Source organism: Sphingobium sp. B11D3B (assembly GCF_025961735.1).
In the GTDB taxonomy this organism is placed as follows: Bacteria; Pseudomonadota; Alphaproteobacteria; order Sphingomonadales; family Sphingomonadaceae; genus Sphingobium.
Genome location: NZ_JAOQOF010000001.1, coordinates 3,469,947 through 3,526,611, shown reverse-complemented (window position 1 = coordinate 3,526,611; position 56,665 = coordinate 3,469,947). Strand labels below are relative to the sequence as shown.

The following is a 56,665-nucleotide window of genomic DNA, read 5'->3' as shown; positions in this document are numbered from 1 at the left end:
GGTGGCCGGCGCGCTGGGAGACAGCAGCGGCGCCTCACTCGGCACCGAAGGCGCGGACGCGGCGGGAGGCGGGGCCGGATTCGTGGACGCGGGCTGCGATGTGGTGCGTGCAGGCGCGGATCTGGCCGGCGGCGGTGAAGCCTGCCGCTCGCTCCGCGCTGCGGGCGCAGGTGCGGCTGTCGCGGCGCGTGGCTGCGCCTGTGTTTGGCTTGGGACCGGGCGCGTAGCAGGACTGGACGCCGGAGCAACCGCCGACGCCGGCGGCGCGGCGGCTTCAGGCAGAGGACTGGCAGGCGCAGTGCTGTTCGACGCGGCCTCGGGCACCACGCTCTCCACCGCAGCGGCGGGCTCGCTGGCGGGACCGAAGGCGCCCAGCCGCTCGCCGAGCATGAGCGCCCCCGCCGCAAACAACGCCAGCGCGATCAGCCCGACCAGGCCCATTGCGGCGATCCACACCGTCCCCATCCGGCGGACGTGGCGGGCGGAGGTCGTCGCCGCGTCGCTCAGCTCGCCGGACAGCGAAACCTCGGTCCAATCCGTCATTGCACGCCGCATCGCTCCGGCCAGCGGGACCGTGAGCGCGAGACCGACGAGCGCCGCCAGCAGCGCCATCATCATGCCGCCAAAGAAGGTCAGCGCCACCTGCGACAAGGCATCCGGCCCGAGACTGTCCCGTGCGAGCAGACTGAGGCAAAGGCCGCCGGCATTCAACAGAACCAGCATCGTCAGCGCCCAGCGATAGAGCGCGGAGGTCTCCTCCACCAAGCGCGTCATGCCGGTGCCCAGCCGCTCCACGCCACGGCGCCCGACGTCCCGGCCCAGCGCCCGCATCTCCTCCGCTTCGCTCACGCCTGTCTGCCCGATCGGCTCCATGGCTGCTTCCCCGTTTCGTTAACCGCCCGATAATCCAGCGCCTGAAGACCATGCGGCGGCCCGATCCGCAAGAGCCAAGAGGCTGGCGCGGGGGACAAGCGACACCTAAATGGCAGGCATGTACGATTTTTCTCCCGCGACGGGCAGCGACAAGCCCGCTCTTTATGCCGATCTCCTCGCTGCGGCGCGCGCGCTGACCGAGGGCGAGCCGGACGCCATCGCCAATATGGCGAATGTCGCGGCGCTGATCTGGCAATATGTCCCGGACCTCAACTGGGCTGGCTTCTACCGGCTGGTGGATGATGTGCTGGTGCTCGGCCCGTTTCAGGGCAAGCCTGCCTGCATCCGCATCGCGCCGGGCAGCGGCGTGTGCGGTACGGCTGCGGCGACCCGGCAGGTCCAGCGCGTCGAGGATGTCCACGCCTTCCCTGGCCACATCGCCTGCGATGCCGCCTCCGCATCGGAACTGGTCGTGCCGGTGATCCACGAAGGCGCGCTGATCGGCGTGCTCGATCTCGACAGTCCCCGCCCCGCCCGCTTCGACGAGGCCGACGCCGCCGGGCTGGACGCGCTCTGCGCAGCAATCGCCCCCGCTCTGGCAGGCTGACGCAGGGGCCTTTCGGCTGATCCACTTTGGGACGCGCGACGGGGCGAGCGGACTCGCCAAGCCGGTAAGGCATTGATAGCCTCCCCTTATCGCTCGCACCAAGGCGCATGGCCGCAAGGCGCAACATCGCGGCCACACGCCCCGAGCGAACTGGAACCGGGGGGCTTTCCAGCAGGGGTCCGGCAGCTTTCGAGCGGCCGGACCCTTAGCGTTTCGGGGTGGGGGGTGTGCACGAGGCGCTCTTGCACAAAGAGCGGCTTTTCGAGTTTTTAGCTCGAAAGCGGACGTTCCGGGCGCGACGACATTGCGGATCTCCCGTCCGTTCGTCCTGAGGAGCTGCTGAGCTTGTCGAAAGCGGCGTATCGAAGGACCAGCCTATGCGCTGCGATGCTTCGATACGGCTCTTCGATACGCGCCTGCGGCGCCACTCAGACCCTACTCAGCACGAACGGGGATGTTTGGCAAAGACCACTCCCCACGACTTTCCAGCCGCAGGCTCAGCCTTACCTGCTCTCAAGTGCGGAACTCATAGCGCACGACCGCCCGCGCGCACGACACCCCCCGTTCAGACCGACGCAGGCCGATTATTTGAGAACCCGCCCCTCATGGTCGCGAGTCAGGCTCTGTTCCGGGCGGGCGGCATTCGGGGTGTCGGACTGGCCTGCCGGCAGCACCAGCCGCTCCCAGCCGGCGCGACCGAGCTTTTCCATTGGCTGATAGCGGACCTTGTAATTCATCCGGTCCGAGCCTTCGACCCAGTAGCCGAGGTACACATAAGGCAGGCCGGCGCGTTGGGCGCGCAGGATGTGATCGACGATGATGTAGCTGCCGAGGCCATTGCGGCCTTCCAGCTCCGGCTCGAAGAAGCTGTAGATCATCGACAGCCCATCGCCCTGCTTGTCCGTCAGGCAGGCGCCGATCAGCCGACCGGGGCGGCCGTCTTCGCCCGGCTCGCGATATTCGATGAGATAGGTCTCGACCGGCGTCTGCTCGACCATGTCGGCGAAGTCGATCTCGTCCATCTCGGTCATGCCGCCAGTCGGGTGGCGGGCGGCGAGATAGCGCTGGAGCAGCGAGAACTGCTCGTCGGTGGACCAAGGCTTGCACGCCCGCACCACCAGATCGCTATTGCGGCGCACGAGGCGGCGTTGCGTGGCGTTGGGCTTGAATTCGTTCGCCACGATCCGCACCGAGACGCAGGCCGTGCAATCCGCGCAGCTCGGGCGATAGGCGACGTTCTGGCTGCGGCGGAAGCCGATGCGGCCCAGCGCGTCGTTGAGCTCGGACGCGTGCTCGCCGGTCAGTTCGGTAAACACCTTCCGCTCCGTGCGCCCAGGCAGATAGGGGCACGGTCCGGCATTGGTCATGAAGAACCGCGGAAAGCGGAAAGCAGCGCTCACATCAACTCCCAGCGGCCCGGCAAAGGCCCGTGATTCAATGGCTCAGGAGACTATGCCTCTATCCCCCCAGTGTGAAAAGAGCATTTACCACGGATTTTTCTGTGCCCGATGGGGCAGACTTCGCGCTGCGCGACAATCACGAGCCTTGCTTCTCGCGCCATCCTGATCGATAGTAAGGTAACGAATAATGGAGAGCCCGCCATGGTGATGCTGACCGATGCCGAACAAGCCATGCTGGACGGAGAGTCCGGCGCCGCGACGCAAAAGGCCATGGAACTGCTGATCCGCTATGCCGATGCGCTCGGCGCGGAGCGCTTCGTTGAGACCAACAACGTTGCCGGCGTGCCTGGCTCCGCCCCGCAATGGGTGAAGGATTATTATGCGGCAGACGGCGGCGATTACCGCGCCGTCTTCTCCCGCTTCGATCTCGACAGCGACGAAGTGGTGGACGTGCCGCGCATGAACGCCTTTTCGTGCCATCTGCAGGGCGGCATGGACCCCACCCTCTGGCAGGAACAGGGCATGACGACGGAGGCGCACGATAATTTCGTCTCTGACGAGGCGGAAGTCGCCGCCCACGGCATCCAGATCCTCAAGACCTGCACGCCCTATCTCGCCGGGAATGTGCCGGTGATGGGCGAGCATTGCGCGTGGATGGAATCGAGCGCGGTAGTGTTCGCCAACTCCGTCATTGGCGCGCGGACCAATTGCGAGGGACGCGAATCCACCAGCGCCGCGATGCTGGCCAAGCGCATTCCCGACTGGGGCTTCCATCGCGACGACTTCCGCAAGGGCCAGCACAGCGTGGACGTGCAAGTGCCGGTCGACAGCATCTTCGAATGGGGGATGCTCGGTTATTTCGTCGGCGATGCGGTGCAGGACACGATCCCCGTCATCACCGGGGACATCAGCGAGGCGAGCCTCATCCGCCACAAGCATTTCGGCGCGGCGGCGGCCTCGTCCGGCGGCGTCGAGATGTATCACATGGTCGGCATCACCCCCGAGGCGCCGAGCGTGGAGACGGCCTTCGGCGGAGCAGCCAAGGGCGAGCGCTTCGTCTATGACGCGGCGGCGCGGCGGCGCATCTATGAGACGCTGAACAGCGTCGGCTCCAGCGAGGATGTCGATTATGTCATGCTCGGCTGCCCGCATTATTCCATCGAGCAGATCGCCCAGGTCTGCGCGCTGATCGAAGGGCGCAAGGTGAGCGCCAACAGCGCCTTGTGGGTGTTCACCAGCCGCGCGGTGAAGGCGACGGCGGACGCCAACGGCTATACCAAGATCCTGCGCGATGCCGGCGCCTACCTCATGACCGACACCTGCTCGGCGATCAGCCAGGCGGTGCCCAAGGGCACGAAGGTCGCGGCGCTCGATAGCGCCAAGCAGGTACATTATCTGCCGGCAATGATGGGCATTGAGGGCTGGTATGGCACCACCGCCGACTGCGTGGACGCGGCCTGTACCGGCAAGTGGAAAGGAGCCCTGGCATGAGCGACGTTCTGGACAAGCCCCGCCTCATCATCCGCGGTCGCTCTGTCGTGCCCGGCGTCGCCGAGGGCGAGGCGCTGGTGACGCGCGAGACGATCTCCGGCTGGGGCGGCGTCAACCCGATGAGCGGCACGGTGATCGAGAGCCGCCATGAGCTGAAGGGCCAGAGCTTTGCAGGCAAGGTGCTGGTCTTCCCCGGCGCCAAGGGCTCCTCGGGCTGGTCGAGCATCTTCCACATGTCCAAGCTGCGCGGCGCCTCGCCGGTGGCGATGGTCTTCAACATCATGACCACCAAGGCCGCGCTCGGCGCCGTGGTGATGCGCACGCCGACGGTCACCGAGTGCGACCAGGACCCGCTCGACGCCATCCGCACCGGCGACTGGGTGCGGGTGGATGGCGATGCCGGGACGATTATGGTTTGGGATCGCAAGCCGGGGTAAACGGCGTGTGCGGATCGGCCTTCCCTTGATCCTCATCCTTCGTCATTCCCGCGAACGCGGGAATCCAGCTTCGACACTGCCTCATAGCGCAAGCGCTGACCTGGATTCCCGCGTTCGCGGGAATGACGAAGAGGAACCGGGCGTGAAGTTATCCGCGCAGGCTTCGGCTCGCTACCTCACCGCCGCGCCATGATGCTCTGCGCCACGGCCTCGGCGACCTTGATGCCGTCCATCGCCGCCGAGAGGATGCCGCCGGCATAGCCCGCCCCCTCGCCGGCGGGGAACAGGCGGGCGACGTTGAGGCTCTGATAATCCTTGCCGCGGGTGATGCGGATTGGCGAGGAGGTGCGCGTTTCCACGCCAGTCATCACCACATCGGGATGATCGTAGCGCGCGATCTGGCGGCCGAAGGCGGGGATCGCCTCATGGAAGGATTCCAGCACGAAATCCGGCAAACACGATGATAGGTCCGTCATCGTCACGCCCGGCTTGTAGGAGGGGGTGATGCTGCCCAGCTCTGTGGAGGCGCGTCCGGCCAGGAAATCCCCCACCGTCTGCCCCGGCGCGCAATAATTGGAGCCGCCCGCGACGAAGGCCAGCGACTCCCAGTGGCGCTGGAGCGCGATGCCCGCCAGCGGGCCATCGGGATAATCGCGCGCGGGATCGATGCCGACCACAAGGCCCGAATTGGCATTGAACTCGGCGCGGGAATATTGGCTCATGCCATTGGTGACGACGCGCCCTTCTTCGGAGGTCGCCGCGACCACTCGGCCGCCGGGGCACATGCAGAAGCTGTAGACAGTGCGCCCGTTGGCGCAGTGATGGCTGAGGCTATAGGCCGCCGCGCCGAGCACCGGATGCTTGGCGTAACGCCCGTAGCGCGCCTCATCCACCCAGGCCTGCGGATGCTCGATGCGCACGCCGATGGAGAAGGGCTTGGGCTCGATGAACACGCCGCGCTCGTGCAGCATCTCGAAGGTCGGCCGGGCGCTGTGGCCGACAGCGAGGACGACATGATCGGTCTCCAGAAAGCTGCCATCGTGCAGATGCAACCCGCGCAGGGCCATGTTGCCGTCCGGGCTGCGATCCAGCTCCAGCCCGTCCACCCGCGTCTGCCAGCGATATTCGCCGCCAAGCCCCTCGATGGTGCGGCGCATGCTCTCCACCATGGTGACGAGGCGGAAGGTGCCGATGTGCGGATGCGCCTCGGTGAGAATATCCTCCGGCGCGCCGGCGCGGACGAACTCCTCCAGCACCTTGCGGCCGAGGAAGCGCGGGTCTTTCACGCGGCAATAGAGCTTGCCATCCGAGAAGGTGCCCGCCCCGCCCTCGCCGAACTGGACATTGCTATCCGGGTTCAATTGCGAGCGGCGCCACAGGCCCCAGGTATCCTTGGTCCGCTCCCGCACCACCTTGCCGCGATCCACGATGATCGGGCGGAAGCCCATCTGCGCGAGGATCAGCCCCGCGAACAGACCGCACGGCCCGGCGCCGATGACGACCGGGCGCAGGCCGGACCAGCCCTCCGGCGCGCGGGCGACGAAGCGATAGTCCGTATCCGGCCGCGGGCGCACATCCTTGTCGCCCGCGAACCGCGCCAGGACGGCGGCTTCGTCGCGCAGGGCGACATCCACGGAATAGACGAGCAGGATCGCACTCTTGCGCCGCGCATCATTGCCGCGCCGCACGACCTCATGGCTGAGCAGATCGGTCTGCGGAATGCCCAGGCGCGCGGCAATGGCGGGCGCGAGCGCATCGTCCGGGTGATCGAGAGGCAGGGTGAGACCGGTCAGGCGGATCATCGCGCCGCCCTAGCGCGTGTGAGGCGGAAGGGGAATGGGGGTGATGGGTGCGAACCTGCTTGTTCCAAGCGCCGGAATTTTATTGAAAACAAGTTAGCTAGGCCGCCTAGGCAGGCCCCAAGGCTGACCGACCAGCTGCTTTCAGGCAACGTCTAAAGGATTCAATTGGCGAGTTTTGGGTGCTCAGCGAACCGGCGACGTTTAAGTTGTATCTGCACGCATCGGCAATTCACGCACGAACTATAATACAGCAGCGCAAGCCGCCACGACCGTTAAAACCACATAAAAGCACACAATAATTGTCCAATAGATGAGCGGCTGATCTCGCCGCGTTATAAACAAGACTGGTCCGTCTTCGTCAAAGGTTTTGATCGTGCCTGTCCGAAACATCTGAAATGCGCGCAAGCCAGCGAATAGCAACAATAGGAAAATGCCAGCTTGAAGGATCGAAATCACTCTACCAATCTTTCTAGAGGAATGCCGGTTATCAGCGATTTTATGGCCGCTACAAGAAGGACCACGGTCACGTCCAGGCAGGCAGCTACCGCGATGGCTTAAAGTGTTACGATATTCAAAATTTTTCTATCCCGTCTAGAACGGAATAGCACTATCCCTCGCTTCGTTTAGACGCTCCGTTGTCCTCGGATCGATCTCCAAAAGCTTGTCGATCTCCTCTGCGATCTGCTCTGCCGTCCGATTCTTACGCGGAAGCGCTTGATGCTTTCCGATAAAGCCGGTCGGGTCCTCGTCCATCTTGAATGAGATCACCTTGGTGCCGCGGCCGAGCGCAAAACCCACCTCCTGCTGGCACCACGTTGAGTCTTTAAATCCGCGAGTGTGAACTGCAATCAGCGCATCCATGGTTTGCAATCCGCGTTCGATTTCATCTTGCCATGCCAAGGTGGGATGAATGTCTTCGTGCGCAACGAAGCCGGCGATTTCATACGAAGCCAAGGCCTTTTTCAGCCGGGTCGCAATCAACTTGTCTTTTGAGATATGCGAAATGAACAGGCGAAATGCTTTTGTTCCCTGCCAGTTCATCGGCGGCTTGACCGCCTCAAACTTCCCCGCTGGAACAAGATCAAGCTCCTGCGCCACACGCAGCAAATCGTTCTCGGGAACATGCGATAAAACGGCCTTCGCATAGACGCGTTTGCTATTAACGCCGCCCCAAGTTTCCACACTTGCAGTCGAAATATTCAACGCTGCAAAAAAGGCGTCGATATCAGTGAAGGTATACCGGCGCTGCAGTTCAGTACCGACCTTCTCTAACAACTCCATCCGCTCAGCTGCCCGCATGGCTTGCTCTTATTCGACATTGAGACCAGCGAAAACACCAATAATGCACTAGACCGCATAGACAGAGCGGGCGTACAGCCGAGCGGCCCCTCACTCCCCCTTCAACACCCCCGCAACGATCGGCCCAACCCGTCCCACAATCCTCTCCACGCCTTGCGGGTTGGGGTGGATGCCGTCGGGAAGCATGAGGGTGCGGTTGCCGACCACGCCATCGAGGAAGAAGGGGTAGAGCGGGGCGTCGTATTTCTTCGCGAGATCGGTGAAGATCGGATCGAAGGCCTTGGCGTAGTCGGCGCCCATATTGGGGGCGGAGACCATGCCGGTGAGCATGATGGGGATGCCGCGCTTTTGCAGCTCGGCGAGGATCGCATCGAGATTGGCGCGGGTTTCCTTGGGCTCCAGGCCGCGCAGCATATCGTTGCCGCCGAGGCCGACGATCACGAGATCCGGCTTGCGCTCCAGCCCATCCAGCGTGAAGGCGAGGCGCTGGCGGCCGGCTGCGGTGGTATCGCCCGAGACGCCGGCATTGACCACCTGCGCGGGCACGCCCTGCCCCTCCAGCGCGCGCTCCAGCACCGGGGCAAAGCCCTCGCGTGGCCCAAGATTGTAACCAGCGTAGAGACTATCCCCGAAGACCACGACCAGCTTGCGGTCCGCGGCCGGGGCGCTGCTGGCGTTAGTGGCATTTGCCGTATTGGAGAGGGCTGCGGCGGCGTTATTGCCGGCACTGGCATCCCCCTGAGTGTCAGGAGTTTGTGGAGAACAGGCGAGCAGTGCTTGGACAAGCAGCAGTGAGACACCATAACGAGTAAACGTCTTTGCCACGCGAGGCCCTTTCCGCATGCATGCACCCATCGATGCCTCCCATATCGCGATCCGCGCCCGCAATGTCACCCTCTCGCTCGGCACGGGCGAGGCGAAGGTGGACATCCTCAAGGGCGTGGACCTGGACATAATGCGCGGGGAGAGCATTGCGATCCTCGGCGCATCGGGATCGGGCAAGTCCTCGCTGATGGCGGTGCTCTCTGGTCTGGAGCAGGCGAGCAGCGGCAGCGTGAGCGTGGCGGGCACGGATTTCAACACGCTGGATGAGGACGGGCTGGCGCGGGCGCGGCGCGGCCAGATCGGCATCGTGTTGCAGGCCTTCCACCTGCTGCCGACGATGACGGCAGTAGAGAATGTCGCGGTGCCGCTGGAGCTGGCGGGGCTTGAGGACGCCTTTGCGCGCGCGCGTGCGGAGCTGACGGCGGTGGGTCTCGGGCATCGCATCGACCATTATCCCGCGCAGCTTTCCGGCGGGGAGCAGCAGCGCGTGGCGATTGCACGCGCGGTGGCGCCGGGACCGCAGATCATTTTTGCCGATGAGCCGACGGGCAATCTGGACGGGCACACGGGCGCGGCGATTATCGACCTGCTCTTCACCCGCCAGCAGGCGAGCGGCGCGACGCTGATCATCATCACCCACGACCCCGATCTGGCCCAGCGCTGCGACCGCATCGTCGAGATGCGCGACGGGCTGATCGTGGAGGGCGCGCCCGCATGACGACGCGCATGAGGGCTTTGGGCCTGCGGGCAAGCTGGTCCATTGCCCGGCGCGACCTGAATGCGGGCCTGCGGGGGCTGCGGTTGCTGTTCGTCTGCCTGTTCCTGGGCGTGGCGACGCTGGCGGCAATCGGCAGCCTGACGACATCCATCACCAGCGAGATTTCCGCGCGGGGGCAGACGATCCTGGGCGGCGATATCGAGGCGCGGATGAGCCAGCGCGAGGCAAGCGAGGCTGAGAAGCAGACGCTGCGCGCGCTGGGGACGATGAGCGAGACAATCCGGTTGCGGGCCATGGCGAATGCTGTGGGGGCCGACGATACGGATGGCCCGGCGGCGGTGCTGACCGAACTCAAGGGCGTCGATGGCGCCTATCCGCTCTATGGCAAGCTGCTGCTGCGCGAAGGGACTTATGCCCCGCTTGCCGCCGACCGCATCATGATCGGCGAGGCGCTGGCGGAGCGCTTGCAGGTGCGGCCCGGCGGCGCGCTGCGCTATGGTACCGCGACCTTCACCATCGCCGGCATCATCGCCGACGAGCCGGACCGGGTGGGCGAAGGCTTTACGCTCGGGCCGGTCGCCATCGTCTCGTTAGAAGGTCTGCGGCGCACCGGGCTGATCCAGCCGGGCAGCCTCTATGAGAGCAAATATCGCGTGCGCGTGGCGCCGGGCACCGATGTCGAGGCGCTGCGCAAGCGGCTGGAGGACGAGCAGGCCGAGGCGGGCTGGTCGTTCCGCGACCGGGAGAATGCGGCGCCGGGCACCAGTCGCTTCATTGAGCGCATGGGGCAGTTCCTCTCGCTCATCGGCCTCACGGCGCTGGTGATCGCGGGCATCGGGGTGAGCAATGGCGTCTCCTCCTATCTCGCGATCAAGCGCGGGGGCATCGCGACCTTCAAGGTGCTGGGGGCAACCTCGGCGGATATCGAGCGCATCTACCTCATGCAGATCGGCACCGTGGCGGCGATTGCCATTGCCTGCGGGCTGATCGTGGGCGCGCTGCTGCCGCCGGCGCTGATTGCCGTGCTGGGCGATGTGCTGCCGGTGCAGCCGGGCTTCCGCATCCATCCGCTGCCGCTCATCACCAGCGCGGCTTATGGCCTGCTGATCGCCTATATCTTCACCCTCCCGCCGCTGGACCGCGCGCGGACGCTGCCGGTCGCCGCGATCCTGCGCGCGCATGTCGAGCCGCGCAGCCGGCTGGACCGGCGCAGCGTCGCGGGCGTGGTGCTGGGCGTGCTGGCGGTACTGGCGATTGCGCTCGGCACGGCGCGCGAGCCCTTGTTCTCGGCTGCAGTGCTGGGGGCGACGGCGGCGGTGCTCGGCCTGCTGCTGCTGCTTGGCTGGGGGATCAGCGCGATCGCCCGGCGGGTGCCTCGCCCGCGTCGGCCGCTCTGGCGCCTCGCCATCGCCAATCTCTATCGCCCCGGCGCGCAGACGTCCGCGCTGGTGATCGCGCTCGGCCTTGCCCTCACGCTGTTCGTCACGCTGGCCGGCGTGCAGACCAGCCTCACTGCCGAGATCGACCGGACGGTGCCCAAGAAGGCGCCCAACCAGTTCGTGCTCGATATCCCGTCCGATCAGGAAGCGCGCTTCCGGCAGATCGTAGCGAAAGAGGCGCCGGCGGCGGAGCTGAACGTCGTGCCGGCGCTGCGCGGGCGCATCGTGGCTTATGCCGGGCAGCGCGTCGCCGACATGGAGGAACTGCCCGAGGGCGCCTGGTTCCTGCGCGGCGAGCGCGGCGTGACCTATAGCGCGACCCTGCCGGAAGGGAGCGATCTGGTCGCAGGGCAATGGTGGGCGCCCGATTATGCCGGGGCGCCGCTCATCTCGCTGGACGAGGAAGCCGCGAAGACGCTCAACCTCAAGATCGGCGACAGCATGACGGTGAGCGTGCTCGGCCGCGAGATCGAGGCCAAAATCGCCTCGCTGCGCAAGGTGAACTGGGACAGCATGGGGTTCAACTACGTCATGGTCTTCTCGCCCAGCGCCTTGGCGAGTGCACCGCACAGCCTCACCGCCACCATTACCATGGACGAGGCGCAAGGCGCGGGCGTGACGCGCGCGCTGCTCGCTGCTTTCCCCGGCGTCTCGGTCATCGCGGTGGCCGAAGTGGTCGAGCAGATCAGCGGGCTGCTCGAGCAGATGTCCGGCGCCATCGTGGCGGCGGCCTCCATCGCTATCTTCGCGGGCGTCGCCGTGCTGATCGGCGCCATCGCTGCCTCGCGGCAAGCGCGCAGCTATGACAGCGTGATCCTCAAGACGCTGGGCGCGACGCGATGGCAGATCCTCGGCACGCAGGCGATGGAATATGCGCTGCTCGCTGCCACGCTGGCGCTGGTCTCGCTGGCGCTGGGCATGGGCGCGGCCTGGTACGTGATCGTGCAGGTCTTCGAGTTCGGCTGGGCGCCGGACTGGGGCGTGGTGCTGGCGACACTGGCGGGCGGCGCGATCATCACGCTAGGCATCGGGCTGGCGGGATCGATCCCACTGATGTCGCTGCGGCCCTCGCGGGCCCTGCGGGAATTGTAAGGGTAGAAATTTGTCCACAGCTTATGTGCACTTGTAGACATAAGTCCGCTTTACAGGCGCCTAGGGTCCCTCTTATGGTTAATGCATCTCAGAAGCATGACCATTTAACGGATCATCAAACGGCCGATGAAGCATTCCTTGAGCCATTTGACAGGTCTTTTTGCGCTCTACGGCCTGCCGCGGCCATGGGCGATAGCAAAGCAGCTTTCGAGGCAATTCGCCTCGCTGGCTGAGCTGGTCCACGCTCCACCGGACGTCCTCAAATTGCGGGGCGCTTCGGAGGCGCAGATACGCGCGATCAAGGACTTTCGGAGCCTTCATCTCAGCGTGCTGGCATCCGAAGCGTTGAAGACCACGCAGCCCCTCGATGTCGAAAAGTTGAAGCGTCACCTTGCTGCGGAAATCGGGCATTGCCGGATCGAGCACTTCCATGTGGTCTATCTGAGCCAGCTCAAACACGTCATCGAGAGCCGTACTCATTGGTCCGGGGGATATGACAGCACCCCGGTCTATGTCCGCGAAATCGTCATGACCGCGATCATCCTCGGGGCGGCGCACATCATTCTTGCCCACAACCACCCCTCCGGCATCGCCGAACCCAGCAAGGCCGACCGGATCATGACGGACCAAATCTGCAAAGCGGCGCGCCCCTTGGACATTCAAGTCGCAGACCACTGGGTTTTTGCCGGTCAGGCCGTCTTCAGCTTCGCCGAACACGGCCTGTTGTAGCGGGCGGGGTTGCGGCAATGGCTCGCAGGCCTGGCACGGCTGAAGGAAGCGACTTCAGGCCATGTCGGCTGGCAGAACCTGCTGGGGATGCAGTCAGTCCACTTTGATGCTCTGTGGCCCACAGCAATATCTCAGAAAAGGCATGGGCAGTGAACAAAGTGATCGCTATGATCGGCTTATGGAAAGCCCAGAAGACCGTGTGGACTATGACCGCCAGCCTCCAGAGGAGGGCATTCCGAAAGATCGAAGTCGTTGGCTGCTGTTAATCAAAGAAATGCGGGCCGCCCATAGTTGCGGCATTTATGAAGCCGAGTGCCGGGCTTTGCAGCAGCCTGCCTGGAAACGATGGGTCGCGCGCCAAATCAATCATGACGCCGAATGTGCAAAAATGGCGCGCAGCCATATTCGCTATAACGGCGACAAAGCTCTGATCGCGGAAGACAATGGAAAGCTGATCGTCCGCAATGGCGTGGGTTCCAAATAGGCCCCCTTTTGCTCTCACTCCGTTGAAGAGCAGCATTGATTTCCAGCCCAGTCCAACCCTCTCCTGTTCCAGGAGAGGGCTGACGGACCAGCTCAGAACAGCTGATCGAACGCCGTTTCCAGCCGCTTGAGGCTGGCGGGCACGTCCTTGAGCTTGTCGAGGCCGAAGAGGCCGATGCGGAAGCTGCGATAATCCGGGCCTTCATCCACCATCAGTGGCACGCCGCCGGCGACCTGCAGGCCGAGCGCGGCGAAGGGCTTGCCGGTCTGCATCGCGGCATCCTCCGTGAACACCACGACCACGCCCGGCGCGGCAAAGCCATCGGCGGCGACCGACCGCACGCCGCGCTCCGCCAGCATCGCCCGCACGGCATTGCCCTGCTCCCATTGCGCGGCGCGCAGCGTCTCGAAGCCGATTTGCTTGGTTTCCATCATCGCCTTGTGGAAGGTGCGCAGGGCATCGGTGGGCATGGTGGCATGATAGGCATGGCCGCCGTTCAGATAGGCTTCCATGATGCTGTTCCACTTGGCGAGATCGATCGCGAAGCTGGTCGACTGGCGGGCGCGGCAGCGCTCCAGCGCGGCGGCGTTCATCATCACCAGCCCGGCCGACGGCGGCGCGGACCAGCCCTTTTGCGGGGCGGAAATGAGGATGTCGACGCCGGTCGCGACCATGTCCACCCAGATGCAGCCCGATGCGATGCAATCGAGCACGAAGAGGCCGCCGACCTCATGCACCGCGTCCGCGACGGCGCGAATATAATCGTCCGGCAGGATCATGCCCGACGCGGTCTCGACATGCGGGGCGAAGACGACGGCGGGCCGCTCGGCACGGATGGTGGCGACGACCTCGTCGGCAGGCGCGGGCGCGAAAGGCTGGTCCGCGCCGCCATTGCCGATGCGGCGGGCCTTCATGACCGTTTCCGACGCGGGGATCGATCCCGCCTCGAAAATCTGCGTCCAGCGATAGGAGAAGAAGCCGTTACGGATGACCATCACCTTTTCGCCGGTGGCGAATTGGCGGGCGACCGCCTCCATCGCATAGGTGCCGCCGCCGGGGACGACCACCGCGCGCTCGGCGTTGTAGACTTCGCACAAGGTGGCGTGGATATCGCGCATCACGCCCTGGAAAGCCTGGCTCATATGATTGAGCGAGCGATCCGTGAAGACCACCGAATATTCGAGCAGGCCATCGGGATCGATATCGGGGCGCAGGGCGGGCATAGATGGTTCTCCTTGCTTCAGGCAGCGCATCCTGATGCTGCCCGTTCGTGCGACGGCGCTGACTCGATGCCGTGCAATCGCCGCTGGCCGCGCATAGCGGGGCATGGTGCGGGATGCCAGTTGATCCTTCGCATCACCGCTCGGTGCTTGGATGAAGCGAAAGATGCAGATCGCGCTTGACGACGTCCACAGGGATCGGCATGACGCTGTTAATGCGATTCATTGTCATTAGCAGATGATGCAACCGCAACGCCTTCACCCGCGCGAACCCCTCTTCGCGCGGCGCGGACGTTCCCGGCCTGCAGGTGCAGCGGGCCGGGAACGTCCTTCCACCGGCGATATGCGCGCTTGCCTTGCCGGCGCCAGCGCCGCCTGCCATCGCCCCTGACTGCCACGGGAGAGATTGCCTATGTATGCGTTTCTGGATTGCCCGCTTTCCTTGCTCGATCGTGGCGGCCGTCTGCTCGTCTGGGCCATGCGGCATTGGGCAAAGGCGGTCTCTTGCGGGCGCTGCCCGTGCGGCGATGTCGGCCCCGCCTTTCACAAGGCGGATCTCATGGCCGGCTTCCCGCATTTCCACATGATGATGGCGGTGCTGAACCGTCACGCGCGCGAGAAGCTGTCCTTTGCGGACGTCGATTGCCCCCGGCTCAGCGATGGCGAGGCGCTTCTGCTCAGCCTGATCCGCCTGGCGGGCGGGGCGCACGCAGATCGAACGCCCGCGACGGTCGCGCTTGTCGTGCAGCCCGAGGGCGCCCCGGCGCTACGTATGGCGCTGGATTCGCTCGGCGCGGCGCTACGGACGGTTGAACTCTGGCCCGCGCTGCCCATGTTCGATCCCGCCATTGTAAGGTTCCCCAATGAATGACATGACCCATCACGGCTTCGAGCTCGAGCCGACCGGCGCACTCAGCGTGGAATCCGTTCGCTGGGTGAAGCACTGGAACGACCATCTCTTCAGCTTCGCGATCACGCGGCCGGCGAGCTTCCGCTTCCGCTCCGGCGAGTTCGTGATGCTCGGCCTGCCGGGTGAGAATGGGCGGCCGCTGCTGCGCGCCTATTCCATCGCCAGCCCCGCTTATGCCGAGGAACTGGAATTTCTCTCGATCCGCGTCGAGGATGGCCCGCTCACCTCGCGCCTGTGCAAGATTCAGCCCGGCGACCGTCTCTATCTTGGCCGCAAGCCCACCGGCACGCTGGTGATGGACGCCCTGCGGCCCGGCAGCCGCCTGTTCCTGCTCTCCACCGGCACGGGCCTCGCGCCCTTCCTCAGCCTCGTGCGCGATCCGGATGTCTATGAGTATTTCGGCCAGGTCATGCTCGCGCACAGCGTGCGCACGGTCGCCGATCTGGCATGCCGCACCGATCTGGAAAGCCAGCTCGCCGGCGATCCGCTGGTGCAAGATCAGGCCCTGCTGCAATTCCATTATTGCCCCACGGTGACGCGCGAGCCTTTCCGCACCACGGGGCGGCTCGATGCCCTGATCGACGACGGCACGCTATTCCGCGGCCTGAGCGGCCCCGCGCGCCTGGACCCCGAAACCGACCGGGTGATGATGTGCGGATCGATGGCGATGATCCGCGACTTTTCCGCCCGCCTCGACGCGCTCGGCTTTGAGGAGGGCTCGAATGCCAAGCCGGGGGATTATGTGATCGAGCGGGCGTTCGTGGATTAGGTTTTAGGTGCAGAGGGTTAATCGCGAAGGCGCTTCACCTTCGTCATTCCCGCGAACGCGGGAATCCAGCTCGGACGTTACTTCCCGGCGCAGGCGTGGAACTGGATTTCCGCGAGCGCGGGAATAACGAAATCCTGGTCGCCCACGGCGATCAGGCGCTCCAACTGACTGCAAGCGCGCCCAGCGCCTTGAGCGCGGCTTCGTCTTGCGGCCGGACGTCTTCGGCGAAGGTCGGCGTCTCGACATAACCGATCACGATCAGCGGACTGCGTCCACCCGGCGGGACCAACACCGCCAGATCGTTTGTCTTGTTGCCAACGCCCTGGCGCATCCCGGTGCCCGTCTTGTCCATGCCCTGCCAATCGGTGGGAATGCCGGCCCTGATGCGATTGCGCCCGCTCTGGGTCTGCACCATCCACTCCCTCAGCCGGTCGCGACTGGCCGCGCTGAGCACATCGCCAAGCACGATCTTGCGCACGGTTTGCGCCATCGCCGCTGGCGTTGTGCTGTTCTGCTCGGTGCCGGGCGGGATCACATTGATCTCCGGCTCATAGCCATCCAGCCGGCTCGTGCTGTCGCCAATCTCCCGCCAGAAGCGGGTCAACGCTTCCGGGCCGCCGAGCCGGCGCATGAGGATGTTGGCGGCGGCATTGTCGCTGGTGATCTGAATCGCCTGGGCCAAGCTGAAGATCGGCAAGCGCCCTCTGGCGAGATTTTCCTCCACCACCGGCGCGTAGGCGACGAGGTCCGCCTGGCTGAAGCTCAGCTCTTCCGCCAGATCGAGGCGCCCGGCGTCGCTTTCGCGCAGGGCCATTGCCGCCAAGGACAATTTGAAGGTCGAGCAGTGACAGAAGCGCTCGTCGGTCCGCCAGCCGAAGCTGCGTCCGCTGCCGGTATCGAGCACGAGCGCGCCCAGCCTGCCGCCGATCGCGCGCTCCATCGCCTGCAGGCGGGCCACCGGGTCATTCATCCCCTCCCGCTTGTCGGCACAGCCGGCCAGCAGAACACTCGCACCCATAGCCAGGGCAAAATCGCGACGATCGATCATCCCACTTTGATAAGCGGGACGAACCGGTTTCGCCAACCCTTCCTGACTGCGCCGCGCGTTGCCTCTGCATTCTGAGCGAGAAAACGCCCCCGCGCGGCCATTGGGTGCTGCATCATCAGGCAAAACTGTGCATTAGGTTTGTCAGATGCTGACGATATTGCTGATTTCCTTCCTCGGCGCCTGCCTGATGCCGCTGCTGGCCTACGTCATTGGGCGTGGTGCGGGCATGGTGATCGCCCTCTTCCCCTTCGGCCTGCTCGCGGCGTTCGTAAACATGGCGCAGTTCGTGGAACGGGGCTGGGTCAAGGGGGAAGCGGCGGAATGGGCACCCTGGCTCGGCCTTGATTTCACGCTGCGGCTCGATGGCTTTTCCTTCCTGCTCTGCCTACTCATCACCGGGCTGGGCGGCTTGGTGACGATTTATGCCGGCGGCTATCTCACCAACAAGTCGCCGGCCGAACGCGCCCGTTTCTTCTGCTACATCCTGCTCTTCCTCAGCGCCATGCTGGGGGCGGTATTGGCGGAGAACCTGCTTGTCTTCCTCGTCTTCTGGGAAGCGACCAGCATTCTCTCCTTCCTCCTCATTGGCTTTGAGGGACGCAGTGCCCGCGCCCGCCGGGCGGCGCTGATGTCGCTGCAGGTGACGGCGTTCGGCGGCCTCGCCTTGCTGATGGCGGTCGCGATGATCGGCCATGTGCTCGGCACCTATTCCATGGCGCAGGCGGTGGCGCGGGCCGGCGAACTGCATGACAGCCCATGGGGCACGGCCATCGTCATTTGCATTCTGATTGCGGGCTTCACCAAGTCCGCGCAATTCCCATTCCACTTCTGGCTGCCCAACGCGATGCAGGCGCCGACGCCCGCCTCGGCTTATCTGCACTCGGCGACGATGGTGAAGCTCGGCATCTATCTGCTTGCACGGTTCGAGCCGGTGATCGGGGCGGAAAGCTGGGGCCGGGGCGTGCTGATCACCGTGGCCTGCGTCACCATGCTCGTCGCCGCGCTGCAGGCCCTGCGCGCGGAGAATTTCAAGTCCGCGCTGGCTTATTCCACCATCGCCTCGCTCGGCATTCTCGTGCTGCTCGTCGGGCTGGACGGGCCGGCGGCGTCGGTGGCGATGATCGGCTTCCTGTTCGCCCACGCGCTCTACAAGGCGGCGTTGTTTTTCTGCGCGGGATCGGTGCTGCACGCGACGGGCCTCTACAGCTTGCGCGCCATGGGCGGGCTTGCCCGGCATCTGCCGCTGACGGCGCTGGCCTGCCTTGGCGCCAGTCTCTCCATGGCCGGCATCCCGCCGTTCATCGGCTTCATCTCCAAGGAATTCCTGTTCCAGGCGCAGTTGGAGAGCAGTTGGGAAGTCATCCCGCTGGCCATCGCCGTGATGGTCAACGCCGTCATGGTCGGCGTGGCCGGGGTGGTGACGCTGCGTCCGTTCTTCATGGGCCGCGGCAAGGTGAACAAGGTGCAGCATGGCGAGACCTTCTCGCTCGTGATGCCCCCGCTGCTTCTCTCTGCCGCCGGCCTGTTCATGAGCCTCGCGCCGGACTGGATCACGCGCGTCGCCATCCGCCCGGCGGTCGCCTCGGTCTACGGCCGCGCCGTGGAGGTGGACCTGACCGTGTGGCACGGCCTCACGCCGATGCTGCTGCTGAGCTTTGTCGTGGTCTCCATCGGCGCGCTGATCGTGGCCTTCTGGCGCAAGATCCACATCTGGCTGCGGCAGACCAAGCAGTTCAACACCTATGAGATCGAGCCGCTGTGGGAAATCAGCCTGCGCAATCTGATCCTCTCCTCCCGCAAGCTGACGGACGCGCTCCAGCATGGCGACCTGCGCCGCTATCTGCTGGCGGTGGTCGGCGGCGCCGGCTTGCTGATCGCGTGGTCGGTGGCGAAGGCCGGTGTCGCGCCTGACATTCCGTTCCCCGGCGATATTCGTCCCGGCGAGGCGCTGGTCGCGCTCATCGGGCTCGGCGGGGCCATCGCCGCCGCCCGCGCCAATACACTGCTGAGCGGCATGATCGCCACCGGCCTTGCCGGCTTTGCCGCCGCGATCACCTTCCTGATGAACGGCGCGCCCGATCTGGCGCTCACCCAGTTCACCGTGGAAGCGCTGCTCGTCGTGCTGCTCTCCGCGCTCCTGCTGGCGGTACCGCTCGCCAGCCCGGCGACGCGCACCCGCGCGATGCGCAAGCGCGACGCCCTGCTTGCGATCAGCATCAGCGCGCTGCTGTTCCTGGCAGTGATGGACATGGCCGCGCGCGAGCATGTGTCCGCCGCCAGCCGCTTCTTCGGCCAGATGAGCCTCGTGGCGGCGCATGGCCATAATGTGGTCAACGTCATCCTGGTGGATTTCCGCGCCATCGATACGCTGGGTGAAACCATCGTGATTGCCATTGCCGCCGTCATGGCACGCTCGCTGCTGCGCAGCCGGGGCAGCGAAGGGCCGGTGCCCGGTCCCGAGCCGGTCCACTTCTCCCTGCAGGTCGCCGGGCGCTGGATCAGCCTGCTGCTGCTGCTCGCCTCGCTGGTCATTCTGTTCCGCGGTCACAACCAGCCGGGCGGCGGGTTCGTCGGCGGGCTGGTCGCAGCTCTCAGCTTTGCGCTGCTGGCACTGGCTTATGGCGTCAATCACGCCCAGCGCGTGCTGCGCCTGCGCACCCTGACGCTGGTGGGCCTTGGCATGCTATGCGTGCTGCTCGCTGGCCTGCCCGGCCTGATAACCGGCGAGCCGTTCCTCACCCATCTCTGGTGGGAGCCGGGTGGCCTCATTCCGGCCCTCTCGACCACGTTGATCTTCGATCTGGGCGTGTACCTGGTAGTGCTCGGCGCCGTGCTGGCCTTCCACTTCGGCCTCCAGCGGGAGGCGACGCGATGACCCTGCTCTATGGCGCCGTCGGCGCGGGCATCATCGCCTGCGCGCTCTACATGATCCTCTCGCGCAATCTGGTGAAGATGCTGCTCGGCTTTTCGATGCTGGCGACGGGGGTCAACATCCTGATCTTCCTGGCCGGGCGCATCCAGAGTCGGCAGCCGCCGATTGTGGGCGAAGGCCAGCGCGCGCTGGGCGAGTCTGCCGATCCGATCACGCAGGCGTTGATCCTCACCGCGATCGTCATCGGCTTCGCGCTCACGGTGATGCTCGCCGTGCTGGTGCTGCGCGCCTGGCGTCACAGCCACAGCATCGATGCGCGCAACGTCGATTCCGCCGAAGCGCTGGGCACGCCGCAGGAGCGGGAGCTGACCGATGACTGATGCGCTGCTGCTGCCCGCGCCCGTCATCCTGCCCTTCATCGGCGCGGCACTGGTGCTCATCCTGCGCGCGCGCATCGCGCTCACCCGCGCCATCGGCCTGATCACGAACGGCCTTCTGCTGGTCGTCTCGCTGCTGCTCTTCGTGCAGGCCAATGGCGGCAATCTCGTGCCGCTCACCGTGTTCGGCGGCTGGCCGCACGGCATCTCGATCAGTTTCTCGGCGACGATGCCGGGGCTGGTGCTGGTGGTCGTCACGGCACTCATCGCCTTTGCCGCAGCGATCTACGCGCTGGTCGACGTCGGCCCGCGCCGCCGCCGCGCCGGCTATGATGCGCTGATGCTGGCGATGACCGGCGCGGTGAACGGCGCGTTCCTGACCCGCGATCTGTTCAACCTCTACGTCTGGTTCGAACTGGCGCTGATCGCCGCGCTGGGCCTGCTGACGCTGGATCGCCGCCCGGCGCAGATCGATGGCGCCATCCGTTATGCCAGCTTCTCCATGCTGGCGGCGACCTTCATCCTGCTCGGCGTCGGCATGATCTACGGGATCACCGGCACGCTGGATGTTGGCGCAGCAGCCACTGCGCTCGCCAGCCGCCCGCCCAGCTTCGCCTCCGCGACCGCGACCGCGCTGTTGATGGCCGGTTTCGCGCTCAAGGCCGGGTTGTTTCCCTTCCACCTCTGGCTGCCGGCCTCCTATCATACCGGGCCGATCACCGCCGTCGCCGTGTTCGCCGGCCTGCTGACCAAGATGGGCTTCTATGCGCTGCTGCTGGTGTTCGCGGGTGTGTTTGGCGTGGGCGCGGGCGGCATCGGCGCCGCGCAGATGGTGCCGGTGTTCGGCTGGATCGCGGCTGCGACCATCCTCATCTGCTGCGCGGGCGCGCTGGCACACACAGACATGCGCCGCATCCTCGCCTACCATATCGTCGCGCAGGTGGGCTACATGACCATCGGATTGGCGATCGCCACGCGCGAGGGGATTGCCGGCGCGGTGTTCTACATGGTCCACTCGATCATCGTGCAGGCCAATCTGTTCCTTGGTGCCGGCCTGATCCGCCGGGCCAGCGGAAGCTGGGATCTCACGCGGGCAGGCGGCATGGCGCGGACGAACCCGCTCTTTTCGCTGGTGCTCGCCGTGCCGGTGCTGTCGCTGGCGGGCATCCCGCCCCTCTCCGGCTTCTGGGCCAAGTTCATCGTCATTCGCGAAAGCTTTGATGCAGGCATGGCCTGGCTGGGCATTATCGCGCTGATCGGCGGGCTGATGACCATCGTCTCCATGTCCATCTTCTGGTCCGATGCCTGCTGGAAGGAACCGCGCGGCAAGCCGGTGCGCAAGGTGCCGCTGGCGGGGTTGATCGCCATGGCGATCCTCTCCGGCGCGACCATCGCCATCGGCCTACTGCCACAAAGCCTGTGGACGCTCTCACTCCTCTCCAGCCGCGCGCTGGCCGCTGTCAGCGGAGGCGGCTTATGAGGCCCGCCCGCCGCCTGCGCGCCGGTCTGACGCTGGTCGCGATGTTCCTGTGGGATCTCCTCGTCGCCTCGCTCGCGGTCGCGAGGATTGTCCTGTCCCCGCGCATCCGCACCGCCCCAGCGATCATCCGTGTGGAGACGGACTTGCAGCGGCCTTGGGCCGTTGCCCTCTTCGCCTATTTCATGTCGCTCACGCCCGGATCGACCTGCCTGCATGTCTCCGAGGACCAGCACAGCCTCTACGTCCATGTGCTCAACACCGCCGATGCCGCGACGACCATCGCGCGATTCAAGCGGATCTACGAGCGCTGGATCATGGAGTTGGAGCGATGATCGATATGGCGACGCTCACCACTGTTCTCGCCGTGCCGCTGGCGCTGGCCTTCCTGCTCGCCGGCTGGCGCATGGTATCCGGACCGAGCTTTGCCGACCGGTTCGTCGCGCTCGACATGCTGACCGCCATCGCCGTCGGGTTCGCGGCACTGACCACGCTGGCGACCGGGCGCGGCGCCTTTCTGGACATTGCGCTCGGCATCTCCCTGATCAACTTCGTCGCCACGGCAGCCTTCGCCGTGTTCCTGGAACGCAAGCGGAGGCGGCAATGATGATCCTCGCCATGGCCCTGCTGATTGCAGGTACCGCCTTTCTGCTCATCGCCGCCATTGGCATCGTGCGACTGCGCGATCCCCTGCAGAGGATGCACAGCGCCACCAAGGCTGGCACACTGGGGGCAACGCTGATGCTGCTCGGCGTCGTGCTGGCGGCCGACATCGCGGAGCTGAACTGGACCAGCGGGCTGACGATCCTGTTCCTGCTCATTACCCTCCCGATCGGCGCGCAGTTGCTCGGCCGCGCTGCCTATGTTTCCGGTACGCGGCTGGAAGGGCTGGCGCATGATCCGCTCAGCGACGAGCTGAAGCGCCATCCCGGCAAGCGTGATGAGCTGACGCGGGACAGCTAGGCCTCAGCGTCCCCGAGGACGGACGAAAACCCCAAGTTCGCTCGTCCGGATATGTTGCCTATTTGCAACAATCCGGCCTCACTAGTGATGCATTGCAACCACGAGATGGTTGACCCCGTTAACCGGGCTCCATAAGCGGCCCGTCCGCCTCGTGCAGAAGGCGAGATTAAAACAAGGAAAATACAATGAAACTTGCTGTTCTGGCTTCCGCAGCCGCCGTGATCGTTGCCACCCCTGCCGCTGCGCAGGAAGGCCCCACCTTCTCCGGCCTGAGCCTCGCGGTCCTCGGCGGCTATGACTCGGTGCGGCTGAGCGACGGCGTCGACAATGGAAGCAGCGATGATTTCGCTTATGGCGTGAGCCTCAGCTACAATGCCGATCTCGGTTCCGCCGTGGTTGGCGTCGAAGCGGAAGTCGCTGACTCCGAGGTCAAGGAATCGGTCACGGACCAGTTCGTGACGGGCGATGAGCTGTCGCTGTCGGCCGCGCGCGATCTGTACGTCGGCGTCCGCGCTGGCGCCAAGCTCGCCCCCAACGCGCTGATCTACGCGAAGGCCGGCTACACCAACGCCCGCCTCAAGGTGAGCTACACCGACGGCGTCGACTCCATCAGCGACGGCGACAACCTCGACGGCTATCGTCTCGGTGCCGGCGTTGAGTACAGCTTCGGCCGCTTCGGCATCCGTGGCGAGTACCGCTTCTCCGACTATGGCAAGCTGAAGTTCGACGATGTCGACACCGGCATCAGCATGCAGCGTCATCAGGTCATGGTCGGCCTCGTCGGCAAGTTCTGATCCAGCGTTTTCGCTAAACGGGAAGGGCTGGCCTTGCGCCGGCCCTTCTTTTCTGTGCGCGACATAGCCAAGCCAGGCGCGCCGGTTCCGAACTAGGCGGCGACGGCGCTCACCAATAAAGCCTTGCCGGCGAGCATGACGCCCTGTCCGGGCACATGATGCGGCACAAAGGCGGCCGCAAGGCGGGCCTGCGCCTCCGGCATCCGGTCAGGCGCGACCTGATTGCCGATGTGCATGGCCGACAGCACGAAGGTCGCGGCATCCTGCGCGCTCGCGCCGGGTCCGCCGACCGGCAGATCGCGCAGGCACGGCGCCACGTCCATGTTTGCGAACCCTGCGTGCGCCAGCACCTCTTCCAGCCATGCCGTATCGGCAAAGGCGAACGGGCCGGGCGCTCTGGGGTCCGGCCGTCCATCCGGCGCCGGCAGCAGATCCTTCAGCGCCTGCTGCATCAGCTGCATCCAGGGATTTTCCGGTGGCGCCGCCCAGACCGCGAGATCGATACGGCTGCCGTCGCGGACCTGCCTGCGCAGATTGCGAAACGCCGCCTTGGGCTCGGCAAAGAACATCGACCCGAAGCGCGAAAACAGCCGGTCGAATGGCGCGCCGTTGATCGGCGCGGCACCGGCGTCGGCACAGACGAAGCTGACATTCTGCAGGCCACTGAGCGTTGCACGCGCGCCGCAGGACAGGATGAGGTCGGACGAGATGTCGACGCCGGTGACATGCCCCTCCGGCGCCACTGCCCGGGCAATCGCAAGGCTGGTGCCACCACCGCCGCAGCCGACATCGATCACGCGCTCGCCCGGCTGGAAGTCCGCCCGAGCCAGCGCCACCACGCCGATCGGGTCAATCATCCCCTCGAGCCGATCCAGATTGGCGAGCCAGTTGCGCCCCATGTCGCCTGCCCAGCCTTCAGCAGTTTTGCTGATCCCCACCCCGCTGTTATCGGCACCCATGCCTTTGTCTCCCGACCCATGATGCGGCCCCTGCCGTCATGACTGTCCGGCAGGCCGCTTGCTCAATAGATGACAATGTCCCGTCCCTCTGTCGAGCGGTGATGCGCGCGACATCAAATGCTTTGCGCTTGCATGTTTCCACGCAGCGCAAGCTCCAGCATCCGCGCCGCCAGTTCGCGCTCGCCCATCACGACGTCACCGATCCCCAGCTTGATCAGATGATCCACCTCGCCGTCCGAATGGGCCCGCGCGACAATGCCGATCCCGGGGCGCAGCGCGCGCGCCTTCTGGGCGATGGCCCCGGCGTCGAACCCCTCGGGAATCGCAATGAGCAGGCTGGTCGCGCGGTCGATGCCGGCCGCCTCCAGCACCCGCCGGTCCAGCGCGTTGCCGGTCACGGCCTCATGACCGTCGCGCCGCGCGGCATCGGTCAGTTCGGCATTGCTCTCAATGACCACCAGCGGCTTGTTCCGCTCGCGCAGGGCCTTGGCGATCAGCCGGCCGACGCGGCCATAACCGACCAGCACGACATGCACGAGCGTGGCGGACGGAGCTGCCACCGGCGGCGCATCGACCTTGGCCGCCTCTCTCGCGCGATGGGCGATGTAGGAAAACAGGAAGGGGTGCAGGAAGATCGAGATGATCGCGCCAGCGAGGATCAGGTCGCGCGCTTCGGACGGAAGGACGCCGAGACCAAAGCCCAGCGTGACGAGAATGAACGAGAATTCGCCGATCTGCGCGAGGCTGGCTGCAACCGTCATCGCCGTCTCGCGCGGATAGCCGGATACCCGGACGATGGCATAGGCAGCGAGCGATTTTCCGACCGTGATGATCGTCACTGTCGCGAGCAGCGGCAAGGGCTGGCGAAGGATCACCATCGGATCGAACAGCATGCCGACCGAGACGAAGAACAGCACCGCGAATGCATCGCGCAACGGCAGCGTCTCCTCCGCCGCGCGCCGGCTGAGCGGGGTTTCGCCCAGGATCATGCCCGCAAAGAAGGCGCCGAGCGCGAACGACACATCGAAGATGAAGGCCGATCCAGCGGCCACGCCCAGCGCAATGGCCAGCACCGCAAGGCGGAACAGCTCGCGCGAGCCGGTGTGCACCACCCAGTGCAGCGCCCATGGAATGATCCGCCGCCCGACCAGCAGCATCAGCGCGACAAAGCCGCTCACCTTGAGGATCGTGACGAGAACTGGCCAACCGATCGCCGAGAGACCCTCGCTCTGCGGATCGAGCGCGATGCCGGCCAGCACCGGCAGCAGCACCAGCGCCAGGACCATAACCAGATCCTCAACGATCAGCCAGCCCACGGCGATGCGTCCGCGCTCCGTCTCCACCAGATCGCGCACCTGCAAGGCCCGCAGCAGCACAACGGTACTGGCGACCGACAGAGCAAGGCCGAAGATGAAGCCGGAGAGCAGGCCCCAACCCATCAGCCAGGCCAGCGCCATGCCGAGCACGGTGGCCGTGGCGATCTGCACCACCGCCCCTGGCACGGCGATGCGCCGCACCGCCATCAGATCCTTCACCGAAAAATGAAGCCCGACGCCGAACATCAGGAGGATGACGCCGATTTCCGCAAGTTCATTGGCGAGGTTGGGATCGGCGACGAAGCCCGGCGTGAACGGTCCCACCATCACACCGGCGACGAGATAGCCGGCAATGGGCGAGACCCGCAGCCGCATCGCCAGCGCGCCCATGAAAAAGGCAGCGACGAGGCCGGCGACGACCGTGGCGATGAGCGGCGTGTAATGCGGCATCCTGTATGGCAGCTCCTGTTGATGCGAGATCGTATCGCGCGGGCTGCGAGACCTGCGGCCGCCCCCGACCGGGGGTTTTGCGCGGCACCGCAACCATCGCTTTGTCGCGTGGAGTGTAATGGCTTGACGACCATGCGCAACGATGGTCATTGCCTTCAAGTACTTAGGCTGGCCGTCCTGGCTGTAACGAGACCGCGGACCATCCGCGTTGCTGGCCGTTGCGCCGAGCGCCGCTTTCCGCTAAGGGCCGCGAGAAATTCCGGCCGGATGACCCGTGTCGGCCGTCCACAAGCCCAGAGAGATTATCATGAGCCCCCGTCCCAACGCTCTGCGGAACGTTGCCATCATCGCGCACGTCGATCATGGCAAGACCACCCTCGTCGACCAGCTTTTCCGCCAGTCCGGCACTTTTCGAGACAATCAGCGCGTCGATGAGCGGGCGATGGACTCCAACGATCTGGAGAAGGAGCGCGGGATCACGATTCTCGCCAAGCCCACCTCCATCGAGTGGGAAGGCACGCGCATCAACATCGTCGACACGCCCGGCCACGCCGACTTCGGCGGCGAGGTGGAGCGCATCCTCTCGATGGTCGATGGCGTGGTGCTGCTGGTGGACAGCTCCGAAGGCGCGATGCCGCAGACCAAGTTCGTGACCGGCAAGGCGCTGGCCCTCGGCCTGCGTCCGATCGTCGTCGTCAACAAGGTCGACCGGCCCGATCAGCGCATCCAGGAAGTGCTGGACGAGGTGTTCGACCTGTTCGTGAGCCTCGACGCGACCGACGAGCAGCTCGACTTCCCCGTGCTCTATGCCTCCGGCCGCAACGGCTATGCCAGCACCGACCCGACCAAGCGCGAAGGCACGCTGACGCCGCTGTTCGAGACGATCGTGAACCATGTGCCGCCGCCGGCGCTGGACATCGACGCGCCGTTCACCTTCCTGGTAACGCTGCTGGACCGCGACAACTTCCTCGGCCGTATCCTCACGGGCCGCGTGACCTCCGGCACCGTGAAGATCAATCAGCCCATCCATGCGCTGGACATGGACGGCAAGGTCATCGAGACCGGCCGCGCCTCCAAGATCATGACGTTCCAGGGCCTCGACCGCGTGCCGGTCGATGAAGCGCGCGCCGGCGACATCATCAGCCTTGCCGGCCTGACCGTCGCCACCGTGGCCAACACCATTGCCGACACCTCGGTCTCCGAGCCGATCAAGGCACAGCCCATCGATCCGCCGACGCTTTCCATGCGCTTTGCGGTGAACGATTCGCCGATGGCGGGCCGTGAAGGCGACAAGGTGACCAGCCGCATGATCCGCGACCGCCTGTTCCGCGAAGCCGAGAGCAATGTCGCGATCAAGGTCACCGAGAGCGCGGACAAGGACAGCTTCGAGGTCGCCGGTCGCGGCGAGCTTCAGCTCGGCGTGCTCATCGAGACGATGCGCCGTGAAGGCTTCGAGCTCGGCATTTCGCGCCCGCGCGTGCTGTTCGGCGAGGATGAAAACGGCAACCGCACCGAACCTTATGAGACGGTCGTCATCGACGTGGACGATGAATTCTCGGGCACGGTGGTCGACAAGATGAACCAGCGCAAGGCTGAGATGACCGACATGCGGCCTTCGGGTGGCGGCAAGACCCGCATCACCTTCTCGGCACCCTCGCGCGGCCTCATCGGCTATCATGGCGAGTTCCTCTCCGATACGCGCGGAACCGGCATCATGAACCGGCTGTTCGAGAAATACGGTCCCCACAAGGGCAAGATCGAAGGGCGCAAGAACGGCGTGCTGATCTCCAACGGCGCCGGCGAGGCCAATGCCTATGCGCTCGGGCCCCTTGAGGAGCGCGGTGTGTTGATGGTCGGCGTGGGCGAAGCGCTCTACGAAGGCATGATCATCGGCGAGAACGCCAAGCCGGAAGACCTTGAGGTCAACCCGATGAAGTCTAAGGCGCTCACCAACTTCCGCGCCAGCGGCAAGGACGACGCCGTCCGCCTGACGCCGCCGTGGAAGCTGACGCTGGAGCAGGCCATCGCCTATATCGACGATGACGAACTGGTCGAGGTGACGCCCAAGACCATCCGCCTGCGCAAGCGCTACCTCGACCCCAACGAGCGCAAACGCGCCTCGCGGTCCAAGGCAGCTTGAGCCAAGGGGCGCTTGTCCAACCGGACGAGCGCCCTTTTTTTTGGGGGAAGAGGCGGCGTGCGCCGAACGACCTCATTCCAGTCACGCTCAAAGGCGTTGTGCGCGCGAGGGACAAGCTCCAAACCCTCTCCCCTTGAGGGAGAGGGATGCGCAGACTTGGCAGCCTGCTGCCTTAGTCGAAGCTGGGAGAGAGGTAAGCGACCCAAAGGATCGCGCCGATCAGAGATCCGCCACCCCTCATCCAACTCCGCCTAACCGCCAGATGGCGACAAGGCTCCTTATCCTTCTTCCTCAAGGGGAGAAGGTTGAATTTGACCCCCGCCACTTCGTCCCCGCAACCTAGCGCGCAGGCGTGGGCGTTGCTGTCCCAGCCGTCCGCATCGCGGCGACCACCCGGTCCGCCCCGGCATGGGCCTCCGCCTCGACACCCTGATATTCCCGCGTGTAGCGCTGGGCGAAACCTTGGACGCCCCATTGGCGATACTGGTGCACATGGTGCAGCTCGTGCGCCCACAGGCCGACATCCGAGGCGGCATCCTCGGCGGAGCGGAACAGCACCACATCGTCCAGCGTGATCGCCGCGGCATTGCTGCGGTTGAAGGTATTGGTCTGCAGGCTGAACTCGTGACCCTGGCCGACGCGATAGCGCACGCGGTCGAGCAGGGCGTCCGGCATATGGCCGCGCAGCCGCGCGCGAATGGCGGGCGGGATCGGCTCGACGCCGGCGGCCACCGCATCGTTGCGCGAGGCGGTGATCCAGCTCGCCAGCGCCTGCGCCGCGAACAATTGCCCCGCGCCCTGCAGATCGGTCAGCAAGCGCCGGCCGGCCTCGTCAAATGCCGGGACGACCTGGCGGGCGGCGTCCTGAGCCCGCGCGGGAACGGTGAAACCGGAAGCGGGAATCAGAAGCCCCACCGCAGCAAGCGGCACGACCAGCAAGGAGGGAAAGGAGAAACGGGGCATAGAGCAGACCTCTAGGTCGTCGCGGCTGAACCCGCTTTTAACGCCTTACGCGTCCCACGCCCTTCGCGACCATCCTTCCACATATCACCGCATCCAGGGCACGCCCCATGGGCAGATGAACGGCCTGTTTCGCGAGCGTTCAGGCCGGTGTGACACAAGGGAGGCATCGGACGAGCGAAGGCCGCGCGCAACGCCGAAATTGGACATAGGAGAATGACATGCCTCTTACCCCCCGCCTCGCTTCGGTAGCCTTCGCCGTTGCGGCCACATTTGGCCTCATGCCGCTCGCTGCGGCACCGGCTCAGGCCCAGAGCAGCCTGTCGATCAGCTATCGGGATTATGATCGTGGCGCCTATCGTGATGGCTACCGCGACGTCCGCCGCGACCGCCATTATCGCGAACGGTCTTATCACAGCGACCGCCGGGACTGGCGCCGTCACGACCGTGGCTATCGCTATAACGACCGTCGCCGCTGCTGGACCGAAACCCGCTGGGACCGCTGGCGCGGCGAGCGGTATCGCGTGCGCATCTGCCGCTGATCATGCCACCCGCACGACCGGGCCGGACAATCTCCGGCCCGGCCGCTCTCGCGGACTGCCCCATGCGCGCTCCTGAGAAGCGTTGACTGGCCGAAAGCTCTTCGGCAAGGACGAGCCATGGTTGATACTCCCGCATCCGACACGCCCGCCGCACCGCAGAGCGAGACGCCGCCCGACCGCCTTTCCACCAATCCGCGCAGCCCGCATTTCGACGTGGATACGCTGCAGCGGGGCATCGGCATCCGCTTCAAGGACCGGGTACGCACCGATGTGGAAGAATATTGCATCTCCGAAGGCTGGATCCGCGTCGCCGCCGGCAAGACCCGCGACCGCCATGGCCAGCCGCTGACCATCAAGCTCTCCGGCCCGGTCGAGGCCTGGTTCGAAGACGCCAAGCAGGACTGAGCCCTGATGGCCCGCGACAGGCGCGCGGGCCAAACCATCTGCGTTGATGGCCTCGCCGATAGTGGCGGATGATCGCCATCCGATCGAAAGAATTGCCTTCCCGCCCGCCTCGTTTATGGTAGCGTTATCAAAACGCGAAGTTGAACGCGACTGGGGAGGATTAGATGGCGGCTATGTCCTGTCATATGCATGCAAGGGGCGTGTCGGCGTCTCGCCGTGAGTTGTTGGCTTCGGTCGCCTCGGCCACTCTGGTGACGCTGGGGAGCGGAGTTACCGCGCGTGCGACCTTGCCGTCAGCTCAGCCCAGGGGCGCGCTCAGCGTGGCGCCGCGTCTCCAGCCCTTCGACATGGCAGATGTGACGCTGCTGGAAAGTCCGTTTCTCGCCGCGCAACGGGGCACGGAAGCCTATCTGCTTTCGCTCGAGCCGGACCGGATGCTGGCCAATTTCCGCACAAATGCCGGGCTCGCTCCCAAGGCACCGGTCTATGGCGGTTGGGAATTCGAGGCGACCTGGGCTGACATCCACTGCCACGGCCACACGCTCGGCCATTATCTCTCCGCCTGCGCACTGATGTTCCGGTCCACCGGCGATGGGCGATTCAAGCAGCGCATCGATTATATCGCCGACGAGTTGGATGCCTGCCAGCGCGCATCCGGCGTGGGGCTGGTCTGCGCCTTTCCTGAAGGCGCCGCGCTCGTCGCCGCGCATATCCGGGGCGAGCCGATCACCGGCGTCCCCTGGTACACGCTGCACAAGATTTTCGCCGGACTGCGCGATGCCTGGCAGCTTGCCGGCAGTGTCACCGCCCGCCTTGTGCTGCTGCGCATGGCTGATTGGGCGGTGGTTGCCACCCGGCCGCTCGACACCGCCGCCTTCGAGGCGATGCTTGCCACCGAGCATGGTGGCATGAACGAAGTGCTCGCCGATCTCTATGTGCTGACTGGCAAGGCCGATTATCGCACGCTCGCCGAGCGCTTCTCCCAGAAGGCGGTGATGGAGCCGGCCGCCAAGGGGCGGGACCTGCTGAATGGCATGCACGCCAACTCACAGGTGCCCAAGTTCGTCGGCTTCCAGCGCGTCTATGAGGTGAATGGCGAGAAGGCCTATGGCGATGCCGCGGCCTTCTTCTGGCGCACGGTCGCCCGCACCCGCTCCTATGCGACGGGCGGCCATGGCGATGCCGAGTTCTTCTATCCGCCCGCAGACTTCGCCGCGCATGTCTTCTCGGCCAAGGGCTCTGAAACCTGCGGCCAACATAATATGCTCAAGCTCACCCGCGCGCTGTTCCTGCACGATCCGCAGGTGGAGCTGGCCGACTTTTACGAGCGCGCGCTCTATAATGGCATTCTGGCGTCGCAGGACCCGGAGACCGGCCTCGTCACCTATTTTCAGGGCGCGCGGCCGGGCTACATGAAGCTCTATTGCACCCAGATCGATTCCTTCTGGTGCTGCACCGGATCCGGCATGGAGAACCATGCGAAGTATCGGGATTCGATCTATTTTCATGATGCCGAGGCGCTGGTCGTCAACCTGTTCATCCCCTCATCGGTGCGCTGGCGGGAGAAGGGCGCGGTACTGACCCAGACCACGCGCTTCCCCGAGGAGCCCTCCACCACCCTGCGCTGGTCGCTGGCCCGCCCCACCGGCGCGATCCTGCGCCTGCGCCACCCGCGCTGGAGCCGGACAGCGCGCGTCAGCCTGAATGGCGCGCCGCTGGCGCAATCGACGAAGCCGGGCAGCTATCTGGAGCTGGACCGCAACTGGCGGGATGGCGACATACTGACGCTCCAACTGGACATGCAGGTCCGCGCCGAGGAATCGCTCGCGGCGCCGGGGATCGTCGCGTTCACTTATGGACCGGTGGTGCTCGCTGGCGCACTCGGGACGGAGGGGCTGGCACCGGGATCGGATGTGGTCGTCAACGAGCGCCTTTATGGCCAGTATAACGATACGCCCTTCTCCCCGCCGCAACTGGTGGGCGATGCCGAGACGATTGCGGGGCAGCTCCGCCCCGGTACCGCCCCGCTGGAATTCAGCATCGCCGACCGGGAGGGCCGCCCCGTGCGGCTGATCCCTTATTATCAGATCCGCCACGAGCGCTACGCAACCTATTGGCCGCTGCAGCCTGCCAGCGGTTGAGGGTTAGGCCCCTCACTGGTCCGCCCGCTCTTTCGATACGGCTTAGCGGTCCCATACCGCCATCTCGTCTTGCGAATGCTTCTCAATATATGCAATGGAGGCGCTCGAACATGATTCGCGCAGGCTGATCGCTGCGCGTCGCCAATCATCGTCGGGGGGCATGTGGACGGACAGCGGGTGGACAGGCAGCGGGCGGATGAGCCGGTAGCGTCGGCAGGCGGCGCGGCAGCCATCGCGCGCGGGGCGTCCGTGTCGGCATCTCCCTCCAGCGCCGCTCGGCCCACGCAAAAGGCCCCGGGCAAGCGCAAGGCGCGCGCCTTCTGGCTCAAGCAATTGCACAGCTGGCACTGGATCAGCGCGGCGATCTCGCTGATCGGCATGATGTTGTTCGCGATCACCGGCATCACGCTCAACCACGCCGATTCCATCGGTGCCGCGCCGAAGGTCGAGGAGCGAACCGCGACCCTGCCGTCCGCCCTGCTCGCCCAGATCGAGGCGGCGCCTGCTTCAGCCGATGCGCCGCTGCCCGCCCCGGTCGCCGCGCATCTGCGTCAGGCAGTCTCGCTCGACGCAACCGGGCGCGCGGCGGAATGGTCGGACGAGGAGGTCTATGTCGCCCTGCCCGGCCCAGGCAGCGATGCGTGGATCACCATCGATCGCGCGACCGGCGCCGTGACGGCCGAGCGCACCGATCGCGGCTGGATTTCCTACTTCAACGATCTGCACAAGGGCCGCAACACCGGCGGCACGTGGAGCTGGTTCATCGACATCTTCGCTGTCGCCTGCATCGTCTTCACCCTCACCGGCCTGCTGCTGCTCCAGCTTCACGCCCGGCATCGCCCCTCCACCTGGCCGCTGGTCGGGCTGGGGCTGCTCATCCCGCTCGTCATCGCCCTGCTGTTCATTCACTGAGGACCCGCTCTCCCATGAAGAAGACTTCCCTCGTCCTTGCCGGTCTCGTCGCCACGCCTGCCACGGCCGGCACGATCAGCGTGACCATTCCCCGCCTCAATGTCGCCGAATATCACCGCCCCTATGTCGCGGCATGGGTCGAGCCGACCGGCGGCGGCGCGGCGCAGACCATCTTCGTCTGGTATGACGTCAAGCTGCAGGGCCGCGAGCCTGGCACGAAGTGGCTCTCCGATCTGCGCACATGGTGGCGCAAGGGCGGCCGCAGCCTCAAGCTGCCCGCCGATGGCGTGAGCAGCGCCACCCGCGCACCGGGCACCCACAAGATCACCCTGCCCGCCACGCTCAAGCCGGGCCAGTACACGCTCTATGTGGAAGCCGCGCGCGAGACCGGCGGGCGCGAGATCGTCTCCATTCCGCTGCAGGTGCCCGCCAAGGGCGGCTCCGCCACCGGCAAGTCCGAACTGGGCGCCATCACCATTTCCGCTCGCTGAGCTTTCCAAGACCCGAAAGGCCACGACCCCATGCGCATCAAGACCGCTCTGCTTGCCGCCGCCGCGCTGATCGCCGCCACGGCGATGCCCGCCAATGCTCACCGCCAGTGGCTGCTCCCCTCCGGCACCATCTTCTCGGGCGAAGACCCGTGGGTGACGGTGGACGCGGCCAGCTCCAATGACCTCTTCTACGCCGATCACAACGCCATGCGGCTCGAAGCCGTCAAGGCCTGGCGGCCGGACGGCAGCGAAGCGCAGATCAAGAACGCCGCGACCGGTCGCTATCGCTCCGTCTTCGATGTGCAGCTCGATCAGCCGGGCACCTGGCGGATCGGCAGCACGCAATCGGGCGTGATGGGCACGTTCAAGGTCGATGGCGTGGAGTGGCGGCTGGGTGGACGGCGCGGACCGCCGCCGGCACCGGGCGCAGCATCCGGTGCAGCCCAGGCGCCCGGCAATCAGGTGAGCAGCGTCGCGGACATTCCGGCCAATGCGACCGACCTCAAGCTGACCGAAACCAGCGGCCGCAACGAGTTCTTCGCCACCAAGGGCGAGCCGAGCGCCATCAAGCCGCTGGGCAAGGGGCTGGAAATGATGCCGATCACCCATCCCGCCGAGCTGGTGCAGGATGAGCCGGCCAAGCTGCGCTTCCTGGTCGATGGTCAACCGGCGGCCGGCCTCAAGGTCACGCTGGTGCCGGGCGGCAAGCGCTATCGGGACAATGAGGGCGTGTTCGAGGTGACCACTGATGCCGACGGCGTGGCAACGGTGAACTGGCCGATGGCAGGCATGATCTGGCTGAATGCCGCGCTGAGCGACGACAAGCCGGCCACCCCGCGCGCGACGGCGCGGCGGATGAGCTACACCGCGACGCTGGAAGTGATGGCCCCCTGACCATGCTCGGCGCCGTCCCGCGCATCGTCGTGCCCCCGATCCAGTCCGGCGCCCTCGCCGGGATCGATCCGGGCGCGCCGGTGCGGGAGATTGGCGGTGAAACCATGGGCACCATCTGGCGGGTCCGCTTCTGCGCCCCGCCGGACGGTGATGCCGAAGGGCTCAAGCAGGATGTGCAGGCACGGCTCGATGCCATCGTGGCGGATATGAGCCATTGGGCGCCGGATTCCGCCCTCAGCCGCTTCGGCGCGGCGCCGGGTGGGCAGTGGACCACCTTGTCCGCCGACTTTGCCGCCGTGATGGAGACCGGCCTCGCTCTTGCCGAGCGCACCGACGGCGCGTTCGATCCGGCCATCGGGCGATTGACGGACCTCTACGGGCTTGGTCCCAACCCCGCGCAAAGCGACCCGACCGACGAGGCGATTGCGCAGGCGCTGACGCAATCGGGCTGGCGACACCTCGCTTTCGAGGCGGGGACGCGGCGGCTGCGCCAGCCGGGCAGCCTGTGGCTGGACCTCTCCGGAATCGCCAAGGGCTATGCCGTCGATGCGGTGGCCGACCTGCTGGCCGGTCATGGCGTGGTGCATTGCCTCGTTGAAGTGGGCGGCGAACTGGTGGGTCGCGGGATGCGTCCGGATGGCGACCCGTGGTGGGTCGACCTTGAAATTCCGCCGTCCATGCGCGCCCGCCCGATCCGCATCGCCCTGCATCAACTGGCCGTGGCGACATCCGGCAATTATGTGCGCGGCGCCCACACGCTCGATCCGCGCACCGGGCGGCAGGTGGAGAACGGCCTTGCCTCGGTCAGCGTCCTCCACGCCCGCGCCATGGATGCCGACGCCTGGGCCAGCGCGCTCACCGTGCTCGGACTGCACGCCGGCGCCGCACTGGCGATCCGCGAGGGGCTGGCCGTCCACATGCTCGCCCAGGACGGCGCGACGACCCGCGAGTGGATCAGCCCTGCGCTGGCGGAGATGCTGGGCGATTGAGCCCCGCCAGTTACTTCGCCTTCATTTCCCCATTTCATTCGGGTCAAATTTCAGCATCGCCGCACTTTTGAGAGCCGGGTCCCAATGTTCGGCGATCAGGCCGTTTTCGATCCGGTACACATCGAACCAGCTGGTGGCATAGGGCTTGCCCGCCTCGTCCTTCATCGGGCGCTCGCTCATCACCAGCACATAATCGCCCTCCGCCACGATCCTGATGATCGGCAGCGTGATGATCGGCGAAATCGGGCGGGCGGGGCGCGAGCCGCGCAGGAAGACCGCCAGCGCATCCCGGCCCGAGGCGACATTGGGATTATGCTGGATATATTCCGGCGTGAAGAAGCGCTCGACCAGATCGGCATGGCCGCCCTGCACGATATGGCGATACATGTCGTAAACGAGCTTCTTGTTGGCGGCGAGCTTTGGGTCCGGGCTGGCGAGCATCGCCTGCTGCGCCTCGGCCGAGGCCGCGACCTGCGCATGCCCCAAGCTGGTGACCATGGTCATGGCAATTAACAGCGCCGCGATGGCCGGAATACGCGCAAAAATCCTCATGCTCTCTCCCCTCTCGGTTCCGCCCGTCCATCAGTGCCAGCGGCTCTGGCCTTTGTGCCGCAAAAGTCTCATGCTGGCGAGCCTGAGGGAGAGACCGCATGGACGACCGCAACAATCGCCGGGCCGTAGACCTGCTCAACAGCTTCCCGTTGCTGCTCATTCCGGTGCTGATCTACAATCTGGTCGCGCTGTTCGCCGGCGCGCCGCAGCCGGATCAGACCGAGCCGGCGCTGGCCGCCGTGATGCGGGGCGAGGCTTTCACGCTGCCCATGCTCTCGGGCGTGATGCTGATGCTGAACTGGGGTGACATGCTGTTGCTGCTCACCATCGTCTTCCTGCTGGTCGAGGTGGTGCGATCGACGCGGCGCGGGGCATCCTCCATCGCCAATCTGCTGCTCACCATGGCGGTGTTCCTTTTATGCGCGATCGAGTTCTTGCTCCTCCCGCGCTTTGTCAGCGCCACCTTCTTCCTGCTCACGATGATCGTTCTGTTGCACGGCCTGACCGGCCTGTCGCTCTGGCTGGCGGACCGGCGCCACGGCGCAGCCGCCCCGCCCGCTTAGCGCAAGGCCAGTTCCGCAGGCTTCGGCGCCGGTCCAGCCGCCGCCGCGTCGGCCGTCGCTCCGCCGCGCAGCAGCGTCCCGCAAGCCGGCGCCTGCGCTTCGTCCGGGTCGACAAAGCCGAAGATAGCCCGCACATCCGGCAGCATCATGGACAAGCCGAACAGGCGCTGGGGCCGGAACAGATCGACCGGCTCGCGCAGCACGGTCGGCGCGGCCAGCGTGCCGCCGATCAGGATCGGCGAGGGACGACCGAACCATTCGCGGCTCTTGCCCTGCGCCTGCAAGCGCAGATCGAGCCGCTCGCCGCGCAGATCGAACTCGCCGCGCCCGGTGACGACATGACCATCGGTATCGATCAGGATCGGGTCGGCCGTCGCCAGCCCGTCGCGCACCGAAAAGGCGATCAGCCCGCAATTGAGGTGGGTCGCGTTATTCGCAGCCTCGCCATCGCCGCCGATCCCAAGGCGCTGGCCGAGGCGCCAGAATATCCCTCCCGTCGAATCCACGCCGTTGCCGCTGCGCGTGCCGAACATCGCAGCACGCAGATTGGTCATATCCAGCTCCGATTCGCTCGCCCGTGCCATGCCCACGCGCCCGGCGGGCAGCACCAGGGCGATGCGGCCATCGGCATGACCGAGCGTCTCGCGCAGGGTCTCGCCGCGCCCGGTCAACTGGATGCGCCCGCGAGCCAGCGCCGTCGTCTCGCGCGGGGCGAGGCCCCAGCCGGCCAGCAGCGGCCCCATCGGCGTCGGCGAGAGGCGGATATCGTAGCGGGCAAGCGCCGGGCCTTGCCGCGCATCGATGTAGATATCCGATGAGACGAAGCCGCCCGCCAGATCGACACTGGCCGGCGACAGCATGAACCGCCCATCGATCAGCGCGAGCCGCATGGCGAGATGCGCGGGCTTGAGCACGGAGCCCGCGTCCCCGACGCCCTCGATCTGCTCGGCCTTATAGTCAACCACAGCATCAAAACTGCGCAACGCTTCGGGAGACAGGGTGGCATCCGGCAGCAATGAAGCGACGGGTTGAGGGCCTTCGCCATCGGATGGGGACGTCGCACTGCGCAGCCCCAGCACAGCCATGCCGTCCGCCAGATGCAGGGCCTCGGACGCCAGAGACGCGACGACGCGCGGACGGGCGCCGCGTTGATCGAGCGTCAGGCTGCCGCTGAGATCGGTCTCGCCAAGCTGCCCGGCAATGCGGCTGAAATGCCAGCCGCCACGCCGTTGCGCGAGCCGAGCCGTCAGCGAAAAGGAGGGCGCGGCTGGGAGATCGATGCGGGCCAGTGCCGCCAGTGCCGCAAGGTCGGGGCCGCGCGCTGCTACGCGCAGGTCCGCCCCGGCCAGCCGGAACGGGCTGTCGCTTTCCCCTTCCAGCCGCAGGTCCAGTGTCTCCGCGCCCGCACGCACAGCAAATCGAAATGGTTGCCCTTCGGCCGAGTTGCTGGAGCCACTCATGCGGAAGGCATCACCGGCAAGACTGGCCCGCCCGGTGAAACGCACCGCGCCCGGACCGCTTCCGACCAGCTTGAGCCAGCTTTCGATTCCGTCGCGCTCGTCCCGGTAACGCAGCACGACATCGTCCGCATCCACCCGCTGCACGCCAGCGACGGCAAACAGACCGTCCTTGCCGGCGAGTTTCCAGTTGGCCGCGCCGGTGCTCGCCTGCCGCTCCAGATCGAGCGTGCCGCCGCGCAAGCCGAGCGCACGCGGGCCAGAGCGCCCGATCAGCAGATCGAATGTGGAGAAGCGCGCCGTCAGAGCGCGGACATTGAGCAGATCGGGCGCCTGCGCCCAGGCGGCATTGGCGATGCGCACATCGTCCGCAGCCAGTTGCAGGGAGAAAGGCGTCACCAGCAGGCGGACATCGCCCTCAATCGCGACGGCACGGCCCAGTGCGGCGCTCGCCCGGCGCTCGATCGGTTCGCGCAGCAGCGAGGTGCCAAGACCGGCGGCCAGCCCCGCCCAGCCGAGCAGCGGCACAGCCAGCGCCGTCCAGAGCAGCGGACGGCGACGGCGGGCGGCCCGAGGCGTGGCAGGGTGAGGATCGCCAGAGGGCGGCAGGTGCGGGGGTACGGTCACGGCGCGCCTGTACTGGCACGCCGGATCGTCAGCGCTGCCGCCGCCCCACGCTCATCCCCGGAGTTCATGCCGCCGCACTAGCGCCGGCAAGCTGAACCGCCGCTGAGCGCTGGCGCGACTTACTTCTCGAAGGCCGCGCTGATCGTCAGCTTGACTTCGTCGGAGACGATGGGGATCGCATAGGTCATGCCGAAGTCCGACCGCTTGATCGCCGCCGTCGCCTCGAAGCCGAGCGTCGCCTTGCCGTTATAGGGATGCTTGCCGGCCCCGGTGAACTCCGCTTCAAGCACCACCGGCTTGGTCAAGCCGTTGAGCGTCAAGTCGCCGGTGATCTTCGCGGCCGTGGCGCTCGTCGCGACAACGCTGGTGGAGACGAAGCGGGCCGGCGCCGGATCGGGGCCGAAAAAGTCGGGCTTGCCGCCATCCTTGCCGGCGCGCAGCAAATGGCCGTTGAGGCCGGCACTGGCCGTCACCACGCGCGCGACCGGAATGGACACATCCACCTTCGCGGCTGAGAGCTTGGCCGGATCGATCTCCAGCGTGCCGGTGATGTCCCCGAAAATGCCGAAATAGTCGTTGAAGCCGAAACGGTTGGCGCGCCAGCCGACGAGCGTATGGCCCGCATCGGCCTTGTAGGTGCCGGCCGCGACCCGGCTGACATCCTTCTGCCCGGGCAGTTGCGCCTCATTCTGCGCGGCCAGCGGCGCCACCACGAGAATGGCCGGCAGGGCCACCAATGCGGTCGCCAGAGCGATCTTCGTTCTTTTCATCATTCCACGGTCCTCCAACCAGTCAAGAAAAGGCGTGCGGATATCGGGCGCTCAGAGCGGCGAATCCGGATTGAACAAGGTCCGCCACATATGGGCGCTCGGGCTGCTATCGAATCCGAGGCCCTCCGCGGGCTGACGGAAATGGCGGCCGATCACATCCTCGAACGGGTCCAGAGAGACCTGCGCATTGGGATCGAAGGCGTAGAGATCGTTCACGGTCACGAGGCGGGCCGCCATGTACCAGCGGTGCTTGCGGACCATCGCGAACTCCCGCTGCACATGCGGCGGCGGGACATAATCCTCGCCGAACATCTCACGGTAGATGTCGGGATAGGTGTAGCCCGTCTCCGCGTCCGGGAAGAAGCGCAGCGCGGCATGGTGCCGGATGGCGAAGGCGACTTTCTCCGAGACATAGGGCTCGAAGAGCTGGGCGCTCCAGAAGCCATGATTCGCGCGCATCATCGCCATCGACAGATCATGGACGAGGCAGGCGAAGACGATATCCTCATCCATGTTGCGCTTGCGCGCCTGCGTGGAGCTCTGCAGGCAGTGGTTAGACGTGCTCTGAAAGCGCAGGCGGATGAAATCGGCGAGTTTGGGCTTTTCCGGCATAGGCGCCAGCACGTCGACCGTCCCCTGCTCGGCGATGAAGACATTGCCGACACCCCGCCGGTAGTGGCGCGTGGGGATCTGCGCATCGACCTGCGCGACGGTGGGGAAGGAGCGATCGGCAGGGCCAAGATTATCCGCCAGCGCATGTTCCAGCGCATCGGCCTTGGCCTCCGCGCTCATCGCCGCGACAGCGGCCGCGCCGCCGAGTGAGGCGATGAACGCGCGCCGCCCGATTCCGCCGACAATATCCTCCGCTGCTCCCGATTGCATGTGATCCCTCCCCGTCTGCCCCGAGACTTTTCAATTGACTTTGTGAACTCCATTGACGGATTTGCGAACAGATTTGTATCTGGATCATGACGTTGCACTGCGTTTTTCCGTCAATCGGAAAACTGACAGATGCTGATTGACAGTGCTATCCGAATAGCACGCGCAATGGAGGGGAATGATGGGCGGCACGCAAAGCCGGGGACGGATCGGCGCGGCATTTTCATGTCCATGGGGGACGCGATACGGGGCGCACGCGCCAACCGAGCGCGCCGCCTGGATGCACGCGGAATGACCAGCCCGCGCGGCTCGGCAGAGCGAGTCATCTATCTCCTCAGGCTGGTGATCGAGGGCAGCGAGCAGTTCACGCTCGGCGAGCTTGCGGAGCGGTCGGGCCTGCCGCTCAGTTCCGTCCACCGCCTGCTGCGCCCCCTGCTCACCGAAGGCATCGTCGAGCGCGGCGATGGCCAGACCTACCGCACCGGCCGCGAACTCACGCGGCTGGCCTCTCAGCTGATGGCACAATTCGATCCGGTGCGCAGCGCGCGGCCGCTGCTTGCCGGGCTGGTGCGCAAATGGTCGGAGACGGCCGTGCTATGCCTCTATGCCCCGGTTCGGCGCCGCGCCGTGGTCGCCGCTGTGGCCAATGCCGCCTGCGACCATTGCCCGGCGCTGGAAGAGGGCATCGAGATCGAATTACCTTGGGGATCGCTCGGCCAAGCCATTCTCGCCAGCCTGCCGCCGGGCGAGAGCGAGGCCATCTTCCGGTCCATCACCCGCAGCCCCATCGCGGGCAGACCGCCGGCAAAGCGCGCCCAATTCCTCGAGCAGATGCGGTGCATCCGCGACGAGGGCGTCGCACGCAATCTGGATGAGGAACTTGGCCTCGCCGGGGTCGCGGCGCCGGTTTTCGATGGCGCGGGACGGCTGATCGGCTCGCTCGGCGTCGTGATGCCCCTACCCCGCTTCCACGCGGCGCGCGATGCCGATCTCGTCCGCGACGTAATGAGGGCTGCAAACAGCTTCGCAGGCCGCACCGCCGACAGCACGGGGCGCGCCCATTCCTTCCATATTCCGGAATTGCGACCCGATGTCCATTGAGAGGATTGACGCTGTGGCGCCCCCACCCCTGTCTAGCAGGCAAAGCTGCACACAACGCGCAAGGGGGAGAGGCGGGGTGACACATATTGGCGGATTACGGGGCAAGCGCCATGCGGCCGATTACTGAGCCGCTGCCCCTGGGCCGGGAGAGCGCGGCCGCTCCATCCTCTCTGCCCAAGGAACAGCGGGCGCCCTGGCCCTGGCAATCAACCTGGCCATTCGCAATGCTGATGGTCGTCTCCATCTTCAACTATCTGGACCGGTCCCTGCTCGGCCTCGCCTTGCCGGCGATCAAGGCGGAGATGGGCGTTTCCGACACCGCGCTCGGGCTGGTTTCGGGCGTTGCTTTCATCGTGATCTATTCGCTGATGGGCCTGCCCATCGCGTGGGCGGCCGACCGATTCAATCGCCGTACGATCATCTCCATCGGACTCGCCTTCTGGAGCGCCGTCACGCTCGCAACCGGCTGGGTTACCAACATTTGGCAGCTCGCTTTCGCGCGCTTCTGCCTCGGCGCAGGCGAGGCCAGCAGCACGGCGCCGGCCAATTCGATGATCGCCGACCTGTTTCACCCCACCAGACGCCCGCTGGCCTTGGCGATCTACGGGATCGCCGCGACCATCTCGCACATCGTGCTGTTCCCGGTCGCCGGCTGGATTGCGGAAACCTATGGCTGGCGTGCCATGTTCATCGCGGCCGGCGTGCCCGGCGTCGTGGCAGCGTTAGTCTTTCGTCTGACAGTCCGCGAGCCGGCCCGCACTGCTGCTCGGCCGGCGCACAACCGCTCGCCGATTGCCGCAATCAGAACCGACGTGCGCGCTCTGCTGGCCAACCGCTGCTATGCTTGGATGCTGCTCGGCATGACGTTCATGGGGTCCAACATCTGGGCGACCGGCTCCTGGACGCCGACCTTCTTCCAGCGCGTCCACGGCCTGACCATGGCGGAAGCGGCGACGATCATCGGCCCCTCACGCGGTTTTCTCGGCGCGGCGGGCATTCTCCTGGGCGGCCTGCTGGTCGATAGGCTGCGTAAGAGCCAGTTGCGCTGGCGGGTCGGCATTCCGGCGCTCGCCTGCCTGGCGATCGGCCCCGCGGAACTGCTGTTTCTGCTCGGCGAGGAGACCGCGATCTGGGTGCTGGGCTTTGCCGGCGCCAGCTTCTTCACCCTGCTGCATCAGGGGCCGATCTACGCCGCCGTCGTCAATGTGGTAGCGCCCGACCAGCGCGCGCTGGCCATCGCGATGCTGCTGCTGGGCGGCGGCCTCGTCGGCAACATCATTGGCCCGACGGCGGTCGGCATTCTCAACGATGTGCTGGCGGCGGACTTCGGCCAGTCCGCCATCCGCTATTCCCTGCTGCTCATCGCGATCACGCCGCTCTGTGCCGGCGCCTGCTTCTGGCAAGCCTCGCGCCTCTACGTGCGCACCGCGAATGAGGAGGGTTGAGCAGCACCGCGCGACGAGTTGATTTCGGAAATCGTGTTCGCTGCTCAACGCCGCCATGCCCTCCTTCCATATATTAGAAATCCTGCCTTCATCGCGTGACAAAAGAAAATTGATTTTGTATACCGAGACTCATGAAGGGGATTTCTGAAACGGCGCGCAAGAGAATGAGCGCGATGGCAGGAGAGGCAGCCCGGTTCGGCGGATCACGCCAGGGCGCTGCTATGATTCTTGCGGCGGGCGCAGTCTATCTGGCCGCGCTCGGCGCTGCCTTTCCTGTGCAGGGCGACGAGCCGACTGCCGTGGCGGAGAATGCGCCGCACCCGATGATCGGCAAATACTGCATGTCCTGCCATGATTCGGAGGAGCGGGTCGCCGGCCTCTCCTTCGAGGGGATGGACTTCGACCATAACGGCAAGAATGCGGCCATTTGGGAGAAGGTGGTGCGCAAGGTGAGCGCGGGCGCCATGCCGCCGCTCAACAGCCCTCGGCCTGAGGCGGGCGAACTGGCCTCCTTTCTGGGCGAATTGACCGATCGGCTCGATTCCACGCCCGCGCCACTCCCCTCGGCGAACCTGCGGCGCCTGAACAGAACCGAATATGCCAATGCCGTGCGCGATCTCATCGGGCTGGAGATAAATCCGGCGGACTTCCTGCCGCCCGATGCCGCGACCGGCGGGTTCGACAATATCTCCAGCGTGCTGACCACCTCCCCGGCGCTCATTCAGGGCTATCTCAATGCCGGGCTCAAGATCAGCAGCATCGCAACGGGCGCTTCGACGCTCGAACTGACGCGGACTGTTTACAATGCGCCCGGCAAACTCGTGCAGACCAAGCATCTGGAAGGACTGCCGCTCGGCACGCGGGGCGGGATGCGGGTCAACCATTTCTTCCCTGTGGACGGCACCTACGAGATCAGCGTGCGCACCAGCACCGGCGGGTTCATCGCCGGACGCCGGGCGCCGGCCCCCATGCCGGCCGTCAACCTCACCATCGATGGCCGCCGGGTCGCGCTGGGCAAGGGCGACAAGGTCCGCGTGAAGCTGGGCGCCGGGCGGCGCACGATCACGGCGGCGCTGCTCGACGAGGTCGCCGGCGCGGGTGTGAACGACATCTATGCCAATTATCTGACCAAGGGCCTCGTCCTCAACGTCGCGGTCAACGGGCCATTCACGACACAGGGGCCGGGCCGCAGCGCCCCGCGCGCCACGGTCTTCTCCTGCCGTCCCAAGAGCTGGATGGAGGAAAAGCCCTGCGCCCGCGCGATCCTGACGCGCCTCGGCAGCCTTGCCTTCCGCCGCCCGCTCAAGCCGATGGGCGGCGAGGTGGACGCGATCATGAAGATGTATGATGCGGGCCGGGCGCAAGGCACGTTCGAGGACGGCGTGCGCGCGGGCCTCTCCTACATTCTCGTCGATCCCCGCTTCATTTACCGGTTCGAGCAGCCGGCCGCGCAGGACAGGTTCGCGATCAGCGATCTCGACCTTGCCTCGCGCCTCTCCTTCTTCCTGTGGAGCAGCATCCCCGACCAGCAATTGCTCGATCTGGCGGCGCAGAACAAGCTCAGCGACCCCGCCGTGCTGGACCAGCAGGTCAACCGCATGCTTGCCGACCCAAGGGCGGAAGCGCTGGTCGACAATTTCGCGACCCAGTGGCTGCATCTGCGCGAATTGCGCTCAGTCCAGCGCGAGAGCCCGGCGTTTGACGACAATCTGCGCGTCGCCTTCGAGAATGAGACCAAGGGCCTCGTTCGCTATGTGATGCTGCAGAACCGCCCGATCCGCGATCTGCTCGATGCCGACTACACGTTCGTCAACGAGCGGCTGGCCCAGCATTATGGCATCAGCGGCGTGCGCGGCGACTATTTCCGCAAGGTTAGTCTGCCCAAGGACAGCGTGCGCCGTGGCCTGCTCGGGCAGGGCGCGATCCTCACCGTCACCTCCGTCGCCAACAGAACCTCGCCGGTCATTCGCGGTGCGTGGGTGCTGGAGAACATCCTCGGCGTGAAGCCGCCGCCGCCGCCGCCGGGCGTGGAGACCAATCTCGACGCGAATGCCGAGGCCACGAGCCTGCGCCAGCGCCTTGCCGTGCATCGCGAGAACAAGGTGTGCGCCTCCTGCCATAATATGATGGACCCCATCGGCCTGGCGTTGGAGAATTACGATCTGGTCGGCCAGTGGCGGACGCGGGACGGCGCCTTCCCGGTCGATGCCTCCGGCGTGATGTCCGACGGCACCAAGATCAATGGCCCGCGCGATCTGCGCAACGCCATCCTCGCCCGCTCGGACGCCTTCACCCACACCTTCATCGAGAAACTGATGACCTTCGCCATCGGCCGCGAACTTACCTTTGCCGACATGCCGGAAGTACGCCGGATCGCTCGGACCAGCGCCGGCAATGGCGATCGCTTCCAGACGATCCTGCGCGGCGTCGTCACCAGCCGGCAGTTCCGGATGCCGGCGGGCAGCCAGAAAGATCGGCTGCGCGTGTCGCCCAGCCAGTTGACCTGGAACACCAGCCGGCAGCCGCCCGCCATGATTGGGAGAAAGAAGTGATGAACGGCGATGACTTTTCGGGCGATGGCGCGGGCATATTCGACCGGCGCAGCGTGATCGCCGCCGGCTCGCTGCTTTCGCTGGCGCTCTCGTCGGGTGTGGCGATGGCCGCGGAAGCCCTGCGCGGTGACGAACTACCGCTGCGCACCACGGGTCTGGAACATATCGGCATGCTGGTGCCGGACGTGACGAAGGCCGCGCAATTCTATGGCCGCTTGTTCAATCCGGCGGTCCACAAGGAGGCCGATCCGCCGCTGCGTTATTATGTCGTGCTGGGCAAGGGCTATATCGCTCTGGGATCGCGCGCCACCGCGCCCGATCCGGCGATCGACCATTATTGCGTGTTGCTCGAGAAATACGACCGCAAGGCGATGGATGCGCGCCTCGAGCGTGAAGGGCTGGCCCCGGCGATGCGCGGCATCGTCTACGATCCCGATCACATTGGCCTGCAATTGCTGGAAGAACCGGCCGGCCTCGCCAGCACGACGGTGCCGGCCGGAAACATCGTGGAGGGCGCGCCCCTCGTCACCCCGCTCAAGATGGAAAGCATCCTGCTGCGCGTCAGCGATCTGGCTGCGACGAGCAAGTTCATGTCGCTCTTCTTCAAGGAGATGCGCGCGCCGGTGCCGGGCCAGCGCTGGTTCGCCGCCGCGAACACCCCCATCGCCATCCGCCAGACGGTGGGCCGGGAAAAGCCGGCCGTGGATGACTGGACGGTGAGTTGCCGCCGCTTCGACAGTGGCAAGGTCGCCGCCGCGCTCGCGCAGATGGGGGCAGTCATCCTCCCTTCCGCGCCCGGCACGCTGCGCCTGCTCGATCCCAATGGTTTGCCGCTCACGATGAAGATGGCCGGCTGATGCGCCGGCCCGCCCCGCCCTTTCCGCTTGGCTCTGAGGTCTGGAGACGTCGATGACCTACCTTACCCGCAAATCGCTTTCGCGCCGGACCGTGCTTCGCGGGGCCGGCGCCTGTCTTGCGCTCCCCTTCCTGGAATCGATGATACCCGCCGCATCGTCCGGGCTGCCACCGGCGCGGACGCGGCTCGGCTTCTTCTATGTGCCCCATGGCGCGGTGATGGACAGGTTCCGCCCGGCGACGCTGGGCGCCGGCTTCGAGCTGTCGCCCACGCTGCGCCCGCTTGCGGCCTTTCACGACAAGATCAACGTCATCAGCGATCTGACGCTGCCGCTCGCCTACACGCAGGATGCCTCGGCTGCGGCCAATCACAGCAGTTCCTCCGCCGTCTACCTCTCCGGCACGGCGATGACCAAGAATGTGAACAAGCTCGGCATGACGGCGGATCAGGTCGCCGCCAAGCATCTCGGCCAGGATACGCCCCTACCCTCTCTCGAACTCGGCATCGAGGAGCCCTCGGCGATCTGCGGCGAAGGGTGGAGCTGCGCCTATCGCGATACGATCAGCTGGCAGGACGCCAACACACCGCTGCCGATCCAGCGCAATCCGCAACTGCTGTTCGAGCGCCTGTTCGGCGCCGGTGGCACGCCGGAGGAACGCGCCGCGATCTGGAGTGAATCGCGCAGCATGCTGGACACGGTGACCGACCAGACGCGCAAGCTCTCGGCCGATCTGCCGGCCGAGGATCGTCGCCGGCTCGACCAGTATTTGACCGACGTGCGCGAGGTCGAACGGCGGCTGGAACTGACTCAGGCACAGACCAGCCACGATATCGTGGTGCCGGAAAAGCCCATCGGCATTCCCGAGGATTTCGAGACGCACATCAAGATGATGTTCGATCTGCAGGTGCTGGCATGGCAGACCGAGCTGACCCGCATTTCCACATTGATGCTGGCCGTCGAGAACAGCAACCGCATCTACCCGGGCAGCGGCGTGATGGAGAGCTTCCATCCGCTCTCGCACCACAGCAACGTGCCGGCCAACAAGGACAGGCTGGCGCAACTCAATGCCTATCACGTCTCCATGTTCGGCTATCTGCTCGACAAAATGGCCAGCACGCCCGATGGCAATGGCTCGCTGCTCGACAACAGCATCCTGATGTGGGGCAGCGGAATGAGCGATTCCAACGTTCATAATCACGGCCCCCTGCCGATCGTCCTCGCGGGCGGCGGCTCGGGCAAGGTCGCCGGCAAGCGCCACATCAGCGGCGGCGTCGGCAAGGATCGTCCGCTCTCCAACCTGCTGCTCTCCATCCTGCAAAAGGCGGGCGCACCGGTGGAAAGCTTCGGCGACAGCGACGGCACGATCGACATCTGATGCCGGCCACAAGCAAACGCATCGCGCTGGCAGGCCTGGCGCTCCTGGCGCTCGCCCTTATCGCCTTCCTGCTGCTGCGTCCGCAGCGCCCGGTGCTGCCGCCGGCCAAGGCGCAGGAGCTAGGCGTGCAGATGGCCTCGGCGGCGCGCGACAATCAGCTCAAGCGCATGTACGAGCTGGTCGACAGCGGCGCCAATCTCGATGCCCGCTCGCCCGACGGCACGCCCGCGCTGCACTGGCTGGCACGGCGCAATCTGGCGGACGATGTCGACCGCTTGCTCGATCTTGGCGCCAACGCGGGGCTCGCCAACGAATATGGCCTCACGCCCTTGCATGTGGCCGCCGAATTTGGCGCGTCCGCTGTGCTGCGCCGCCTGCTCAAGGCCGGCGCGCCTGTGGATACCCTCTCCCACACCGGCCAGACCGCGCTCATGATCGCCGCGGGCGAAGGGGACGGCGCCAACGTCAAGGCGCTGCTTGCGGCCGGCGCCAACCCCAATTTCACCGACAAGGCCTATGGCCAGACCCCGCTGATGCTCGCGGTGCGCGGCGACAGCGTGGAGGCGGTGCAGGCGCTCATCGAGGCCGGCGCCAACGTCAACGCCGCCACGAAGCTGGGCAGGAAGCCCGAGTTCCGCGCGCCCGGCGAAGGCGGCGGCTCGCATGGCGATGGCATCGTGCGCGGCGGCGTGCCGCCCGAGGGTTCGCGCGCCGAGTGGCCCGGCAAGATCACCCCGCTCCACCTCGCCGCGCGCGAGGGCACGGTCGAGATGGCCAAGGCGCTGGTCGAGGCCGGCGCGAAGATCGAGCAGCCCGAGGCCAATGATGCGCGCCCGCTGCTCGTGGCGGTGCTCAATGACAATGTGCCGGTCGCCCAATATCTGCTGGACAAGGGCGCCAATCCCAACGCCGCCGATTGGTACGGCCGCACGCCGCTCTGGGCCGCCGTCGACGTGCGCAACATGGAGCTGGATACCGACACCGCCAAACAGAAGGGCGTGGATCGTCCCCGTGCGCTCAAGTTCATCGGCGCGCTGCTCAACAAGGGCGCCAACCCCAATGCGCGGGTGATGCGCTATCCGCCGACCCGCTTCTGGCTGCTGACGGCTGGCTCTCTGTCCTGGGTCGATTTCACGGGGCAGACGGCGTTTCTGCGCGCCGCCCTCTCCGGCGATGTGGACGCCATGAAGCTGCTCGCCAGCAAGGGCGCCGACCCCAATATCACGACGAACAACGGCACGACGCCGCTCATGGCCGCTGCCGGCATCAACTGGGTGTTCTTCCAGACCTTCGATGAGGGCGAGGACAAGCTGCTCGAAGCCGTGCGGCTCTGCCACGAGCGGTTCGGGCAGGATCTGAACGCGACGAATGCCATGGGGCTGGCCGCCGTTCATGGGGCTGCCAATCGCGGATCGAACAAGATCCTGGCCTATCTGGCGAGCAAGGGCGCGCGCTTCGACATTCGGGATGCCGAGGGCCGCACGCCCTACACCTGGGCGAAGGGCGTATTCCTGGCGACGACCGCCGCAGAACCGAAGCCGGAGTCCATGAAGCTGATCGAGCAGGTCTGCGCGCGTACCGGGCAATCCTGCGGCATCAACTGACATCGTCCGGACACAGCGGACCGCATCATTCGGGGGATTTTCGTGCAGGACTTCATCTTCTTCCTCGGTCGCTTCCACGTTCTCGTGCTGCACCTGCCGATCGGCATTCTGATGCTGGCGATCGGACTGGAGATCGCGACGCGCTGGCCGCGCTTCGCCGCCCTGCGTCCTGCCGTCCCGGCGACATGGCTGATCGGCGCGCTCTGCGCCTTTCTGACCGTGACATTGGGCTATATGCACGCGAGCGAGCCCGGCTTCACCGGCGAGGCGGTCAACTGGCACCGCTGGAGCGGCGTGCTACTGGCAGCCAGCGCGCTGCTGGTCTGGGCCTGGCAGCGCGAATTCCCGAAAATCTATGACCGAGGCTGGCCGCTCGCCTGCCTGATCACCGGAGGGTTGCTCGTGGCCACCGGCCATTTCGGCGGCAATCTGACGCACGGCCCGACCTACCTCACCGAATTCGCGCCCGGCCCGCTACGCTCCGGCCCCGGTGGCCGGCCTCCGGTGACCAATGTTGCCGATGCGGACATCTTCCTCGATGTGGTCCAGCCCACCCTGCTGACGCGCTGCGCCTCCTGCCACAATGACGATAAGCGCCGCGGCGCCCTCTCCATGGCAACCTACAAGAGCCTGATGGAAGGCGGCGAGAGCGGCGCGGTGATCGATCCGGGCGAGAAGCAGCGCAGCGACCTGTATCGCCGCATCACCCTGCCTGCCGACCATAAGGACTTCATGCCCAAAAACGGCCGCACGCCGCTCACCCCGGATGAAGTTGCGGTCATCGGCTGGTGGATCGAGGCCGGCGCCTTGCCGGAAGGCACGGTGGGCAAGCTGAATGCGCCCGAGGACATCCGCGCCAAGATCGCCAAGGTGCTCGGCCTTTAACAGCAAGCGGCCAGACGAGACCCGCCGGGCTTGTCTTCAAAATCTCACAACGATCCCGCTGGCCGATGACGGACCCTGCCGATCCACGCCCCCGCCGCCCAGCCGTTCCAAGCCCAGCTCTCATAAAAAACGGGCGGATCGATTACCCGATCCGCCCGCCGCAATGTTGTTAGCGGGTGCCGGGGCACCCGCCCCCGTCAGAAGTCGTAACGGATCGACGCGCCGATCATGCGTGGCTTTCCGCGCACCACCGAGAGCATGTTACGGGGCGGGAGTGCCGGGTCGTTGGGATCGCCCGCTCTGACTGAAAAGCTATCGAAATAGGCGCCACCAAAACGGGTGGCACCGGTCGCATAGGTCTTGTCGAACAGATTGTTTGCGAAGACCGAAATCACCACCGGCACATTCTTGGGCATGAAGCGAATGCGGGCGTTGACGAGACTGTAGGCCGGGAGCTGGTATGCGGAATCCGGATTTGCGAGGTTCAGCGTGGCCTGGTCGTCGGTGTAGCTCCAGTTCATGTTGACCGTGAACTCGCCAAATTGGGCCGGCACATTGAGCGTCCCGCCCAGGCTCAATTGCTTGCGGGGGATATCCGGGAAGAGGAAGGGCCCGCCATTGCGCACCGGATCGAGCTTGACGCCGGTCAGCGAACCGCTGGCATCGAGCGAGAAGTTGCGCGAGACGCGCAGGCGGCTATCCAGTTCAAGCCCGTAAACGTCGATGTCACCGGCATCGACGACCTGAAGATTGAACCCCAGCGGGCAGGCCGGCCCCGTTACGCAGACGACACGGCGCGCCGACTGCCGGTTGCCCCACTGCATGTAGAACACGGTGGGATTGACGATGAACGCCCTGTCGAAGAGCGCCATACGCAGGCCGATCTCGTAGTTGCGTACCGTTTCGGGCGGCACGGTTGGAATGGCGTCGCCGCTTTGCTTGGCCCCCTCAACATTATCTATGATCGAAAAGCTGTAGAGGCCCGCTTTGTACGCCTTGGAAATCGTCGCATATGCGAGAATATCCGGCGTGATCTTGTAGTCGAGGGTCGCGCGATAATCGACCTGCTGCCAGGATCGCGAACTGTCGACGGAGGTCGATGTGGTACCCGCGACCGGCTTGAAATCCGACGAGGCATATTCGGTTGACTCGATATGTTTGCGGTCATGCGCATAGCGCAGGCCGCCTGTAAAATTGAGGCGGTCGGTGACGTGCCATGTCGCGCTCACGAATGCGCCAAAAGAGTTGGCGACCTGAGTAGTGCTTGTATCTTCTCGACGGAACAGTCCGCCATCGGCGTTGCCTTCAGGCCTGTTTGGATAGACGCTGGTACCCTTGCGCGTGATTATCAGACCTTGTTCATCCGACTTCTCATGGAAATAATTCAGACCGCCGACGAAATCGAGCGCGCCGCCGAACGGCGCTGCGTTGAGCTGCAGTTCCTGGTAGAAGACCTTCGACCCGGTATCGAGCTTGCGGTTTTCCGTGCCCAGTTGCTGGTAATCGATCACCCCGTTGAAATCGAGCTTCGAAAAGCCGGAGGTCGAGGACAAGGTGACATCATCGGAGAACTCGTAGGACATGCGCAGATCGGCTTGCCAGTAGACCGAGGTGTTCCTCTGCTCACATTCCTTGCCGAAGTCGGGATTGAAATCGTCCAGCAGGCAGATGTCGTGCTGGCGATATTTGTCGCCGGTGACCACGCGCGGATCATTATATGCGGCAATCGGCGCCTGGCCGACGGCCTTGAACTCATCGTTGAGCCAATCACCGTAATTGCCTTGGATATAACCCTCGATACCCGGTCGCAGATCGAGTTCTTCGGTGACGATCGGCGACCCGTTCGAGCGGGCATCGGTGTAAAGGAAGCCCAATGTGGCCTCAAAGCGGTCGTTCGGCTCGAAGCGCGCCTGCACGCGCCCGACATAGTCCGTGGACGCGCCGTTCTTCTCGGTACCGCGCTGCACCCATCCGCCCTGATGCAGATAGGCGCCCTGCGCGCGCACTGCCAGCGTATCGCCGATGGGGATATTGATCGCGCCGACGATATCCGCCCGGTCATAGTTGCCGGCCGTCACCTGCGCATAGCCTTCCGTCTCGCCGAGGCGCGGCTGCTTGGTGAAGTAGCGCACCGCACCGCCCGTGGAGTTGCGGCCGAACAGCGTGCCCTGCGGGCCGCGCAGCACCTCGATCCGGTCGATATCGATCACTTTGAGAACCGAGCCGGCGGTGCGCGGCATGTAGATACCGTCGATATACAGGCCCACACCGCGCTCGCCGAGTGCGCCACCGCCGCCGCCGATGCCGCGGATCGTGAAGGAGGGGGTGGATGTGCTGCCGCCGCGCTGCGGCGCGATGCTGAGATTGGGTGTCTGGTTGGCCAGATCCTCCAGATCCTCAATGCCGCGGGCTTCCACCATTTCTTCGTTTACGGCGACGATCGAGAGCGGGGTATCCTGCAGGTTCATCGCGCGCCGCTCGGCCGTGACAACGATGTCATGGATGACGGAGGTCTTGTCCTCATCGTCATTATCAACGTCTTGCGCGGAAACCGGAGAGACGCCGCCCGCCCCCATCAACGCGGCGCCAGCCAATAGCAATCCATTGCGCCGCAAGGGCGCCCGTCGAACGATCTGCATGTAACCTCCCCTAGATGGAAACCTCTGGCTTCCGGCCCCGCACCTTGCCGGTGACCGAAGCAGGGAGGGGTATTGCAGGCCAATTATCGATGCACAAGAGTTTTGTTGATTTTGATAACGAAATGGATCATCCGTTCAGGCAGATAGCTTGACGAGGTCCCGAACAGCCAGAACAGTTCCCCGGAAATCAGCGGCATTCCAGCGAGAATCAGCACGTCGCGCACATCTGCGCGACGCGTTTCTGCCTAAATGCTGTTGTTGATTTGAATACCGCCGAACGATCGCCGGGGACCGGTTGATCGATCGATCAGCCGCGCGCCATCGCGCGGGCATTTTCCATCAGCAAGGTGAGAACGGCGCGATAACGGGCCTCTTCTCCCGGCTCCAGAACCCCCAGCAACCGCGCATCGCGATCGGCCTCCGCAGTGGTCAGCAGGCGCCACAAGCCGCGCCCCTCTGCCGAAAGATCGAGCAGGATATCGCGGCGGCCCGACACTTTCGTGCGGTTGACCAGCCCAATGCTTTCGATGCGCGTCAACGCGCGCACGATCTGGCTCTTGCTGGCGCCGGTCGTGCGCGTCAGGCTGAGCTGGGTCATCGGCTCGTTTTTGCCGATCAGCACCAGCATATCCGCCTCGAAAGACGAAATCGCCCCGACCCGCTTGGCCAGCAGGGTGGCGGTGCGGTTGAGATAGGAGGCCAGCGTCGTCAACGGCGGCAGAACCATCACATGGACGCGCGCATCGGCAATCCCCGGCTCGTTCCGCTCATTGGGGCGCCGCTCCGCCTTGCGCTCGGCCCCCGGCTCCTGCGTCCCGCCAGACAGCTGGATCTCAGCGTCGAGCATCGCCGCCGCCTCGTCGATCATGAAGCGGGTCGCACGGATGAAAAAGTCCCGGGTCGGCGCGTCGAGCCCGCCGCAGACCTCCACATTGCGAGCAATGGCGACCGCGAGGATCTCCTCGTAGACCGCCCGGCCCTTTTCGGTGAACTCAGCCTTGGAGCGCACGTCGGGACGGTGCACGAGGCCCTTGGCGGTCAGGTGCGCCAGCGACCGACTGATCTGCGCACGCTGAATGCCCGAGAGCCGCGCGATCTGCGTGAAGGTCACCTTGCCCCGCCGGCCGATCAACGACAGCAGCCGCCGATCGAGATTGGCCAGATCCAGCTCGGCATCGATCTGCCGCGCGCTGGACATCTGCGCGGTCGCCAGAAGACTGTTGATCAGCCTGCCAAAAGGCGTGCGCTCGGGCGCCTTGCCAGCGGATAATTCCGGTTCTCGCGACATGATGCGCGTTATGCAATGAAACGCGCCAAAGCCAACCGGAAATCGCGAGCGCGGGGAGATCAGGGCGGGACACTGCGGTAGCGAACTGGTCACCAGCTTGCTGCGAAACGTGCTGCTTGGACCTGGCTCATTGCCCCGATCCTGTCCTTCATCCGAAGGACAGACGGCGCGGCGGCGCTTCCATATTGCTCCAGACATCATCTGGAGAAGAGCGGAATGCTGGCTGACAACAAGGTCATAATTACAGTCGCGATCAACGGCGGAATGCAGCAGGACCGCGATGGAGCGGTGGTGCCCAAGCAGCCGGTCGAGATCGGCGAAGCGGCCGCGCGTTGCTATGAGGCGGGCGCGGCGATGGTCCATTTCCACGCACGCGGCCCCGATGGCATGAACAGCGGTGATCCCGCGATCTATGCCGAGGCAATCCGCGAAATTCGCGCCCGCTCGCCGATCCTTGTGCAGACCACTAACGGCATTGGCGTTCGCCGAGACAAGCTAACCGGGCAGTTGCACTGGCCATCGGACAAGGAGCGGCTCGGCATCCTCGCCATTGAGCCGTCGCAGGACTTGTTCGGCATCGCCGCGGGCTCGGCGGATTTCTACAATCCGGGCGGCAATTATCCGGGCGAAACGCCCTATGTGAATTCGCCCGAACTGCTCAAGAGCACGATCAAGGCGGTCTATGAACGCGGCTCGGCACTTGAATATGAAGTGGTGGAAGCCAGCGCCCTCCATCGCCTGCTGCGCTATGCCAATGAGGGCATTTTCGATCGTGATCGGGACAATATGTGGCTGCTCCATGGCGGTGGCTTCGGGGCAACGCCGGCCATCGCCCGCAATGTGATCTTCTCGATCGATGAGGGCCTGCGGCTTTTCCCCAAGGCCATCGTCGGCGTCACCGCCACCGGGCAGGACATGTTCCGCTTCGTCACCCTGGGCATCGCCATGGGGTGCGATCTCGTGCGCGTCGGCCTGGAAGACAGCCTGTACATGCCGGACGGCTCGATCGCGCGGGACAATACCGACATGGTGCGCGCCGCGACGCAGATCGCGGCGCTCTATGGCGCTAAGCCCGCGACGGTTGAGGAAGCCCGGGCAAGGTTCGGCCTCAAAACCTGAGGCGGCCTGTCCCTGAGATGCCTGTCCCCGAGATGAAGGACATATTTCGGCCCGCAGAGCCGCTACGTCACAAGAATAAACAGAAACAAAGGGAGATTGTATGTCGAGCCGGCTAATCGCGCTGTTATCGGGCACAGCCCTGAGCATCATGCCCGCACTCGCGCACGCGCAAACCGTCACTGCCGATCGGGTGGTTGCGTCGTCCGCGCGGCAGGACGCTGCGGCAGGGCTTGAGGATATCGTCGTCACGGCGCAGCGGCGGGAAGAGAATTTGCAGCGCGCCGCCGTCTCGGTCACCGTCCTTTCCGGCGATAATCTGACGACGCGAGGCGTAACCACGGCAGCGGCGCTGACCCAGGTGGCTCCTGCGCTGCAGGTCACGGCAGGAACCGGACCCTATACCGTCCTGACGGTCCGGGGCGTCAGCAACTTTGGGGGCAATGCCTTCTCCGACCCGGCCATCGCCGTCAATTTCTCAGGCGTGTATCTTGCCAGTCCCACGGCGGTGCAGGGCCTGTTCTATGATCTTGAGCGCGTCGAGGTGCTGAAAGGCCCGCAGGGCACATTATATGGCCGCAACGCGACGGGCGGCGCCATCAACATCCTGCCGCAGCACGCCCGCATCGGTGAGCGTGGCGCGCAACTCAATTTTGAAGTCGGCAATTATGCGCGGGTTGCCGCGTCCGGCGCTGTCAACCTCCCGGTCGGCGAGAACAGCGCCTTCCGCGCCGCATTCCAGATCCTGCAACGCGATGGCTTCTTCTCGGACGGGCTCGACGATGAGCGCGGTCAGGCCGTCCGGCTCTCCTACCGCCTCCAACCGAGCAGCGCCGTCACCATCGACATCGTCGGGGATTATACCCATCAGGGCGGCCGCGGCGGCGGCTCGACCGTGCGCAAGCGCTGCGGGCCCGACATCTGCTACTTCGGCGACCCACGCACCAGCCTTTCCCAGCAGGATGCGGCATTTGCCCCCCTCGCGCGGCAGACCGACAATTCGTTCATCGACAGCGACTATTATGGGCTGCTCGCCAATGTGAATGTCGAGACCGATGCCGGCACGCTGACGCTGATCCCCGCTTATCGGACATCCAGGCTGAGCTACAACAGCGCCCAGACCGGCTTCC

Annotated in this window: 50 protein-coding genes (2 of these 50 only partly in view); 34 read left to right on the top strand and 16 right to left on the bottom strand. The window is 65.5% G+C overall.

The annotated features are described in order from the left end of the window. Nucleotides 1-873: the 5' portion of a hypothetical protein gene (locus tag M2333_RS16310; protein ID WP_264612453.1), read on the bottom strand. 9 nt of this gene lie to the left of the window's left edge; 873 of the gene's 882 nt are visible here — the first part of the coding sequence; the start codon lies at nt 871-873; the stop codon falls past the left edge of the window. Nucleotides 874-991: 118 nt separating this feature from the next. Here M2333_RS16310 and M2333_RS16305 point away from each other — a divergent pair, with 118 nt between their 5' ends. Beyond that, nucleotides 992-1,480, top strand: a complete 489-nt coding sequence (locus tag M2333_RS16305; protein ID WP_264592497.1) for a GAF domain-containing protein — start codon at nt 992-994, stop codon at nt 1,478-1,480. 584 nt (nt 1,481-2,064) lie between these two features. Here M2333_RS16305 and M2333_RS16300 read toward each other — a convergent pair. Further along, nucleotides 2,065-2,880, bottom strand: a complete 816-nt coding sequence (locus M2333_RS16300) for an arginyltransferase (protein WP_264571292.1) — start codon at nt 2,878-2,880, stop codon at nt 2,065-2,067. Between the two features lie 201 nt (nt 2,881-3,081). On the opposite strand from M2333_RS16300, the gene M2333_RS16295 reads away from it, so the two are divergent. Next, nucleotides 3,082-4,371: an aconitase X catalytic domain-containing protein gene (locus tag M2333_RS16295; protein ID WP_264612452.1), complete on the top strand. Its 1,290-nt coding sequence runs from the start codon at nt 3,082-3,084 to the stop codon at nt 4,369-4,371. Beyond that, on the top strand, nt 4,368-4,808 hold the full coding sequence (locus M2333_RS16290; protein ID WP_264612451.1) for an aconitase X swivel domain-containing protein: 441 nt from the start codon (nt 4,368-4,370) through the stop codon (nt 4,806-4,808). The genes M2333_RS16295 and M2333_RS16290 overlap by 4 nt, the downstream gene beginning before the upstream one ends. A gap of 176 nt (nt 4,809-4,984) precedes the next feature. On the opposite strand, the gene M2333_RS16285 is transcribed toward M2333_RS16290, so the two are convergent. The 3 genes from M2333_RS16285 to M2333_RS16275 form a co-directional block, all read right to left on the bottom strand. Continuing rightward, nucleotides 4,985-6,610, bottom strand: a complete 1,626-nt coding sequence (locus tag M2333_RS16285) for an NAD(P)/FAD-dependent oxidoreductase (RefSeq protein ID WP_264612450.1) — start codon at nt 6,608-6,610, stop codon at nt 4,985-4,987. A 591-nt stretch (nt 6,611-7,201) separates the two neighbouring features. Further along, nucleotides 7,202-7,909, bottom strand: a complete 708-nt coding sequence (locus M2333_RS16280; protein ID WP_264587860.1) for a toll/interleukin-1 receptor domain-containing protein — start codon at nt 7,907-7,909, stop codon at nt 7,202-7,204. Nucleotides 7,910-7,999: 90 nt separating this feature from the next. After that, a complete protein-coding gene (locus M2333_RS16275) occupies nt 8,000-8,752 on the bottom strand; it encodes an arylesterase (protein WP_264612449.1) in 753 nt (250 codons plus the stop codon). Between M2333_RS16275 and M2333_RS16270 the strand changes: the two genes are divergently transcribed. The 4 genes from M2333_RS16270 (at nt 8,751) to M2333_RS16255 (ending at nt 13,196) form a co-directional block, all read left to right on the top strand. Further along, nucleotides 8,751-9,452: an ABC transporter ATP-binding protein gene (locus M2333_RS16270; protein ID WP_264612448.1), complete on the top strand. Its 702-nt coding sequence runs from the start codon at nt 8,751-8,753 to the stop codon at nt 9,450-9,452. The genes M2333_RS16275 and M2333_RS16270 overlap by 2 nt on opposite strands. 8 nt (nt 9,453-9,460) lie before the next feature. Then, nucleotides 9,461-11,983 carry an ABC transporter permease gene (locus tag M2333_RS16265; protein WP_264612651.1) on the top strand — a complete coding sequence of 841 codons (2,523 nt, stop codon included), beginning with the start codon at nt 9,461-9,463 and terminating at the stop codon, nt 11,981-11,983. A 138-nt stretch (nt 11,984-12,121) separates the two neighbouring features. Further along, on the top strand, nt 12,122-12,712 hold the full coding sequence (locus M2333_RS16260) for a JAB domain-containing protein (protein WP_264612447.1): 591 nt from the start codon (nt 12,122-12,124) through the stop codon (nt 12,710-12,712). Nucleotides 12,713-12,854: 142 nt separating this feature from the next. Continuing rightward, nucleotides 12,855-13,196 carry a hypothetical protein gene (locus tag M2333_RS16255; protein ID WP_264587864.1) on the top strand — a complete coding sequence of 114 codons (342 nt, stop codon included), beginning with the start codon at nt 12,855-12,857 and terminating at the stop codon, nt 13,194-13,196. A gap of 92 nt (nt 13,197-13,288) precedes the next feature. Here M2333_RS16255 and M2333_RS16250 read toward each other — a convergent pair whose 3' ends face one another. Beyond that, a complete protein-coding gene (locus tag M2333_RS16250; RefSeq protein WP_264612446.1) occupies nt 13,289-14,419 on the bottom strand; it encodes an aminotransferase class V-fold PLP-dependent enzyme in 1,131 nt (376 codons plus the stop codon). A gap of 409 nt (nt 14,420-14,828) precedes the next feature. Between M2333_RS16250 and M2333_RS16245 the strand changes: the two genes are divergently transcribed. After that, nucleotides 14,829-15,287 carry a hypothetical protein gene (locus M2333_RS16245; protein WP_264612445.1) on the top strand — a complete coding sequence of 153 codons (459 nt, stop codon included), beginning with the start codon at nt 14,829-14,831 and terminating at the stop codon, nt 15,285-15,287. Further along, complete coding sequence (locus tag M2333_RS16240) at nt 15,280-16,095, top strand: ferredoxin--NADP reductase (protein ID WP_181560632.1); 816 nt, start codon at nt 15,280-15,282, stop codon at nt 16,093-16,095. Before M2333_RS16245 ends, M2333_RS16240 begins: the two co-directional genes overlap by 8 nt. Before the next feature lie 151 nt (nt 16,096-16,246). Here M2333_RS16240 and bla read toward each other — a convergent pair whose 3' ends face one another. After that, the gene (gene bla, locus M2333_RS16235) at nt 16,247-17,113 is read right to left on the bottom strand and encodes a class A beta-lactamase (protein ID WP_264612444.1); all 867 of its coding nucleotides are present in this window, start codon (nt 17,111-17,113) and stop codon (nt 16,247-16,249) included. 175 nt (nt 17,114-17,288) lie between these two features. Between bla and mbhE the strand changes: the two genes are divergently transcribed. The 7 genes from mbhE (at nt 17,289) to M2333_RS16200 (ending at nt 23,626) form a co-directional block, all read left to right on the top strand. Beyond that, nucleotides 17,289-20,018, top strand: a complete 2,730-nt coding sequence (gene mbhE, locus M2333_RS16230) for a hydrogen gas-evolving membrane-bound hydrogenase subunit E (protein ID WP_264612443.1) — start codon at nt 17,289-17,291, stop codon at nt 20,016-20,018. Then, nucleotides 20,015-20,395 (top strand): sodium:proton antiporter, encoded by a 381-nt coding sequence (locus tag M2333_RS16225; RefSeq protein WP_264571306.1) that lies wholly within the window; start codon nt 20,015-20,017, stop codon nt 20,393-20,395. The genes mbhE and M2333_RS16225 overlap by 4 nt, the downstream gene beginning before the upstream one ends. Beyond that, nucleotides 20,388-21,872, top strand: a complete 1,485-nt coding sequence (locus tag M2333_RS16220) for a complex I subunit 5 family protein (protein WP_264612442.1) — start codon at nt 20,388-20,390, stop codon at nt 21,870-21,872. The genes M2333_RS16225 and M2333_RS16220 overlap by 8 nt, the downstream gene beginning before the upstream one ends. After that, nucleotides 21,869-22,204: a Na+/H+ antiporter subunit E gene (locus tag M2333_RS16215; protein ID WP_264612441.1), complete on the top strand. Its 336-nt coding sequence runs from the start codon at nt 21,869-21,871 to the stop codon at nt 22,202-22,204. Before M2333_RS16220 ends, M2333_RS16215 begins: the two co-directional genes overlap by 4 nt. Beyond that, nucleotides 22,201-22,476, top strand: coding sequence for a monovalent cation/H+ antiporter complex subunit F (locus M2333_RS16210; protein ID WP_264612440.1), 276 nt, complete (start codon nt 22,201-22,203; stop codon nt 22,474-22,476). Before M2333_RS16215 ends, M2333_RS16210 begins: the two co-directional genes overlap by 4 nt. Further along, nucleotides 22,473-22,832 carry a monovalent cation/H(+) antiporter subunit G gene (mnhG, locus tag M2333_RS16205; protein WP_264612439.1) on the top strand — a complete coding sequence of 120 codons (360 nt, stop codon included), beginning with the start codon at nt 22,473-22,475 and terminating at the stop codon, nt 22,830-22,832. Before M2333_RS16210 ends, mnhG begins: the two co-directional genes overlap by 4 nt. Nucleotides 22,833-23,017: 185 nt before the next feature. Then, nucleotides 23,018-23,626: an outer membrane protein gene (locus M2333_RS16200; RefSeq protein WP_264612438.1), complete on the top strand. Its 609-nt coding sequence runs from the start codon at nt 23,018-23,020 to the stop codon at nt 23,624-23,626. 92 nt (nt 23,627-23,718) lie between these two features. On the opposite strand, the gene M2333_RS16195 is transcribed toward M2333_RS16200, so the two are convergent. Then, nucleotides 23,719-24,585 (bottom strand): class I SAM-dependent methyltransferase, encoded by an 867-nt coding sequence (locus tag M2333_RS16195; RefSeq protein WP_264612437.1) that lies wholly within the window; start codon nt 24,583-24,585, stop codon nt 23,719-23,721. Between the two features lie 113 nt (nt 24,586-24,698). After that, a complete protein-coding gene (gene ybaL / locus M2333_RS16190) occupies nt 24,699-26,351 on the bottom strand; it encodes a YbaL family putative K(+) efflux transporter (RefSeq protein WP_264612436.1) in 1,653 nt (550 codons plus the stop codon). Between the two features lie 307 nt (nt 26,352-26,658). Here ybaL and typA point away from each other — a divergent pair, with 307 nt between their 5' ends. Next, nucleotides 26,659-28,491, top strand: a complete 1,833-nt coding sequence (gene typA / locus M2333_RS16185) for a translational GTPase TypA (protein WP_181560642.1) — start codon at nt 26,659-26,661, stop codon at nt 28,489-28,491. A gap of 339 nt (nt 28,492-28,830) precedes the next feature. Here typA and M2333_RS16180 read toward each other — a convergent pair whose 3' ends face one another. After that, the gene (locus M2333_RS16180) at nt 28,831-29,454 is read right to left on the bottom strand and encodes a DUF4157 domain-containing protein (protein WP_264612435.1); all 624 of its coding nucleotides are present in this window, start codon (nt 29,452-29,454) and stop codon (nt 28,831-28,833) included. A 218-nt stretch (nt 29,455-29,672) separates the two neighbouring features. Between M2333_RS16180 and M2333_RS16175 the strand changes: the two genes are divergently transcribed. The 7 genes from M2333_RS16175 (at nt 29,673) to M2333_RS16145 (ending at nt 35,825) form a co-directional block, all read left to right on the top strand. Then, nucleotides 29,673-29,993: a hypothetical protein gene (locus M2333_RS16175; RefSeq protein WP_264612434.1), complete on the top strand. Its 321-nt coding sequence runs from the start codon at nt 29,673-29,675 to the stop codon at nt 29,991-29,993. A gap of 117 nt (nt 29,994-30,110) precedes the next feature. After that, complete coding sequence (locus tag M2333_RS16170) at nt 30,111-30,398, top strand: DUF3297 family protein (protein ID WP_264612433.1); 288 nt, start codon at nt 30,111-30,113, stop codon at nt 30,396-30,398. A 320-nt stretch (nt 30,399-30,718) separates the two neighbouring features. Further along, entirely contained in the window at nt 30,719-32,539 is a 1,821-nt protein-coding gene (locus tag M2333_RS16165) for a glycoside hydrolase family 127 protein (RefSeq protein ID WP_319801316.1), read from the top strand. 249 nt (nt 32,540-32,788) lie between these two features. After that, nucleotides 32,789-33,451, top strand: a complete 663-nt coding sequence (locus tag M2333_RS16160; protein WP_181561520.1) for a PepSY-associated TM helix domain-containing protein — start codon at nt 32,789-32,791, stop codon at nt 33,449-33,451. 14 nt (nt 33,452-33,465) lie between these two features. Beyond that, nucleotides 33,466-33,942, top strand: a complete 477-nt coding sequence (locus M2333_RS16155) for a DUF2271 domain-containing protein (protein WP_264612432.1) — start codon at nt 33,466-33,468, stop codon at nt 33,940-33,942. A 30-nt stretch (nt 33,943-33,972) separates the two neighbouring features. Further along, the gene (locus tag M2333_RS16150; RefSeq protein ID WP_264612431.1) at nt 33,973-34,836 is read left to right on the top strand and encodes a DUF4198 domain-containing protein; all 864 of its coding nucleotides are present in this window, start codon (nt 33,973-33,975) and stop codon (nt 34,834-34,836) included. 2 nt (nt 34,837-34,838) lie between these two features. After that, nucleotides 34,839-35,825 (top strand): FAD:protein FMN transferase, encoded by a 987-nt coding sequence (locus M2333_RS16145; protein ID WP_319801315.1) that lies wholly within the window; start codon nt 34,839-34,841, stop codon nt 35,823-35,825. 21 nt (nt 35,826-35,846) lie between these two features. On the opposite strand, the gene M2333_RS16140 is transcribed toward M2333_RS16145, so the two are convergent. Continuing rightward, complete coding sequence (locus M2333_RS16140) at nt 35,847-36,377, bottom strand: nuclear transport factor 2 family protein (RefSeq protein ID WP_264612430.1); 531 nt, start codon at nt 36,375-36,377, stop codon at nt 35,847-35,849. A gap of 98 nt (nt 36,378-36,475) precedes the next feature. Between M2333_RS16140 and M2333_RS16135 the strand changes: the two genes are divergently transcribed. Next, nucleotides 36,476-36,940: a hypothetical protein gene (locus M2333_RS16135; RefSeq protein WP_264612429.1), complete on the top strand. Its 465-nt coding sequence runs from the start codon at nt 36,476-36,478 to the stop codon at nt 36,938-36,940. Here the strand turns inward: M2333_RS16135 and M2333_RS16130 are convergent. The 3 genes from M2333_RS16130 to M2333_RS16120 form a co-directional block, all read right to left on the bottom strand. Continuing rightward, nucleotides 36,937-39,024 (bottom strand): AsmA family protein, encoded by a 2,088-nt coding sequence (locus tag M2333_RS16130; RefSeq protein WP_264612428.1) that lies wholly within the window; start codon nt 39,022-39,024, stop codon nt 36,937-36,939. The genes M2333_RS16135 and M2333_RS16130 overlap by 4 nt on opposite strands. Before the next feature lie 119 nt (nt 39,025-39,143). Next, a complete protein-coding gene (locus tag M2333_RS16125; RefSeq protein WP_264612427.1) occupies nt 39,144-39,797 on the bottom strand; it encodes a YceI family protein in 654 nt (217 codons plus the stop codon). 48 nt (nt 39,798-39,845) lie between these two features. Then, a complete protein-coding gene (locus tag M2333_RS16120; RefSeq protein WP_264612426.1) occupies nt 39,846-40,676 on the bottom strand; it encodes a hypothetical protein in 831 nt (276 codons plus the stop codon). A 288-nt stretch (nt 40,677-40,964) separates the two neighbouring features. Between M2333_RS16120 and M2333_RS16115 the strand changes: the two genes are divergently transcribed. The 7 genes from M2333_RS16115 to M2333_RS16085 all read left to right on the top strand — a co-directional run bounded on the left by M2333_RS16115 (nt 40,965) and on the right by M2333_RS16085 (nt 50,492). Next, a complete protein-coding gene (locus tag M2333_RS16115) occupies nt 40,965-41,774 on the top strand; it encodes an IclR family transcriptional regulator (RefSeq protein WP_264612425.1) in 810 nt (269 codons plus the stop codon). Between the two features lie 230 nt (nt 41,775-42,004). Continuing rightward, nucleotides 42,005-43,219 (top strand): spinster family MFS transporter, encoded by a 1,215-nt coding sequence (locus M2333_RS16110; protein WP_264612424.1) that lies wholly within the window; start codon nt 42,005-42,007, stop codon nt 43,217-43,219. Nucleotides 43,220-43,350: 131 nt separating this feature from the next. After that, on the top strand, nt 43,351-45,771 hold the full coding sequence (locus tag M2333_RS16105) for a DUF1592 domain-containing protein (RefSeq protein ID WP_264612423.1): 2,421 nt from the start codon (nt 43,351-43,353) through the stop codon (nt 45,769-45,771). Then, nucleotides 45,771-46,628, top strand: coding sequence for a VOC family protein (locus tag M2333_RS16100; protein WP_264579779.1), 858 nt, complete (start codon nt 45,771-45,773; stop codon nt 46,626-46,628). Before M2333_RS16105 ends, M2333_RS16100 begins: the two co-directional genes overlap by 1 nt. Nucleotides 46,629-46,680: 52 nt before the next feature. Further along, entirely contained in the window at nt 46,681-48,003 is a 1,323-nt protein-coding gene (locus tag M2333_RS16095; RefSeq protein WP_264573640.1) for a DUF1552 domain-containing protein, read from the top strand. Further along, entirely contained in the window at nt 48,003-49,607 is a 1,605-nt protein-coding gene (locus tag M2333_RS16090; RefSeq protein ID WP_264612422.1) for an ankyrin repeat domain-containing protein, read from the top strand. Before M2333_RS16095 ends, M2333_RS16090 begins: the two co-directional genes overlap by 1 nt. 42 nt (nt 49,608-49,649) lie before the next feature. After that, on the top strand, nt 49,650-50,492 hold the full coding sequence (locus M2333_RS16085) for a c-type cytochrome domain-containing protein (RefSeq protein ID WP_264612421.1): 843 nt from the start codon (nt 49,650-49,652) through the stop codon (nt 50,490-50,492). A gap of 197 nt (nt 50,493-50,689) precedes the next feature. On the opposite strand, the gene M2333_RS16080 is transcribed toward M2333_RS16085, so the two are convergent. Together M2333_RS16080 and M2333_RS16075 are read right to left on the bottom strand one after the other, a co-directional pair. Next, a complete protein-coding gene (locus M2333_RS16080) occupies nt 50,690-53,131 on the bottom strand; it encodes a TonB-dependent receptor (RefSeq protein ID WP_264612420.1) in 2,442 nt (813 codons plus the stop codon). Nucleotides 53,132-53,438: 307 nt separating this feature from the next. Beyond that, nucleotides 53,439-54,419, bottom strand: coding sequence for a MarR family winged helix-turn-helix transcriptional regulator (locus M2333_RS16075; protein WP_264612419.1), 981 nt, complete (start codon nt 54,417-54,419; stop codon nt 53,439-53,441). A 216-nt stretch (nt 54,420-54,635) separates the two neighbouring features. On the opposite strand from M2333_RS16075, the gene M2333_RS16070 reads away from it, so the two are divergent. Continuing rightward, complete coding sequence (locus M2333_RS16070) at nt 54,636-55,538, top strand: 3-keto-5-aminohexanoate cleavage protein (protein WP_264612418.1); 903 nt, start codon at nt 54,636-54,638, stop codon at nt 55,536-55,538. 100 nt (nt 55,539-55,638) lie between these two features. Then, a protein-coding gene (locus M2333_RS16065) for a TonB-dependent receptor (protein ID WP_264612417.1) crosses the window boundary here: on the top strand, nt 55,639-56,665 show its 5' portion. It continues 1,211 nt past the right edge of the window; 1,027 of the gene's 2,238 nt are visible here — the first part of the coding sequence; the start codon lies at nt 55,639-55,641; the stop codon falls past the right edge of the window.

What these genes read in the sequence shown, in the direction of transcription:
- M2333_RS16200 (WP_264612438.1), top strand. Translation starts at nt 23,018, where the DNA reads ATGAAACTTGCTGTTCTGGCTTCCGCAGCCGCCGTGATCGTTGCCACC.
- M2333_RS16215 (WP_264612441.1), top strand. Translation starts at nt 21,869, where the DNA reads ATGAGGCCCGCCCGCCGCCTGCGCGCCGGTCTGACGCTGGTCGCGATG.
- M2333_RS16240 (WP_181560632.1), top strand. Translation starts at nt 15,280, where the DNA reads ATGAATGACATGACCCATCACGGCTTCGAGCTCGAGCCGACCGGCGCA.
- M2333_RS16095 (WP_264573640.1), top strand. Translation starts at nt 46,681, where the DNA reads ATGACCTACCTTACCCGCAAATCGCTTTCGCGCCGGACCGTGCTTCGC.
- M2333_RS16280 (WP_264587860.1), bottom strand. Translation starts at nt 7,909, where the DNA reads ATGCGGGCAGCTGAGCGGATGGAGTTGTTAGAGAAGGTCGGTACTGAA.
- M2333_RS16245 (WP_264612445.1), top strand. Translation starts at nt 14,829, where the DNA reads ATGTATGCGTTTCTGGATTGCCCGCTTTCCTTGCTCGATCGTGGCGGC.
- M2333_RS16180 (WP_264612435.1), bottom strand. Translation starts at nt 29,454, where the DNA reads ATGCCCCGTTTCTCCTTTCCCTCCTTGCTGGTCGTGCCGCTTGCTGCG.
- M2333_RS16255 (WP_264587864.1), top strand. Translation starts at nt 12,855, where the DNA reads ATGGGCAGTGAACAAAGTGATCGCTATGATCGGCTTATGGAAAGCCCA.
- M2333_RS16270 (WP_264612448.1), top strand. Translation starts at nt 8,751, where the DNA reads ATGCATGCACCCATCGATGCCTCCCATATCGCGATCCGCGCCCGCAAT.
- M2333_RS16170 (WP_264612433.1), top strand. Translation starts at nt 30,111, where the DNA reads ATGGTTGATACTCCCGCATCCGACACGCCCGCCGCACCGCAGAGCGAG.
- M2333_RS16070 (WP_264612418.1), top strand. Translation starts at nt 54,636, where the DNA reads ATGCTGGCTGACAACAAGGTCATAATTACAGTCGCGATCAACGGCGGA.
- M2333_RS16155 (WP_264612432.1), top strand. Translation starts at nt 33,466, where the DNA reads ATGAAGAAGACTTCCCTCGTCCTTGCCGGTCTCGTCGCCACGCCTGCC.
- M2333_RS16105 (WP_264612423.1), top strand. Translation starts at nt 43,351, where the DNA reads ATGAAGGGGATTTCTGAAACGGCGCGCAAGAGAATGAGCGCGATGGCA.
- M2333_RS16195 (WP_264612437.1), bottom strand. Translation starts at nt 24,585, where the DNA reads ATGGGTGCCGATAACAGCGGGGTGGGGATCAGCAAAACTGCTGAAGGC.
- M2333_RS16285 (WP_264612450.1), bottom strand. Translation starts at nt 6,610, where the DNA reads ATGATCCGCCTGACCGGTCTCACCCTGCCTCTCGATCACCCGGACGAT.
- M2333_RS16305 (WP_264592497.1), top strand. Translation starts at nt 992, where the DNA reads ATGTACGATTTTTCTCCCGCGACGGGCAGCGACAAGCCCGCTCTTTAT.
- M2333_RS16220 (WP_264612442.1), top strand. Translation starts at nt 20,388, where the DNA reads ATGACTGATGCGCTGCTGCTGCCCGCGCCCGTCATCCTGCCCTTCATC.
- M2333_RS16295 (WP_264612452.1), top strand. Translation starts at nt 3,082, where the DNA reads ATGGTGATGCTGACCGATGCCGAACAAGCCATGCTGGACGGAGAGTCC.
- M2333_RS16090 (WP_264612422.1), top strand. Translation starts at nt 48,003, where the DNA reads ATGCCGGCCACAAGCAAACGCATCGCGCTGGCAGGCCTGGCGCTCCTG.
- M2333_RS16110 (WP_264612424.1), top strand. Translation starts at nt 42,005, where the DNA reads ATGGTCGTCTCCATCTTCAACTATCTGGACCGGTCCCTGCTCGGCCTC.
- M2333_RS16125 (WP_264612427.1), bottom strand. Translation starts at nt 39,797, where the DNA reads ATGATGAAAAGAACGAAGATCGCTCTGGCGACCGCATTGGTGGCCCTG.
- M2333_RS16145 (WP_319801315.1), top strand. Translation starts at nt 34,839, where the DNA reads ATGCTCGGCGCCGTCCCGCGCATCGTCGTGCCCCCGATCCAGTCCGGC.
- M2333_RS16150 (WP_264612431.1), top strand. Translation starts at nt 33,973, where the DNA reads ATGCGCATCAAGACCGCTCTGCTTGCCGCCGCCGCGCTGATCGCCGCC.
- M2333_RS16100 (WP_264579779.1), top strand. Translation starts at nt 45,771, where the DNA reads ATGAACGGCGATGACTTTTCGGGCGATGGCGCGGGCATATTCGACCGG.
- M2333_RS16075 (WP_264612419.1), bottom strand. Translation starts at nt 54,419, where the DNA reads ATGTCGCGAGAACCGGAATTATCCGCTGGCAAGGCGCCCGAGCGCACG.
- M2333_RS16120 (WP_264612426.1), bottom strand. Translation starts at nt 40,676, where the DNA reads ATGCAATCGGGAGCAGCGGAGGATATTGTCGGCGGAATCGGGCGGCGC.
- mnhG (WP_264612439.1), top strand. Translation starts at nt 22,473, where the DNA reads ATGATGATCCTCGCCATGGCCCTGCTGATTGCAGGTACCGCCTTTCTG.
- M2333_RS16140 (WP_264612430.1), bottom strand. Translation starts at nt 36,377, where the DNA reads ATGAGGATTTTTGCGCGTATTCCGGCCATCGCGGCGCTGTTAATTGCC.
- mbhE (WP_264612443.1), top strand. Translation starts at nt 17,289, where the DNA reads ATGCTGACGATATTGCTGATTTCCTTCCTCGGCGCCTGCCTGATGCCG.
- bla (WP_264612444.1), bottom strand. Translation starts at nt 17,113, where the DNA reads ATGGGTGCGAGTGTTCTGCTGGCCGGCTGTGCCGACAAGCGGGAGGGG.
- typA (WP_181560642.1), top strand. Translation starts at nt 26,659, where the DNA reads ATGAGCCCCCGTCCCAACGCTCTGCGGAACGTTGCCATCATCGCGCAC.
- M2333_RS16225 (WP_264571306.1), top strand. Translation starts at nt 20,015, where the DNA reads ATGACCCTGCTCTATGGCGCCGTCGGCGCGGGCATCATCGCCTGCGCG.
- M2333_RS16135 (WP_264612429.1), top strand. Translation starts at nt 36,476, where the DNA reads ATGGACGACCGCAACAATCGCCGGGCCGTAGACCTGCTCAACAGCTTC.
- ybaL (WP_264612436.1), bottom strand. Translation starts at nt 26,351, where the DNA reads ATGCCGCATTACACGCCGCTCATCGCCACGGTCGTCGCCGGCCTCGTC.
- M2333_RS16080 (WP_264612420.1), bottom strand. Translation starts at nt 53,131, where the DNA reads ATGCAGATCGTTCGACGGGCGCCCTTGCGGCGCAATGGATTGCTATTG.
- M2333_RS16275 (WP_264612449.1), bottom strand. Translation starts at nt 8,752, where the DNA reads ATGCGGAAAGGGCCTCGCGTGGCAAAGACGTTTACTCGTTATGGTGTC.
- M2333_RS16265 (WP_264612651.1), top strand. Translation starts at nt 9,461, where the DNA reads ATGAGGGCTTTGGGCCTGCGGGCAAGCTGGTCCATTGCCCGGCGCGAC.
- M2333_RS16175 (WP_264612434.1), top strand. Translation starts at nt 29,673, where the DNA reads ATGCCTCTTACCCCCCGCCTCGCTTCGGTAGCCTTCGCCGTTGCGGCC.
- M2333_RS16210 (WP_264612440.1), top strand. Translation starts at nt 22,201, where the DNA reads ATGATCGATATGGCGACGCTCACCACTGTTCTCGCCGTGCCGCTGGCG.
- M2333_RS16115 (WP_264612425.1), top strand. Translation starts at nt 40,965, where the DNA reads ATGACCAGCCCGCGCGGCTCGGCAGAGCGAGTCATCTATCTCCTCAGG.
- M2333_RS16250 (WP_264612446.1), bottom strand. Translation starts at nt 14,419, where the DNA reads ATGCCCGCCCTGCGCCCCGATATCGATCCCGATGGCCTGCTCGAATAT.
- M2333_RS16290 (WP_264612451.1), top strand. Translation starts at nt 4,368, where the DNA reads ATGAGCGACGTTCTGGACAAGCCCCGCCTCATCATCCGCGGTCGCTCT.